This is a genomic window from Sphingomonas lenta, from assembly GCF_002288825.1.
Classification (GTDB): Bacteria; Pseudomonadota; Alphaproteobacteria; order Sphingomonadales; family Sphingomonadaceae; genus Sphingomonas; species Sphingomonas lenta.
Genome location: NZ_NSLI01000002.1, coordinates 501,194 through 555,359 on the forward strand (window position 1 = coordinate 501,194; position 54,166 = coordinate 555,359).

Consider the following 54,166-nt stretch of genomic DNA (forward strand, 5'->3'; position numbering starts at 1 on the left):
CTCCGCCAACTCGCTCCCCATCGCGCGGGACCAGGATGAGAGGTGAGGCGGAAGGGCGCGCGAGACCATCGACAGCGCCCGTGACGCGAGGCGGCGGATGATCCCGTTCACGACGCCGTTCCGCCGGCGAGCCTTCCGGCCGCAGAGGCAGGCCGATCGGATGCGATTGCCTCACGGTGCGCGAGCTGACGGCCCGAGGCGGTCAGGCGGTAGGCATGGCGTGGCGGTCTTCCGCTCGCGACCGGCTGTTGCCACTCCGCTTCCAGATAGCCTTGCGCTTCGAGGCGGATGAGGAGCGGATAAAGCGTGCCGGACTTGATGCCGGTCAACGTTGCGAGCTCGTACCCGTAGCTCCACCGTACGCCGGCATCGAGCAGGGCGGCCAGCAGGGCGCGGGCGTGTTTGGACAGAGCGCGTTTCCGAGTCACGCCACCATAGACCTACCTAGGTAGACTTATGGTCAAGCGAATTGATGAGCACACTCATCGCTGCCCGGGCGTTTGGGGTGTCAAAACCGGTCGACGCTGTTGAAAAGCTCGCGCTTGCGGCGAGTTGGACCCACAATCGGCCATTCAACCGTGCTCGGCCGCCACCATAAGCAGAAGTCCACTCCTGCCGGGCCAGCGTGACAGGATAGAGTTGGTTGCAGCGCGAAGCCGAGACTGCCAGCAGCGTCACTGATCGATAGAGACCGCAACCGTCACCGAGAGCCGTCGCAACTCGCGCGTTCCTCGATCCTGCACCTCGCACCGCAGGCTCCGGCACCCAGGAGTCATCTCTTGGTCCGACACGATCGCCAGGGCTGCCCGCACGGTGGACGCGACCGCTCGTTCCATGTCCGGGAACTCCACACCGGGACTTGACGCGATCAACTCTCCATCGTCGATGAGTACCGCATATTTCCGCATACCGGCCGAATACACCCACGTGCTCCTCCAACAATCACCTGGGTCACTATTTGGAGCCACTCACATCCTCCCTGTGGGTCGCGCAGTGACCTGGGAGGAGAGCTCGCCAGACACGAGCACGCTTCTTTTGTGCAGCGCAGCAACGATCGGCTGCGCGCAACGTTCTGTCCCTATCCGGCCCCGTCCCTGGCAGCCGTAGGGAGTGTGGGCAGGATGAGATCACTATCGCAGAACATATCCCGGCTCGCCGCGGCGCGAGCCGGAAATCCGGGCTCACCCGGCTTCATTGATCGACTGGCGGACCTGCCCTCCTTCGGTTCCAACCCGGGCGCACTCCGCGCTCGCGTTCACGTTCCGGCCGACCTTCCGCCGGGCGCGCCGCTGGTCGTCGTCCTCCACGGCTGTACCCAGACCGCCGCCGGTTACGACCACGGCTCCGGCTGGTCCACGCTCGCCGACCGGCACGGCTGCGCGCTGCTCTTCCCGGAGCAGGTCAGGGCCAACAACCCGAACCTCTGCTTCAACTGGTTCGTGCCCGGTGACATCGGTCGTAAGGGCGGCGAGGCGGAGTCGATCGCGAGCATGGTCAAGGCCATGCTGGACGAACATGATCTGGACCGCGGCCGCGTGTTCATCACCGGCCTGTCCGCCGGCGGGGCAATGACAGCCGTCATGCTGGCCATCTACCCTGAGCTGTTCGCGGGCGGAGCCATCATCGGCGGTCTCCCGTATGGCTGCGCGTCCGACATACCCGAAGCGCTTCGGCAGATGCGCGAGCGGAGGAGTGCTGATGGCCCTTCGTTGGCGGCCGCCGTCAGACGTGCGGCGAGTGGACACGAGGGCCCTTGGCCCACCCTGTCGCTGTGGCACGGCACCGCTGATACCACAGTTGATGTGTCCAATATGGATCGCCTCGGCCGGCAGTGGCGGCACTTGCATGGGATCGAGGACGCGGCTCCCGTGGTGACGCGGGGGCCGGGCTCGGAGCACCGTACTTGGCGCGCGCCGGACGGAGGTCATCTGGTCGAGGAATGGCGGATCATCGGCATGGGGCATGGCGTGCCGCTCGACCCGACTGGTTCCGACCGCCTGGGCGTGGCCGGTCCATATATGCTCGATGTCGGCATCTCGAGCACCGCTCACATCGCGCGATCATGGGGGTTGGTGACGCAGGACGTGGCGGCAGCCGATCTCCCGGTTCGAAGGAACCTGCCCCGCCTAGCGCATTCGCCTCCTCCGGAGTTCGTTGGGCATCACCTGGAGGACGACCGGGTTGCTCCGCCCGCCACAGCTCCCGGCACCATCCAGCAGACGATCGAGCGGGCGCTGCGCTCGGCCGGGCTCATGCGCTAGCAAGGCCCCGAAGCGAGCGCATTCGGAGCTGCGCGCCAGGTACATCGTGCTCCTGTTCCTGACGCTGATCGTCGCAACGCTGTCGCTCGGCACCGGCCGCACCACGATCCTGCAGGGCGCGGTCCACCTCATGATCCTGGCCGTCTACCTGTTCACGACGGTCGTGCCCTGATCCGGGCGAGTTCGTTAGGTGCGGCCCTTCAACCATGCTATGCTCGCCCATCATCTGGTCCCGCCCGCAAGCGCCACGTGACAGGGAGACGCCCTCGTGCTCCCGCTTGCATCGGACAAGGTGAGCACCATGACCTCCTCGACTCCGGCCGAGCCGTCCCACGTCGCGCACGACGACATGGAAGCGGCTCTGAAGCAGCACGGCATCGTGCGCGTCCCCGCCGACACCTTCCACTATGGCGGCTACCGCTACACCAACATCAAGGACGCGATCGCCGAAGCCAAGCGCCACCCGGGGCGAGCGGCATGATCCCGCCGGTCCAGTCGACGGCGGCTCGTGTGGCCGCGGAAGTCGAAGCCGCGGCTCTGACCGAGCTTCACGGCGAGCGCTACGCGGCCGGCTACTACTCGAGCCGGCGAGGTTTGTACGAGCATCACCTGCGCGTACTTCGGCAGCGCCGGGCCGATCTGTTGGGAGAGCCGGACGCGTGAAGAGCACAGGCACCATGCTGCCCAGGCGTAGCTCGACCGTGGAGCGCGCCTTCGCGCTTGCGCGGGATGGGGCGACGAGCATCGGCCAGATCAGGATGGGCTTGCGCCTGGAGAGGTGCGACAATGTCGACGCGCACCTTGCGGGTTCGTCGATCAGGAAGGATCTGCAACGGGCAATGGCCACCGCCGCAGCGGCCCGGGGAACCTGACGACCCCGTCGCTACGCGGTACAAGAAGAGGCAAGCCGGAGCGCTCAGCTCCCAGGAAACATCGAACTAGATGGGGCGACCTTACTGCCGGATCGGTGTGCTGCTGCTCGCTGCCACGGGCTGCGTTCCCCGTCCGACCGGGAGTCCGTCCCCGATCAGCTATACATGCGCGGACGGTATCGAGTTCTCGGCCTCATTCCGCTCAGGCGCGGTTACCCTTCGCACCGGAACCCGCACGTACCATCTTAAGCGCCGGGGCGGTTCGCTTGACCGCTACGGGTCTGAAAGCGTGGCGTTCGTTCGAGACGGGAGCACAGCGGTGCTGATCGGCGCCGAAGGCGGTCCGTTCGAGCAGTGCGCCATGACCAATAGGTAGACCTAGCCAAGCTTGGACGAACGGCCGCTCTTGCCGGTCTGCCGCTCCAAATCAGACGGGCAGTAAAACCACCACTCACGCCCTTGCGAGCGCACGGCACCCTTGGGGCTCAGCAGAGAAGCTCTTTCAAAGCGTTTGCTAAACCCGATCGGCGCATGACGGCCAAAGTCGCGTTACACGCGCGAGCCGATCAACGCTGACGGAAGTGGGCGTCTCGCTCCGGTGCCATTCACCCTCCACTTGCCGCAGGAAAGCAGTTTGTGGATACTAAGTTGGGATGTAATAACAAGTTAGGGGGCGAGGCGCTCGCAGACGGGCGTTTCTGAAAGGACCCTCCTCACCCCCATGTAGGCCGACCTCTGCCTCATCGGCTACACCCACGTGCACGAGGACGACTTCCGATGATGGATGAGCATGGTCAGGCGGGCGGCCGAGACTCAGACGGCACCGACGAGGGCCGCCGCGAGGACGGCGGCTCGGACGGCCGGGTCACGGGCGTGCCCGCCGGCGACACGCTCGCCGACGGCTCGTTCATGCCCGCCGGTCGGCACCAGTCCCGCCACTGGCGCGAGAGCACGATCACCGACGACGACCTGACCGACCGTGGAGGCGTGTTCTTCGCAGCCGTCGAGATGACGCGCATGCCGATGATCCTCACCGACCCCCGGCAGCCCGACAACCCGATCGTGTTCGCGAACAAGGCATTCCTCGACCTGACCGGTTACGAAGAGCGCGAGATCCTGGGGAGGAACTGCCGGTTCCTGCAAGGGCCGCATACCGACCGCGAGCATGTGGCCCAACTGCGCGACGCTGTCGCCGCGCACCAGCCGATCAGCCTCGAGATCCTCAACTACAAGCGCGACGGCACGCCGTTCTGGAACGCGGTGTTCATCGGCCCGGTCAGCAACACCGACGGCGAGCTCCTCTACTTCTTCGCCAGCCAGCTCGACGTCACCAAGAGGCGTGAGGCGCAGGAGGGGCACCGGCAAGCGCAGAAGATGGAGGCGGTGGGCCAGCTCACCGCCGGTCTCGCCCACGACTTCAACAACCTCCTCCAGGTGGTCGCGGGCAACCAGGAGCTGCTGCTGCGCGAGATCGAGGCGCCCAAGAGCCGCCGCCGTTTGGAGAACGCGCAAGCTGCGACCGAGAAGGCGAGCCGGCTGACGCGTCAGCTTCTGGCGTTCGCGCGCAAGACGCGGCTCGACCCCAAGCCGGTCGACCTCAGCCAGGCGGTGATGAGCTTTTCCGACCTCCTCCACGCGAGCGCGGGCGCGAGTAACGACATCCAGATGAACCTCAGGAGCCGGCTGCCCGCGTGCCTCGTCGACGTCGCCCACCTGGAGACGGCGCTCCTCAACATCGTCGTGAACGCGCGCGACGCCATGCCGCGCGGCGGCACGATCACGCTCTCCACCGCCAAGCTCCACCTGAACGGCGACGCGGCCGCGCGCGAGCTTACGCCGGGCGACTACGTCACCTTGTCGGTGACCGATGAGGGCGACGGCATGAGCCCCGACCTGATCGCGCGCGCGATCGAGCCGTTCTTCACGACGAAGGGAGTGGGACGCGGCACGGGCCTGGGGCTTCCTCAGGTCCATGGCTTCCTCCAGCAGTCGCGCGGGCGGCTCGAGATCGAGAGCGAGGTCGGGCACGGCACCACTGTGCGAATGATCCTGCCCGTTCACGAAGGCGAGGCGCTACCCGAGCCTCAGTCGCTTGAGCCTTCAACCGTGGCCGGCAAGGCCGATCGCGCCGAGCAGGCGCAGGGCTCGGGCGAGGTGATTTTAGTCGTGGAGGACTCGGACGACGTCCGTGCGCTCGCGCGTGAGCACCTCATCGACCTCGGCTACAAGGTGGTGACCGCCGTCGACGGCGACGACGCGCTCGCAGTCCTCGAGCGGATCGAGCACAAGATCGACCTCTTGTTCACCGACCTCATCATGCCAGGCTCGGTGAACGGGCTGGCGCTCGCGGACGAGGTGCGCCGGCGCGCGCCGCATGTGCCCGTGCTGCTCACCACGGGCTACAACGAGGAGCTCGCCCGCAAGGGTGGTCCGGCCGCCTCGGGTGCGGACGTGCTCGGCAAACCCTATCGCCGCGCCGAACTCGCCGACCGGATCAGCTCGGCGCTACGCTCGGCCGGCAACGACAACCCGCGCCGCAGGCAGTCGGACTTCGGGGCCGCGCAGGCTTGATTGATCGGACCCGGCTCGCGCTTAGAACGATCACCGTGAAATCGTGTCCGTACAATGCACCGATGCCATGACGCCTGGACCGGTCAATACGGTGTGGCGGCAGACCTAGGCTCCGAGCCATTCGGAAAAGCTCCGTGCTGGTCTCAGGAACAAGTCATAGAGTCGAGCAGGTCGCGGGTCGAACCCTGGACAGAGGATGCGATCGGCGGGCTGGCGGAACGCGAGCGCTACATCAACGCGAACCGTCAGGCCGGCGCCACGAGCGCTGACAATTCTTGATCACGTCGTATAGCTGCTGGCTATCGCCCACGCCTCTTCAAATCAGTTGGCCATGATCGTGCCCGAACGGTAGTCGTTACTCACGGACCGGGCCCCTCTGGCGTGCATACTCAAGCTCGCGATGTCGGACCGTGATCGAGGCGACCTCGATCCTCGCCGGGTCCGGATTTGCTTCCCATACGCCGGTGATGGCCCGAGCGCCTCGATCCTTCGATGGAGAGAGGCGATGTTTCGTTACCTGGTGCGGTTCGCCGGCATTCTATTCTCCGCCTGGCGTGAGGCGCGTCGGCGCAAGCGCTTCGGCGGTCGGCCGATCCGCTGGCGCGGGCGGTCCGGTATCGTGGCCGGCCGTCATGCTCTGGCGCTCAGGCTCGTGCTCGGTGCGTGGCGCATGGTGCGGGGTCGCTGATGCCGGAGTTCCTGCTTGCCGAGTTCCTCGGCACGCCCGGCTGGATGTGGCTCGGCTTCATGACCATCGTCGCAGGGCTGCTCGTGCTCGACCTCGGCGTGCTCCACCGAACGCAGCGCGAGATCGGCGTCAAGGAGAGCCTCGCGCTCTCGGCCGGCTATGTGACGCTGGGGCTCGCCTTCGGCGGCTGGGTCTGGTGGTACATGGGGGCCAACTCCGGCCTGGACTACGTCACCGGCTTCGTGGTCGAGAAAAGCCTCGCCATGGACAACGTGTTCGTGATCGCCATGATCTTCGCCTATTTCGGCGTGCCGCGCGCATACCAGCACCGCGTGCTGTTCTGGGGCGTGCTTGGCGTGATCGTGCTGCGCGCCGTCATGATCGGGCTTGGCGCTGCGCTGATCGAGCGGTTCGAATGGGTGCTCTACCTGTTCGCCGGCTTTTTGATCGCCACGGGCGCCAAAATGTGGGTCACCGCTGATAAGGCGTACGACGTGGGCTCGTCGCCCGTACTGCGCTGGATGAAGCGGCGCTTCGCGGTAACGGACGAGCTGCACGGCGAGCGCTTCTGGGTGCGCCGCACGGACCCGAAGACCGGCAGGCCGACCTGGGCGATGACGCCCTTGTTCTTGGCGTTGGTGATGATCGAGGTGGCCGACGTGGTGTTCGCGGTCGACTCGGTGCCGGCGATCTTCGCCATCACCACCGATCCATTCATCGTCTACACGTCCAATATCTTCGCGATCCTCGGGCTGCGCGCCCTTTACTTCGCGCTCGCCGCCATGGTGGACCGGTTCCATCACCTGAAGTACGCGCTCGCCGCGCTGCTCGTGTTCATCGGGTCCAAGATCTTCGTGGCCGACCTCATCGGCATCGACAAAGTCCCGGCCACGGTGTCGCTGAGCGTCACGTTCGCCATCCTTGCCGCGGGGGTCGCCTATTCGCTGTGGACGACCAAGACGGGTGTCCGATCTTCAGCCCCTCAGTGACTGACTGATGCGACATCTGCTATCGCCGCGATGTTCATCGACCTTTGCCCAACACCGCGGCGGCTGCGCTGACCTCGGCTCCGCTGCCGAGACACTTAAATTGACGTCAGACCTCCGGATGCCAGTCGATCATCTCCGCAATCAGTAGGTCGAAGCGTTGTGCGCCGGCGGCTCAGAACCTGAACGCCAAGCCGGCGCTAAGCACCCACGGATCGAGATCGTGATCCGTCCGAAGGGCCGTCCCCTGCCCTCGTCGGAAGGTGGCGGTGGTGCCCACGAAGTAGCGCTTGGCGTCGAGCGAGAGGCCGAGCCCGCGGTCGTTGAGCTTCACGTCCACGCCCGCCTGCAGAGCGAACCCCAGTTCGTCGGACAGGTCGACCCGACTCACGCCCAATCCGGCGGCGTCGGGACCGACATCCTCGCCGAAGATGAAGAAGTAGGAGGGGCCGGCGCCGACATAGGGCTTGATCCGCTCGCCCAGCTGAAAGTGGAACTTGGCGGTGACCGTCGCCGGAAGGATGACCGCGTCGTCGATCAGCCGCGCTCCCGCCAGCGCGCCTGTCCCACGCACATCGTGCCGCGTAACGCAGCAGATGGTCTCGATCGAGAAGTTGGGGGTCAGGAAGTACTCGGCCGCGATAGTGGGCACGAGAGCGTCTGTCGCCCGCACCTCCGCGCCGACGGGCAGGCCGATCGCATCCGTCTTCACCTTGTCGATCCCGCCGTCGGGGAGCACGCCGGTGGCGAACGCCTTCACCTGGATGCGGCCGTCCTGCCTCTGGGCTGCGGCGGGAGTGGCGACGGTGACTACGGCGATCACAGCGATCGTCAGACCTCCCCAGGCGCCGAGGCTTGTGGGGCGCGTCTTCGGCTGGACCTCCGCAGCGGCGTGCGGCTGAGCGCGATGGAGAGATGCGATGCTCGTGAGCGACATGGTTGGCGATTCCTTTTCTGTCCTGCCCGGACCTGTGATCCACATGGCGTTCGTCCGACGGCACGAATCGAAGCCGGTCGTCCTTTCATTGACGCGGATGCAGGGCGGGTAATCAGCCGAACGGCAGGACGCTCGGCCTATGCCGGGCGGCGGATAGGCCGCACGTCGTCGCGATCGGCGCATCTCCGGCCGATCGTCCTGCTTCGCGCTTGATACGCAGGCGGCGTTCCGAAGCGCTGCATGCGGAGGGGAGCGGGAGGCCGTCCCGCGGCGAGTTCAGGGTAGCAAGGGCGATGAACGACGTTCAGATAGTGAAATGCGCGTGCGCCGACTGCGTGTTTGTGGTGAGCACAGCCGACGCGGTGGAGGCGGACGGCCGCAAGTTCTGCGGCGACGCGTGCGCCGACCACCACCAGTCGGGCGCGGGCTGCGACCACGCCGGCTGTACCTGTAACGGCTGATCGGATCGGGGCAACCGGCGAAACAGCTCGCCGCCCCGTTCAGAAGCGGTAGAACAGCGTCAGGCTCGCCACGTGGTTGACCCGGTCCTCGCCGCGGCGGAACACCGTCTGGTTGAGGTAGCCGGGCTCGGCGGTCAGGCCTTCGGTGATCGGCACGCCGAGGCCGATGAACGTGCGCACTTGATCGAAGCCCTGCCGCTGGCCCCAGTCGGTCGAATCGAGATTGTAGAAGGGCTCGGTCCAGGCGATCGCCTGGAGCTTGCCGCCGCGGACGTCCTTGACCGGAGCCTGGGCGCGGATCACCTGACGAAAGCGCCAACCCGTCTCTTCCGCGCCCACCACCGTGCGCTGCTCCAGCCGCGTGCGCCCGGTAATCGTGAGCCCGCCGCCCCCCCTGTACAGGGTCGAGTTGAGCTGCTGGAAGAAGCGGTGCTCGTCTGTCGCACGGCCGCCGAGCGGGTCCGTACGGACGTAAGCGTACCCGACGAGCGCCGTGAAGTCGTCGTTGATCCGGTAGCCGATCGCGGGGCGGATCAGGAGCTGGCCGAGGCGGCTCACTTCGTCGGTGAAGCGCGGCTGCACCTCCGCGTAGACCACGACCCTATCGGCCACCTCGCCCTGCGCGGCCAGCAGCGTCCACTGCTGCAGGTCCTGCTCCTGCCCGTGCGCGGCGGCGGGCAGCCCAGAAGAGGCCAAAAGGGCGATCGCGACGCGCCTCATCACGCGGCCTGCGGGCGGTCGAAGAAGTCGACGCGACCGGTGCCGAGCTCGTAGTACGCGCCGACCACCTTCAGCCGGCCCTGGCGTTGCGGCTCGAGCAGCAAGGGGTCGCTCTCGTTGCGGAGCGTCCGCACCGTTCGCGAGACGTTGGCCTTGCACGCGGCCTCCAGCGGATCGCCCGCGCGGCCGCGTGCCTCGAGCACCGCGGGAATGATGGGCTCGACCATGTTGCCGATGCGGCCGGGGAAGCGCGCGTTCTTCGCCACTACATCCATCGCCGCCTTAACCGCGCCGCAGCTCTCATGGCCCATCACCACCACCAGTGGCACGCCGAGTACCGCGACCGCGAATTCAAGCGAGCCCTGCGCCACCGTGTCTATGGTGTTGCCCGCGTTTCGGATGATGAACAGCTCGCCCAACCCGCGGCCGAAGAGAAGCTCGGGCGGCACACGGCTGTCGGAGCAGGTCACATAGGCGACGAACGGCGCCTGGCCGCGGGCAAGCTCCAGTCGGCGACGTGGGCTAAGATCGACGGTCGGCATCTCGTTTTTGAGGAATGCCTGGTTCCCTTCCATCAGGAGCGCCAACGCCTGGTCGGGACTGAGCGCCGATTTGCCGTCCTTGGTGGGCGCAGGCCGCACCGCCTGGACAGGCCGGGCACCCGCGTTGGCCAGCGCGGGCGAGCCCATGCCCAGCGCGGGCGAGCCCATGCCCAGCGCGGCCGCGCCGAGCAACCCGCTACGAACGAGCGCACGCCGGCTCAGCGCAGCGTCGCCTGCCGGTACGTCCGAATGCGCCTTCGCGTTGGAACAATGGTCCTGACACATGACTGCCTCCTTCGTGCTGGCAGTCATCTGCCCGGCTCGGGACGTACCCGCATCCGCTGATCAGCTTGCCAAGTGGCGTATGCCGTGCGGCATACTACAAGAGCAGAGAATCGCGATAGATGGGCGTGATGCTGACGGATCAGGTTTCACCGCCGGACACGGCGCTCGATCTCAGACGGCTCTACCGTGACGCGGAGGCGAGAGCCGCGCGGCTAAGGGTCCTTGTGGACGCTGGCCGGGCGCTCGCCAGCGCGCGGGGCGCCGAACTGGACGCCGCTGGTACACAGGCGGCGCAGCAAGCGGCCCTGCTTCTCGGCTACGCCAACGGCCATGTCGCAGAACCGTCGCGCACCCTTAAGGATGAGCAGGGCGGAACGCTTGTGCTACCCTTGATTCCGTCCGGCGGTGGGCGGCCCGTCGCCGAGCTAGTCCTTGTCGGCCGGGCCTCCGCAACTCAACCCGATCCGGCCGATGAGGAGGCAGTCGCCGTCTTGCGGCAACTGCTCGCCGGCGCCCTCGCCGCCCGAGCGCGCGAGGCACATCTGCAGACGCTCCTCTCCCAACTGCTCGTTGCGCAGGAACGCGAACGCGCCCACGTCGCGCGCGAGCTCCACGACGGCGTCGCCCAGGTCGCCGCCGCGGCGCTGCGCCGTATCGAGCTCGCGTCCACAAGTGGAGATCCCGAGGACGCGGCGCGTGCCGTCGAGCTTCAGCGCATGGCCGTATCCGAGCTCCGCCAGGTCATCGCAGGCATGCGCCCGACGATCCTCGACGACCTCGGCCTGGAACCGGCGCTGCAGCAGCTGGCGTCGGCCCTCGCCGACGACGGTTTCGAGGTGCGGGTCTCGGTCGACCTGCCGACGCGGCTGCCACCGCACCTGGAGGCGGGCCTGTTCCGGCTCGCTCAGGAATCGCTCAACAACGCCCGCGCTCACGCCGGCGACGGATCCCGTATCGAAGTCGAACTCCGCCTTTCGGCCGACAAAGGAGAGCTTGATCTGCGGATCAGCGACGACGGACGCGGCTTCGACCCCGACCCCAACCTCGTCCTCGACCGCGACGCCCCGCCCGACGGACGCGAGCATCTCGGCCTGGCCTTCATGGCGGAGCGTGTGGCGACGCTTGGCGGTACGTTCCGGCTGGAGAGCGCTCCCGGGCGGGGAACCACCGTCTCCGCTACGGTGCCCTACCCGTGAGCGCCGCGCGCGTCGTCATCGCCGACGACCATCTCCTCGCCCGCGAGGGCCTCCGCGCGCTCCTTCAGCGCGAGCCGGAGCTGGACGTCGTTGGCGAAGCGTCATCGGGCGAGGACGCAGTGCTGCTCTGCCGCGAACTCCAGCCTGACCTCGCGCTGCTCGACCTTCGCTTCGGCTCCGGCATCGATGGCCTGGAGGCCACGAGGCACATCACCGCCGAACGCGGCGACGCCCGCGTCATCATCCTGACACTGCACGACACCGCGGAGTACGCGCGCGCAGCGCTGGAGGCAGGCGCGATGGGCTTCGTCACCAAGGACGCGAGCAGGGAGGCGCTGCTGGGCGCGGTGGGTCAGGTGCTGGCGGGCGGCTTCGCGATACCGCCCGAGCTGATGCGCCGCGCCGTCGCCCGCGACGCCCGCGCGCTGACTTTGGCCGCGCTGGATCGCCTGACGCCGCGCGAGCGCGAGGTGCTGGATCGGCTAGCCGGAGGCGGAACCAACAAGGAGATCGCGCGCGAGCTCGGCATCAGCGCGGGCACGGTGAAGGTCCATCTTGAGCGCCTCATGTCTAAGCTGGGCGTGCGCGATCGCACCCAGGCCGCCGTGCTCGCGTCCGAGGCGGCGAGGCTGAGCCGATCGTGAGCGCCTTCCCGAGCCGCGTCGCGCGCTGGTGGGCCGATCGCCCGCTGGCCACCAAGGGCCTCGTGGTCGTCGCGGTGCCGCTCCTGGCGCTGATTGCCGCCATCGTCGCGCTGACGTTGGTCGGCCGCGCGGAGGCGCGCGCCGAGCAGGACGTGCGGCTCACCATCGCCATCCAGACCGACGTGCACGAGGTCCACGCGCTCCTCGCCGAAGCGGCCAGCGGCGTGCGGGGCTACCTGCTCACGGGCGAGCCCCGCTTCCTGTCGCCCTATGTCCGCGCGGAGGCGGCGCTGCCGGCGGTGTTGGATCGCCTGCGCGGGCGCATCCGCGACCGTCAGGCGGCCGAGCGGCTCCGTCGTATCGAGCGGCTGACGGCGCGGAAGCGCGCAGGGTTGGCGGCGCTTCGCGAGGCGCGCGGTGCGGGCGGCCCCGCCATCCTGGGGCGCGCCGACATCCTCCAGGCGCTCACCGCCAACAAGGCGGTGCTGGACGCGCTGCGGCTCGAGATCGCGCTGATGCAGGATCGCGAACGCGAGCTCCTGGCCGAGCGCCGCGCGCAGGCCGACGCAGTGCACCGCCGCGGGCTCCTCGTGACGGGGCTGACCGGGCTCGTCGGGCTGGCGGGCAGCCTGTTCGCCGTGTTCCTCTTCTCCTCCGGCATCGTACGCCGCGTGCAAAGGCTGGAGCGCGACGCTGTGCTCCTGGCGCGAGGTGAAGCGGTCGATCCCGCGCCGCCCGCGCGCGACGAGGTGGGCCAACTCGCGGCCCGGCTCGCTGAGGCCAGCGCGCTGCTCCGCGCGCGGGAGCAGGCGTTGCGCGACAGCGAGGAGCGCTTCCGCCTCGTGGTGGAGGGCGTGCGCGACTACGGCATCTTCGCGCTCGACCCGGACGGGATCGTCACCAGCTGGAACGCGGGAGCCGAGAGGATCAAGGGCTGGACCGCCGACGAGATACTCGGCCGGCACTTCTCGGTGTTCTACCCCGAGGATCAGCGGGCGGAACGGCCCGCGCGGAACCTCGCCGAGGCCGCCGCGAACGGGCGCGCGGAGGACGAGGGCTGGCGCGTGCGCAAGGACGGCAGCCGGTTCTGGGCCAATGTCGTCATCACCGCACTGCGCGATGAGGCGGGCACTTTGCGCGGCTTTTCCAAGATCACCCGCGACATCACCGAGCGACGCCGCGCCGAGGAGGCGCTGGACGCCGCCAGGTTGGAGGCGGAGGAGGCGAGCGCCGCCAAGAGCGCCTTTCTGTCGCGCATGAGCCACGAGCTGCGCACCCCCCTGAACGCGATTCTCGGCTTCGCGCAACTGCTCGAGCTGGAGGGCGACGCGCTGCCGCCCGGTCAGCGCGCCGCCGCCGACCAGATCCTACGCGCCGGCCGCCACCTGCTAACCCTTATCGACGAGGTGCTCGACATCGCGCGGATTGAGGCGGGCAAGCTCCCGCTCGATCTAGAACCCGTGCCGCTGGACGTGGTGATCGCGGAGGCGGTGTCGCTGTCCGGTCCTCAGGCGCGCGGGCGCGCCGTTTCGATCGAGGTCGCGGACGCGACCGGTGCTACCGTGCTCGCGGATCGGCGGCGGCTGCTCCAGGTGCTGCTCAACCTCCTGTCCAACGCGGTCAAGTACAACCGCGACGGCGGGCGAGTCGCCGTTGCGGTCGAGCGACGCGACGGCGAAGCGCAAGTCGCGGTGACCGACACCGGGCTGGGCGTCGAGCCGGCGGTAGCGGGCCGCCTGTTCCGCCCCTTCGAGCGGCTAGGCGAGGCGGCACGGACTGCTGAGGGCACCGGGCTCGGCCTCGCCCTGTCGCGCAGCCTCGTGGAGGCGATGGGCGGCGCGATCGGTTGGAAACCGCGCCCGGACGGCGCGCCCGGCGCATGCTTCTGGTTCCGGCTGCCGCTCGCCGCGGACGTCGTCGCGCCCGCGCGGTCGCCCGAGCCCGCCACCCCGGCTGGCTTCGACGGCCGGGGCCGCACGATCCTGCTTATCGAGGACAATCTCGCCAACGCCGAGCTGATCGAGGCGCTGGCTGCGCGGTGCTGGCCCGACGTCAGGCTGCTCGCCGCCATGCAGGCGCGGATCGGGCTCGCCATGGCGCGCGAGCATCGGCCCGACCTCGTACTGCTCGACCTGCACCTGCCCGACGAGTCCGGCGCGTGGGTGCTCGACCGGCTCCGGGCCGAGATGCCGACCGTGCCCGTCCTGCTGCTCACCGCCGACGCGCCCGCGGCGCGGGCCGACTGGCGCGCCCGCGGCGCGCGCGCGGTGCTCACCAAACCCGTCGACCTCGGCGCGCTCATCCGCGCCGCCGAGGAGCTGCTCGCGGAGGAGCCGGCATGATCCCGTCCGAGCACTTGCGCGCCGCGCGCATCCTGATCGTCGACGACGAGCCGGCCAATGTGGCGCTGCTCGAAGCGGTGCTCCGCCGCGAGGGTTACGAGGCGATCGAGGGCGTCACCGACCCGCATCTGGCGGTCGAGCGCCGGTTGGCGTTCGAACCCGACCTCGTCATCCTCGACCTGATGATGCCGGGCATCGACGGCTACGCGCTCCTCGACGCGCTCCGCCGCGTGCAGCCGCCCGACGACTTTCTCCCCGTGCTGGTGCTCACCGCCGACACCACAGTCGAGGCGAAGCGCCGCGCGCTGGCGCTGGGCGCGCGGGACATCGTCACCAAGCCGTTCGACGTGTTCGAGCTGGGTCTCAGGATAGCAAATCTTCTAGAGTTGCGTTTCCTATATCGCACGTGCCGCGCCTGAGCTTGGACTGGATGCGTACTAACACAAGCGTCCTAGGAGCTCGGGCTTTTGTCGAGGCACGCAGGGCATCGGAGTGCGGATCCCATAAGGTGGGCCGCAGACCTACTTCGAAGCCGGCAAAACGTGAAAGGACCCTGAGCGAAGCGCAGTGCCTGTCCGATAGCGACCATAGAGGGGTCGAACACCGACCCGCGAGATTAGCAGGTAGTGCCCGGGGCGATAGATCAAACGGAGAAGAGATCGCGGCTTGGCGTACGTTCTCGAGCCTCTTCATTGGACCCTAGCTTGTTTGCGAGGCTTTGACGACCGAAATACGAGTTGCTTGACGCGCGGCCCAGCTATCCCTTGCAATGGCCAAGCCTCAGCGCCTCCTGCTCAGCATTACCGAGTGTCGTGCGGCTATGGCTCAGGATGTTCGTTTCGGGCCGCCTCCGCTGTCCGCACCCGACAGAGAGTATCGCCCGCCTATGGGCACTAGCGCCCCCGAAAACAGCAAGAGAGCGGTACGCGCGACCCATGTTTCATCGCGATCCGGGTTGGCGACGAGAGGATCTTCGATAAGTCTCACCTTCAACGCCAGCAGCCAGACCGCAATCGTCACGCCTGCCACCATGAAGCTGAGCTGGTCGTCGCTGACGGAGAACGTCAATCCGACCGCGGCGGTCCCCCCGAGCGCGACAACCCCCGCGCGCAGAAATCCGGTCGGACGAAGATCGCCCTTCAGCCACGGTAGGAGGCCGAGTTCGAGCCCAGCGAACGTGACGGCCAGCATCAGGAAGACCGGGGCCGAGTGGTAGCCGAAGCTCGCGAAGAGCAGTCCCGCCGCGGTTCCGACGAGAGCCGCCAGGCCGAAGAACATGGCTTGCGCCGCGGGCTTGCCGACATGACGCGCGATGCGGGCGGCGACGATCGCCAGCAGGAACGAGGGCGGCAACAGCAGCCAATCGACAGCGTCCCCGAGCCATGACCTGAGCGTTGTGTAGGCTATCGTCGCTTCGAAAGCCGTGAGAGCGGTCATGCCGAAGCCCAGCGCCAAGTAGCCGGGCACGCCCGGGCCCTGCGTCCGCCGCGCGCGCGAACGCGCCCCGCCGGTGGCGGGGCGCGGAGTGGTTGCCGAGTCTAGGAGGCCGGTCATGACCTTACCCCCACGCCGACTGGCCTGCTGAGGCGCTTCAGGGCGGCGCGACCGGCGCAGCGCATCTCGCTGACATCCGGGAAGATGAGCGACAACCGATCCTTGATCGCGAGCCTGCGCTTCTTCAGGCGCGCGAGCTCGAGCGAGTCGGCGCCCGGACGGGCACGCTCCTGCCGGATCGCGCGCGACAACGTACGGTGGGCCTGAACGAGACGGTCGACGTAGGCGGACATGAAGAACTCCCTGTAGTTGGACCTTGAGCGAGAACCGGTTCCGGTCTGGCTCGCTCGGCAGAAGCTAGGTCGTCGCCGCCACCCCGACTAATTCCAACTCGCCTCGCCACGCTATAGCATCCAGCTATCGCGGCGTCCGGCCAAGTCAGCGAGCGCAGACCAGCCATATCGGGCCTGTCGCACTCGCGGCGGCCTGCGCGGCCATAGGCGGCTACTATGCATGCGAACCAAGCGTTGCGATTGGCCCCGCCGCCGCAACAGACTTAATCAGGGGTTCGGCGGGACCGGCGTGCGTCTCCGGAGCAAAGCCTCAAAGCGCCGACCTGCCGGAGCGAAAGCCCGGCTCCGATGCAAGAACAGGAGGATCTCGTGCGGAGACTGGCCAGCTCGTCGGCCGTCGTGACCGGACCAGGCGCTCGCGCGCGAGCCGTCGTTCGGCATCCGCACGAGTTGGTTCGGGACGGTATGGTTGAGCATGGCCCCGAGCCCGCCAGCCTGATCCAGGACCGGAGGTGAGCGATCTCGGCAGCACGGCGGACGTCGACCGGGTCGCCGTTGCGCTTGGCCTGGTCGGTGGCCTGGCCTTGTTCCTGTTCGCGTTGGACGAGCTCGCGCGCACGCTGAAGGAGGCGGCGGGCGACCGGATGCGGAACTGGCTCGCCCGCGCTGCGGGGACACCGTTGCGAGGATTGGCGGCCGGAACCGGGGCGACCGTCGCATTGGACTCTTCGACCGCCACGATCGTCATGCTCATCGCGTTCGTGGATGCGGGGCTGCTCACCGCCGCACAGGCGCTGCCGGTCGTGCTCGGCGCCAATGTCGGGACCACCGTCTCCACCCAAATCCTCGCGGCAGGGTTGGACGATTTGGCACCCCTGCTGTTCGCGCTGGCGCTCGCCGCGCAGGTCGCACTCAGGTCGCCGGCCGCGAAGCGCTACGCCCGTATCGCCGCAATGCTTTCGCTGCTGCTGTTCGCGCTCAATCTGATGGGACGAGCCATGGAACCTCTCGCCGGCAATCTCGCGGTCGCGGACTGGCTCGGCGGACTGGACAACCCTGCGGTGGCGCTCGCGGTCGGGGCCGGCGTGACGGTGGCGCTCCAGTCTTCGTCGGCTACGATGGGCCTCGTCATCGCGCTCGCCTCTACCGGCGCGCTGCCACTTACCGGCGCGCTTGGCGTCATGCTCGGGGCCGAGATCGGCACCTGCGCGGACACGCTGATCGCGGCTCTGGGCCGCTCGGCGGCCGCGGTGCGGGTCGGCCTCTTTCACCTGGTGTTCAACGTCGCAAGCGCGGGGCTCGCGCTCCTGTTCCTCGACCACCTCGCCTTCTTCGCGCGCTGGTCGGCTCCGGACGTGGCGGGGCAAGTCGCGAACGCGCAGGTCGCGTTCAACCTGGTCGGCGTCGCCGCCGCCATGCTGCTCCTCGCCGCGGTTCGCACACGGCCCACGACGGGAGGGGCGTTGGCTGCCGTTCAGCCGGCTGACGCACGAGCAATCACCAGCGATCGTCGAGCCGACGCCGCCGCCGTTGCGGGCGGCCTCGTTGAACCATTACCTCGGGAGCTGACCCATGGTGAGTAGCCGGATCCTTGTCGCCACGGATCTTAGCCCTCGATGCGATCGCGCGGTCGATCGCGCTTTCTCCCTTGCGGAGCAGCTTTCGGCCGAGCTGACGGTGCTCCACGTCGCAAGCGGCGATCGGGCCGATAACGGTCGCGACGCCCGCCTGCGAGATGAGCTCGGTCGCCAGTGCCTCGGTCGCGCGAGCCTGGATCAGTTGCTGATCGAGCGCGGCCCAGTGCCGGCCACCATCGTCCGCGTCGCGCGCGAGCGCCGAAGCGACCTGATCCTGACCGGGGTGGCGCGGTTCAACGACGTGCGCGATCATGTTGTCGGCACGGCCGTCGAGCACCTGATCCGCTGCACGAACATACCGATCCTCATCGTCAAGCAGCGCGCGACAGGTCCCTATAGCAGGTTACTTGCTCCGGTCGACTTCGGGCCTGCGTCAAGGGCCGCGCTCGCCTACGCTTTCGCGCTGTTCCCTGCCGCCGGCTTCCACGCCGTGCACGTCGTCCCGCCCTCCTTTCCGGCAAGGCTGGACCAGACCGAGCTGTTCCGCCTTGGTCGCGCGGAAGCCGAGCGGAAGATCGAACCCTTTCTCGACAAGCTGCCCTTCGACCTCCGAAGCGGCCTGCAACTCTCGATCCTGTCGGGCGAGATCAACCGCGAGATCCATCGATCCGCGCGCGAATGGGCCGCCGACATGCTGGTGTTGGGGGCCGAGGACCATAGCGACTTGGCCCTCGCGACGATCGGAAGCCGCACTGTCGATCTATTGCGGTGCGAACCCGCGGACACGCTCGTCGTCCGCGCGGTGCAGCCGAACCGGCGGGCGGCATAGGGTCTTCGAGCGCCCGGGGGTCGCCCATGTCGGCCGGCTAGGTGCGCTCCGCGAGCAGGAAGCTCAGGTACGCCAGATAGGCCAGGACGAAGCCGACCCCCTCGGCGCGGCTGACGATGCGCCCGGTAAGGAAGACGGGCACGCAAGCCAGCGCCACCGCCACCATTACGGGCACATCCACCCAGATCAGCGCCTCCGCCACGCCGATCCCGCCCGCCGGCACGAGCGACGTGACGCCAAGAATGATCAGGATGTTGTAGGCGCTGCTGCCGATCAGGTTCCCGATCGCGATGTCGCGCTGGTCGCGCATCGTGGAGACGACGGTGGTGACGAGCTCGGGCGCGCTCGTTCCGATCGCGACGATCGTAAGGCCTATGAAGGCGTCAGACACGCCCCACAGTCGAGCCAGGTCGACCGCTCCGTCGACGAGCCAGTCCGCGCCGAGTACCACCACCGCGATCCCGCCGACGAGCTGGGTCACCTCGCGGAGCATGCCATGCCGATCTTTGGACCGGCCCCCGTATTCGGCGGCGAACTCCTTGCGAACGGTGAAGCTCTCGTCCCGCGAGGCCCTGACGATCCCGATCGTGAACAGAAGCCCGAGTGAGACCAGCACGGCACCGTCGAGGCGCGAGAGCACGCCGTCGGCGACCATGACCGCTTTCAGGACGGAGGCGCCGACGATGACCGGGAGCTCGAGCCGGAGCGTCTGCAGCCGGAGCGGCAGCGGCCGCATCGCGGCGCTCAGCCCCAGGATCAGCAGGATGTTGACGCAGTTCGTGCCCGCGATGTTGCCGACCGCGAGCGATCCGTTGCCCTGGACGGCGGCCTCCACCCCGATCGCGAGCTCCGGCGCGCTCGTACCGACGGCGACGATGGTGAGCCCCACGACCAAAGGGGAAATGCGGAGCCGTGCCGCGAGCGCGCTGCCGCCGCGCACCAGCGTCTCCGCCCCGATGATCAGGAGCCCGAGCCCGCCCGCGGACCAGATCAGCGCCTGCAGCACGGCGGGCCGGTCACGGTGCCGGCATGGGTGGATCCGAGCCGCACGACGGGTCCGCCGGCATCCCGGCCGCTTCGGTCCTGAAACGCTCGGTCAGCTCGCGATGAACACGCGTGCGCCCCGTGCCACGTCGCGAGACCAGAGCGATCTCGCGCCCGTGCTTCGGGTCGGGAAGCGGTCGTACGACGAGGCCTGCGCAGCCGCGCATGGCGCGGCGGACGAACAGCTCGGGCAAGAGCGCCAGGCCCATGCCCGCCGCCGCCATCTGCCCGACCGCGTGCAGGCTGGCGCCCTCGCCCTCCCACGACACCGCCATACCCTCGTCCTCGGCGAACGCCGCCGCGCACGCCTCCATGCCGTGACCGGGAGTAAACGCCAGCAGCGGCCGGCCGGAGAGGCGGGTGGCCTCGGCAGGCTCCGTGTTCGCCAACGGGTCGTCAGCCGCTACGGCCAGGAACAACCTCTCGCGCAGGATGACCTCGACCTCGAATCGACTCTCGTGCATCGACACGGGCGCGAGCAGCAGGTCGTGGTCACCCGCCGCCAAGCCGCGTGCGAGCGCGGCCGGCATGTCCTCGCGGACATGGACGCGCAACGCCGGATGATCCCGGTGAAGCGCCGCGATCGCGGTCGGCAACAGATAGGGACCTATCGTCGGGCAAGCGCCGAGCCGCACGGTTCCCGACAGAGCGTCCGTATCGCGGATCGCGTCGATCTCCCGCAACGTCAGGAGCACGTCGCGCGACTTCTCGAGCACGGCGCGCCCGGCAGGGGTCAGGATCACGTCGGGTCCGCGCTCCACGAGCTTCTCGCCGGTAGCCCGCTCGAGCGCGTTGATCTGTCCCGAGAGCGTCGGTTGCGATACGCCCAGCCGCTTGGCCGCTCGCGTGAACCCGCGTTCCTGGGCCAGCGCCACGAAGCATTGAAGCTGCCGCGCCGTCGCGTGCGGACGCTTGATCGGCGCACCCGAGTGTCGTGCGGCATGGATGTTTCGAGCCGACCTTGTCATCGGGTCAGCAAGCTCCAGCCGCCATAGCGCTGACGGATCGGCCCGCGCCGACGGGCGAGCACAACGAGAGCCAGGCCGCACACGACGCTGTTCACGGTCGCGGCCGCGCTCGCTTCGTACAGGAACGGCGTCGCGAGCAGTGCGAGACCCAGCGGCATGACCAGGAAGCGGACCGCGCGCGTCGGCTCCGCGGCCGCGATCGACAGCACGGTGAGCACCAGGAGGCCGATCACATGGTCGGCGTTCGCCATATCGCCGGTCGTGCCGAAGGCCAGGCGCGTGAACACAAGCCAGATCGCGATCAGGCCGCACAGGGCCATGTTCCAGGGGAGGCCGACGCCACCCCCGACCACGTCCTTGAACACCGCGCCGGGCGGCCGGTCGAACTCGTCCGTCGGGGCGGCCCGTTGCGGTCGCGAGGGCTCGACCTCGTCCGTGTCGCCGAGGAAGAAGACGCGGACCCAACTCCTGCCAGCACGCGCACGCCTGCGCACGAACTGGAGCGAGGCGAGGAGCTCGTCGACGGCGAACGGGATCTGGAGGAGCATGGCGGCGGCGCCGACGAGCGCCAGCGTGCTCCAGGTGCCGATCACCACCGGCTGGATGATGACGAAGGTGATGGAGGTGACGCTCAACGGCACGATCAGGAGGCCGAACAGGACGACGAGCCAGGGCATGGTGCGCCACCGCGCTTTGAGCCCGATGATCCCCGTCACGATCTCCAGGATGTAGGTGACCCCGCCCAGGCCGCCGTCCGAAATGGGCCAGGCCTCGGCCACTGCGGAGGTGATGATCTCCTCCGTCCCGTTCTGCGGGTCGGCGGCGCTGCCCGCGAAGAACGGTTCCCACACATGTGGAAGCTGCTCGAGCTGGTAGCCGGCGAGGTAGCGCGACACATAGAGCCCGACGAGCGCGAGCGCGATGATGGGGAGCCGCTGCGTCCAGGCGGACGGATTGTATGTCCAGCCGGGCGGCACGTCGGGTCCGGCGGTCGCCGCCAGCGGCGACACGCCGGGCTCGGGCGGAAGCGCCAGCGCGAAGCTCATCACCAGCGCGCCGACCAGCGTGTCGTTGAGATACGCCGCCGCGTTCGTGGTCCAGAAGATCAGCGGCGCGAAGAGAAGATAGAACCCGACCAGCCCAGCTCCCCAGCGCGCCCAGGTCGCACGCCACGAGAGCGCCGCGAAGGCCAGGAAGATGAGGATGCCGCCTGCAAGCAGGTCGCTCCAGATCATCTCGGGCTCGGTCAGCCCAAGCAGCGGCGGCGAGGTCACGAGCCAGGTGCCGAGCGCCATGTTGGCGAAGTGCGCCCAACGGTAGCGGCCGTGCTCAGCGCGTCGCGTCGCCTCGTGCGTTGCGCGCAACTCCTCCGCGTTGAGGCCGGCTTCGCCCGCCGAAACCATCCAATCCGGGGGCGCGATCCCGTGGCGGCGGTACCAGGCGACCGGATCGCGCTTCAGGCTGGCTACGATGGCCGGCAGTTCGCGCTTCAGCGCGTGCTTCGGCTCCCAGCCGATCAGCGACCGGGCGCGGCCGATGTCGAGCGCGTAGTGGTGGTCGCCCATCAAGGCCATGTACGGCCGGACGAACGGCTCCTCGCCCCCGTCGATCGCGTCGGGGATGAGCGGTTCGAGCTTGGCCAGCCCCCATGCTCCGACCGCGGCCACCCGCTTGGGCACGCGCATCGTCGGCCAGTCCTCGGCACCGTGGAGAAGGTAGCCGATCTCGTCTTGGAGCGCGTCGTAGCTGACGGGGTCCGGCTCGCCGATCAACATCGTCGCGCGCTTGGGCAGCAGGCTCCGGCGCTCGATCGTGCGCCTGACGGCGTCGACCATGTCGCCCATGTGGAGCAGCGACTGGCCGGTCAGCGGCGACCCCGCGTAGACATGGCCCTGTAGATCGCGCGCGTGGATGCGCGCGATCTGGTGCGCGAGCGTCGGGATCAGCCGCTCCTCGTCGTACACACCGGCAAGGCGGAGGATCGCGAACGGGATCCGGCCCGCCTCCTCCTCGACGACCCGCTCGGCGAGCACCTTGGAAGCCGGGTAGGCGTAGGCCGGATCGAACCGCTGGTTCTCATCGATGCGCTCGCCGGGCCGGCACGGCGCATGAACGAGCATCGTGCTCGCGTAGACGAACTGCTCGACGTCGAACGCCTGGAGCGCGCGCAGGAGACGGCGCGTGCCCTCCACGTTCACCGCACCATATAGCGGGTGCTCTTCGCCCGTTTGGTCGAAATAGGCGGCGAGGTGGACCACGCTCGCGATCCGCGGCCCGAAGCGCTCGCGGACGCGCAGGAGCGCCAGCTCGACCGCCGCGTCGTTGGTGAGGTCCGCCTGGAAAACGGGGAAGCCTCCATCCGAACTCGCAAGGTCCAGCCCTGCCACCCGGTAGTCGGCCGAGAGCGCCCCCGCCAGCAATCGGCCGAGATTGCCGGCGGCCCCCGTGATCAGCACGACCGGCTTAGACTCCGGCCTGACCTCCCAAGCGCCCGCCTGGGTCGTCGCCAGCATCCGCTCCTCCGCTGGGTTCACCGCCGAGCGCCTATCGGGCCATGAAGAGAGGCAGGGCGGCGTTATCCAATACGTGGTGCGTGACCCCGCCGAACAGCGTCTGGCGGAGCCGGCTGTGCGTGTAGCCGCCCATGACGAGCAGGTCGGCCGAGAGCTCCGACGCCTGTTCCAGCAGCTCCTCGCCCACGGAGCCTTCCGGCTCGCGCACGTGCTTTTCCGCCGCGATTCCGTGACGCGAAAGGTAGCTCACGAGCTGGTCGGCTTTCGACCCTTCCGTTCGCGACGTCGCGAAGGTGAGCACATGGACGCGCTCGGCGCGGGTGAGGAAGGGGAGCGCCGTCGTCACCGCCCGCGCGGCCTCCACGCTGCCGTTCCAGGCGATCGCCACCGTCTTGGGAAAGTCGAGCCCGAGCTCGTCGGTGACCACCAGCAGCGGCCGGCCGGCGGACTCGAGCGTGCATTTCAGCAGCGAGGAGGTGGGCAGCGGCTTCGCCCCGTTGGCCGAGCGGCGCGGAAACAGGATCAGGTCATGGGTGAGCGCGCAGTCGGCCACGACCTCGTCGTCGTTCCCGAAGGCGACCCGGAGCGACAGCGGCGACTTCGCATCCGGCGAAGGCTCCGCAGACTTCAACGGCAGGACGCCGAGTTCGTCGAGAAGCCGCCGCACCTCGATCTCGCGGCGCTCGGCATGCTGGTGAGTCCGCTCCACGAGTTCACCCCAGCCCGCGGTCATGGGATAGTGACCGTAGACGTGGAGCGACGAGAAGTCGGTCAGTGCGAGGAGCGCCGTGACGTGGGCGTCGACCTTGCCGGCGAGCGTGAGGGCGAGCTCGACCGAGTGCCGGTCGAGCTCGGGTTCGACCAGCGGCAAAAGAATGGCGCGCATGGTGTTCTCCTTTCGAACGGGAGCGCCGGCCGCCGCCGGCCGGACTGCCTCAGGCGGTTTGCGGGGTCGGCTCGGTCGAGCCTACCTGCCGCAACGCGGCCTGGAGCCGCGCCTCTTGGTCGGGCGAGAGGGAGGAGCGCATCACCCGGCCGCCAAAGCCCTTCAGCTCCGCCAGCACCTTCTCGGGCTGTGCCTTGCGGACGAGGAGGAAGAGGGCCGACGTGCCAGGCTGGAGCGTCTGCCCCATCTCGCGGATCAGGTCGTCGTCGATCCCGAAGTCGACGAGGCTGCCCGACAGCGCTCCGGTTCCCGCGCCGACCAAGCTGCCGACCGCGAAGCCGGCGATCGGGTTCATGAACAGGAGCCCGACGAGCGTGCCCCAGAGGGCACCCGACAAGGCGCCGTAGCTGGCGCCGTGTCCGACCATGCTGACCGACTGCTTGATATGTACCTTGCCCTGCGGCTCGCGGATCGCGACTACGGCGTCGCTAAGATCGATGAGATATTCGCGGCGTAGCTTGTTCAGCTCGTTGAGCACGCGGTCCGCGTCGTTTTCCGTGTCGAACGCGACGACTACCAGTTCAGCCATGGGTCGGCTCCGATATCAGCCAATCGCGGCGGCGGGCGCACGGGCGGAGTACGTGCCCGGAACGGGGTGCGTGCGAACCGCGATGCGGTTGTCGATATGCGTCCGGGACCGGGGGCGGGGTCCCGGACGCCGCGAGAGCGTCCGGTTAGGGGTGGCGAGCACCGGCCGCTACGCAGGAGATAGCAGCGCCTCCCGCATTGGAGGAAATAGATTGACGCCCGTTCGGGCGTTAGGCCGCGACTATGGGATCGAGGATCAGCCGCGCGGCCGCCTGCACCTGTTCGGCGATAATCCGGAACGCGGGCGCCATGCTCGACGACTGCCGCCAGGCGAGCGCGACCGAGCGATGCGCCTTCCAGCCTGCGACCTTTAGGACGGCGAGTCCCGTGGAGCCGCCCACATCCGATGCTAGATAGAGCGCGGGCAGGACGGTGAGCCCGAGGCCGCTCGCCGCCATCTGGTGAAGGCTGTCCAGGCTCGTGCCCTCGTAATCGGGCGAGAGCCGCATCCCGTACGACTTCGCGATCTCGGCGGTCTGCCGATGGAAGTGATGCCGGGCGTCGAGCGAGATCACGGGCTGCCCCGCGAGATCAGCGGGCTCGAGTACGCGCCCGGTCGCCAGCTCGCAGTCGACCGCGCACACCAGCAGGAGCGGTTCGCGGAACAGCGGCTCCACCGCCAGATCGTCGCCGACGATCGGTAACGGTCCGAGGTGCACGTCCAGCTCGCCGCGTGAGAGCTCCAGCGCCTGCTGGTCGGGTATGCCCTCGCGAATATAGAGCCGCAGCTCGGGCGCGATGCGGTGCAGCTCGGCGATCATGGGAGACAGGAGGTAGGGGCCCAGCGTCGGCGTGGTGCCGAGCCGCAGCGTCCCGCTGAGCTGGTCGGACGCGCTGGCGGCGAGCGCCTCGATGTCGCGCACTTCGCTTAGGACGCCGCGGGCTTTGGCTACGATGCTGCGGCCGATAGGGGTAAGGATCGCGCCGGACGTGCCGCGGTCGACGAGCTTGACGCGCAACCTGTCTTCCAACGCCTTGATCTGCTGGCTCAGCGTCGGTTGCGACACGTTGGCCAGCCGCGATGCATGCACGAAGCTCCCGCAGTCGGCGAGCGTAACCAGATAGCTGAGCTGCCGGAGGGTGGGCACGGCCCAGTATAGTCACAGACTATCGCATTTTGGCAAGCCTATCGATTTGGTCGGACACGTTCGAACGTAGTAGCGTCCGTTCGGCAAAAGAGTTCAGGCCGCTTAGGCGGTTGATGGTCCAAGACCTTTCGCCGGGTAAATCCGTGTCTCCAACAATAACTTAGGACGGGAGGGCCGCTCCTGCGGTGTCGTAGTGGCACACGATGTGCGCAAACCGTCCCGAACAAATTTCAGCCTTTTGACGGGCTGACGACCAGGCCTTCGGGAGATGAGCAATGCGCTTCGCAATCCTATCATTGTTTCTGCTCGGCGCCTGCGGGCGCGAAGACGCGCCCGAACGCACCGTAGTCGAGGCGGCTGCGCCGGCGCAGATGACTTCGGTCCAGCGCCGGATCGTGGACCTGCCGGCTGGTCAGCGCGATGCGGTGCTGCTGCGTGCCATTCTCGACGGCGGCGCGCCCTGCCAGGGCGTGGGCGAGGTCGAGCGGCGTCCGGACGCGAACGGCGCTCCCAACTTCCTGGCCCGGTGCGTCGACGGGCCGATCTACATGATCGCCGTCTCTCCGACGGGCGTGGCCCAGGTCGCGAAGATCGGGCCGCGATGAAGGGCGGCGACCCGGAGACCTACAGCGGCGGACCACCACCTCGCCTCAGCGGCGCGGTCAATCCGGACATGGCGGACCGCAACAACGACGTTTTCTTCGCGGCGGTTTCGACGACGCGCATGCCGATGATCGTCACCGACCCGAACAAGCCCGACAACCCGATCGTCTTCGCCAACCCGGCGTTCATGAACATGACCGGCTATAGGCGGGACGAGCTGATCGGGCGCAACTGCCGCCTGCTGCAGGGTCCCGATACGGACCTTGAGACCATCGCCGAGCTGCGCGACGCCATCCGCGAGCGGCGCGAGACCGCCGTCGAGATCCTCAATTACAAGAAGGACGGGGCGACGTTCTGGAACGGCCTGTTTATGTCACCCGTGTTCGACGCGGACGGCAACCTCGTCTACTATTTCGGCTCGCAGCTCGACGTGAGCCGCAGGCGCGACGCCGAGGAGGGGCTGCGTCAGGCGCAGAAGATGGAGGCGGTCGGCCAGCTCACCGGCGGCGTCGCGCACGACTTCAACAACCTCCTGACCGTGATCCAGGGGTTCACCGACCTGGTCCTGACCCAGCTTCGCATCGATCCCGCCGCTTTCGACGCAGGCAGGGCGATCCGGTCGCTGGAGGCCGTCATGCAGGCGGCGCGCAGGGGCGCCACGCTCACCCAGCAGCTTCTCGCCTTCGCGCGCAAGCAGACGCTGCGGGACCGCGTAGTCGATCTGGTCACCCTTATTCGAGAGCTCTACCCGATCATCGAGCGCACGGCGGGCGGTGCGGTGCGGGTCGACATCCGCGCCGAGCACGGCGCGTGCAACGCCCGCATCGACGCGAACCAGGCCGAGCTCGCGATCCTGAACATACTCATCAACGCCCGCGACGCCATGCCGCACGGCGGCGGGATCACCATCGACTGCGCGCACCGAACGATCGACGCCGGAGATCAAGGGTTCGGCGAACTCGAGCCGGGCGACTATGTGATGCTGTCGATCACCGATACGGGAACCGGCATGTCGCCCGAGATACTCCGGCGCGTGACCGAGCCGTTCTTCACGACCAAGGAACCCGGCAAGGGCACCGGGCTCGGCTTGTCGATGGTCTACGGCTTCATGAAGCAGTCGGGCGGCGCGCTGCGCCTCTACTCGGAGGAAGGGCTCGGCACGACGGTGCGCATGATCTTTCCGCGGGCGAGCGGCGCGGCCGAGCCGCCCGCGCTGCCGCAACAGCGGGACATGCTCGACAAGCGCGGCCATGAGACCGTGCTCGTCGTCGAGGATCAGGCGGACGTCGGCGACTATGCGGAGGCGGTCCTGCGCGAGCTCGGCTACGCCGTGCTGAGAGCCGGCGATGCGGACGAGGCGCTCCGCATCCTCGACCGATCGACCCACATCGACCTGCTGTTCAGCGATCTTATAATGCCGGGCGGCATGAACGGCGTCATGCTCGCCCGCGAGGTCAGGCGGCGGCGTCCGGGAGTGAAGGTGCTGCTGACGACCGGATACGCCGGAAGCTCGATCGAGCGCGTGGATGCCGAAGGTGCGGAGTTCGACGTGATCGGAAAGCCCTACCGGCGAGCCGAGCTCGCGAGTGGGGTGCGGCGAGCGCTCGACGGCCCAAGCGGCACGGTCTAGCCTATCCTCCTCGCGGCCGACCCCGAGTACCGGTATCAGGCCGGCGGTCTTCGCTTCAGGCTATAGCGGCGGTGCGGCAGCTTCGGTTGGATCGCCCACCTACTCGCCGGTAGGACATGACGCGTGGGCCGGGCCCCTCTGGCGAGATCGCATCGCGGTCTTGCGATGTCGGACCGCAGCGGGTCGCGACATCCCGTCTACCGACGAGCTTCGCGAGCGCTTAATGCCGCGACGGAGCAGGTCGGATGCACACCTTGGTCGAGAGGCTGCTCGCCGCATACCTCATGCTCTCGCGCGAGATCCGACGCGCCCGCCGTCGCACGCATCCTAACGCCGAGCGCATCGCGAGGCTCCGGGCGGAGCGACAGGCGGTGAAGAGCAAGCTCGCCCGGCACTGGCCGACGCCGAACAGCGCGCTCGCATTCGTGCGGCAATCGCTGCGGCGCATTCTTCAGCGGGGCCGTTGATCGGTCGAGCGGGTCTGGTCGCGACCGCGCACGGGTGGGCCATAGACGACTTCTATACTCCCGGTGCTCGCCTTTCGATTGGTAACGCCACCCTGCCTGTCGCTAGATCGGAGGCGCCGGAACGGTCGAGGTCCATGCGAGCCCTGAGCCGATCCCTTTCGGGCCCATTAGGCGCGACCGTTCCGGAATCGCTCGCCGCCATCCGCGGCGGCTCAATCCGGAGGTGCGACGAGCTTCCATGTTCCCCCATCTGCCAGGTGCTACGCGATCCCTGCGGCTCGGCATGCTGGCCAGGGAACCAGCCCTGCACACCGCCCGGTCGAAAGGAGAGGAACATGCGCAAGCCGCTGATCGCCTTGGCCCTGATCTCCACCTTGGCACCGTCCACCGCCGCTCTGGCGACGACGGTGACGGTGCACAACCGCTCGCAGCAGCCCATGCGGTTGGCGGTGGACAAGCCGTTATCGGGCTATGAGGAACCGCTCAGCGCGTCCGTCGAGCCCGGCTTCGTCGCCCTGACATACAAGCCGGGCGGCAAGGTGCTGATGCCGCACGCCGAGGCCGAAGGCGCCGCCTTCTCGGTCCGCTACGTCGACGAGCGCGGCACGGGTTGCCGCTTCTCGGTCACGCCCGTTCGCCACAGTAGCGCTTACGCGCGCGCCGTGCCGGTCGCCGAGCCGATCGGAGGCGCGCGCTGCGAGGCCGCGACCGGCTCGACCATCGGCGACTTCGTGTTCACGGTGCGCTGATGCCGCCCGAAGCAGCCCCCTTCCTCCTCGACAGCGGAGCCGGCCCTGCGCCGCGCCCTGCCCGGGCGCATGGTCCCGACCTTCTCTCCAAGCCCCGCCTCGTCACCCACATGCTCGACCTGACGGTCACCCGACACGGTGCGCTGCCGGCGATCGACTTCATGGGCCGGATCACGACCTGGCGCGAGCTGAGCGAGCTGGCGGACAGTGCGGCCGCTAGCCTCCAGCTTCTCGGCGTGACGCCAGGCACGCGCGTCGCGCTCTGCCTGCCCAACACGCCCCATTACCCCGTCCTGTACCTCGCGACGCTGCGCGTCGGTGGCGTCGTGGTCAACGCGAACCCGCTCTATTCCGAGCGCGAGCTGGAGCACCTCATCGCCGACTCGGGCGCGGAGGTGGTCGCGACCTGCGACATCCCAGACGTGCACGCGCGCGTGACGGCCGTGGCCGCGCGGCTGAGCCTGCGCCACGTGATCACCTGTCCGGTCGCGGACGCGCTGCCCTGGCCGAAGCGCTTCGCCTACAAGCTGCTGAAGCGCGGCGATATAGCGCCGCTGGACGAGGACGCGTTCACCTTCGACCGCCTCGTTTCCGGCCCAAGACGTCCCAAGCCGGTCTCCGTCCGCTCCGACGCGCTCGCCGTGCTGCAGTACACGGGCGGCACCACGGGCACGCCCAAGGCGGCGATGTTGAGCCACGCCAACCTTGTCGCGAACGCAGACGCCATGGTCGCGCATATGGGGGAGGCGCGTGGCGCACCCTGCGTCGTCATGGGCGTGCTGCCGCTGTTCCACGTCTTCGCATTGACCACGGTGCTCAACTTCGCGCTGCGCACGGGCGCCAAGATGGTGCTGCTGCCCCGCTTCGAGCTCGGCCAGCTCATAGCGACGCTCGACCGGACACGGCCCGATTACTTGCCCGTCGTGCCGACGATCCTGCACGCGGTCGCCCGCGCCGCGGAGAAGCGCCCGATCGACCTGTCCTACGTTGGCGCCTGCATCTCCGGCGGCGCTCCGCTCGCGCCCGAGACACGCCGCGCGTTCCAAAATGCGACGGGCGCCAGGGTAGTCGAGGGCTACGGTTTGTCGGAAGCCTCGCCCATTGTCGCCTGCCAGCCGCTCGGCGGCGACGCGCCGGACGGGTCGGTAGGCCGGCCCTTTCCGGGCACCGACGTCGAGATCCGCGACCCGGACGCGCCGGACCGGCTGCTCATGGTCGGCGAGGTTGGCGAGATCTGCGTACGCGGGCCGCAGGTGATTTGCGGCTACTGGAACCGCCCGGACGAGACAGATGCAATCTTCGTCGACGGTGCGCTGCGCACCGGCGATCTCGGCCGCATCGACGAGCGGGGCAACCTGTTCATCGTCGATCGACTCAAGAACATGATCCTGTGCGGCGGCTACAACGTCTACCCGCGCGTGATCGAGGAGGCGCTCACTGAGCATCCGGCCGTCGCCGAGGTGGTCGTGATCGGCGTGCCGGACGAGTATCGCGGCGAAGCGCCCAAGGCGTTCGTCGTGCTCAAGGAGGCGACCGCCGCCACCCCCGCCGAGCTCCGCGCGTTCCTCGCCGATCGGTTAAGCCGCATCGAGCTGCCGCGCGAGATCGAGTTGCGGGAGAGCCTGCCCAAGACGCTGATCGGGAAGCCGTCAAGGAAAGAGCTGGTCGAGGAGGAACGCGCCAAACGCCTCCGGCCGGTCGCGGGGGAGAGCCGTTGATGCCGCGCGCCGTACCCGTCACCTGCCCGGTGTGCGGCGGCGCCGGCGACATCGTCAGCTCGGGGGCGATCGAGTACGACCGGTGCGGGTCCTGCGGCGGCGTCTGGCTCGACTGCGGCGAGCTGGAGGTGCTGCTCGCGCTTGCGCACCGCTCCGGCAAGGAGAAGGCTTTGCGGAGTCATAGCGCCAACGGACCGGCGCTCGTGCCCGCCTGAAAGCGGCCGCTCTTGCGGCCAGCCCTCAAGGCGGCTTCTATCGATCTCAGGCCGCTTCGTTGAGGCGCTTCTCCGGCTCGTCCTCGACCTTGCGCAGCCGGCTCAGCGGTACCAGCGCCTCGCCCCTAAAGGTACCAGGTTCGCGTATCCAGGCGGTCTCGCCGCGGACGGCGGCGATCTCGTAGGTGGGACCGGTGTTCAGGCCCAATTGCACGAGATCGCCCTCCCGCTTGGGACGGCTGCAGCCGGTGTGGGTCGAGTGATCTAAGCGGAACGCGTCGGCGAAGCTCATGCCCTTCTCCCTGATCGGTCCGGCCATCCCGCTCCGGGTCCACCCCGCTGCGGATCGCCTTTGCTCAGGTCGGGAGATGAGGTGGAGGTGGAGCATCCGCAAATTCGAAGCTTCCTGGCCCGAGCATAGCGTCGGCCTATGACAACCCCGCCTATGAAATGTGATCAAGACAAGCCTTCTGACCGACCGAGAGCGGGTGTGTCTGGCAAGTCCGATCTAAGGGCGGCAAGTTCTCGATAGAGCGTCGATCGGCCGAGCCCAAGCTGCCGCGCTGCCTGAGTAGGGGTAAGTCCTGCCTCCACCAGCTTGAGCGCGGACGCGAGCTTCTCCTCGTCAAGCGGCGGCCGACCGGGCACTTTGCCGCGGGCGCGAGCTGCCGCGATGCCATCACGCGTGCGTTCCACGATGAGCCGCCGCTCGAAGTGCGCGATCGCGCCGAAGACGTGGAACACGAGTTCGCCCGCGGCCGACGACGTGTCCAGCCGCTCCTCGAGCGAGCGGAAGGCGAGCCCCCTGCCCTTGAAGCCGTCCACCGTCTCGAGCAGCTCCTTCAACGACCGCCCGAGCCGATCGAGGCGCACCACGCACACGATGTCGCCCGGGCGCGCGAAGTCCAGCAGCGCCGTAAGCCCGGGCCGCTCGAACTGCTTGCCCGACACCACGTCATCGAACACGCGGATCGCGCCCGCCTCGTCGCGAAGCCGGCGGCGCTGCACCTCGAGATCCTGGTCGCTGGTCGATACGCGCGCGTAACCGAGTACGTCGGGCACCCTCGTTTCCTTGTCTCTCAACCGCTCGGTTGCTGGACCCGGGCGCAGCGACTCCCATTTCCGGTCGCAAGTCCTCCCTAAATACCGTCCCTGTACAGCACCCGTTGAGGAACTCGCTGCATCCTATGTAGGATAGTCCGATACGCATGGCCCCCTTCATGGCCTCTCAGTTCTCATCGCGCAGCGCCTAGCAATCGGTAGAGCCACCTACACTCGCGTTACACTTATTGCGTTTATTGGTCGTCCGGCTTACTTTCGGGCCGACGGAGACGAATCATGGCCGCCCTGGCATTCAATTTTGAAGAGCTACACGAGCCTACGCCGCAGGAGATCGCCGCAGCGAGCGACGCCGCGCGCGCGCTTGCTCGGGTCGACGGCACGCGTCCGGTGCGCCTTCAGGTCGAGGATGACGAGGCCGCGAGCTTTACGCTGCCGACTGGTGTATTCGGCACGCTGGTCAAGATGCTGGCCGAGATTGGCAACGGCAACGCGGTCACGGTGGTGCCGGTGCTTGCCGAGCTGACCACGACGCAGGCGGCCGACCTGCTCAACGTCTCGCGCCCGCACCTCATCAAGCTGATCGAGCGGGGCGAGCTGAAGCACAAGATGGTGGGCACGCACCGGAAGCTGCTCGCGCGCGACGTGCTGGCCTATCAGGCCAAGGTCCACGCCGCGCAGGGCGAAGCGCTCGACGCCATGGCCGCGCTCGACCAGGAGATGGGGTTGTACGACGAGGCCGGCTCGGCCGACGATCGGGCGCGCAAAGCCGCCTGATGCTCGTCGGCCGGTACGGCGTCGTGCTCGACGCCAATGTATTGTACCCCGCAACCCTGCGCGGCGCGCTGCTGCGCATGGCTCAGGAACGGCTGTTTCGGCCCATGTGGAGCGATCGCATTCTCGACGAGTGGGAACGCAACGTCCGAGCCAATAACCAGCACCTGGTCGATGACCAGTTCGCGCGCATGCATGCGATATTCAGGCTTTTTCCTGACGCCTATGTCAGTGGCCAGCAGCATCTGCGGCTGGCCGAGCCTCTTCCCGACCCCGACGATGAGCATGTGTTCGCGACGGCGGTCGCGGGGGCGGCCGACGCGATCGTCACCTTCAACATCAAGGATTTCCCAGCCGAGGTGGCTGATGATCTTGGCGTGGAGATCCGCCATCCCGACCAGTTCCTGGTCAACGTGATCGACCTCGATCCGGCTCGCGCGCTCAAGGCGCTCAGGCTACAGCGGGAAGCGCTCAAGAACCCGCCTATGGTCGTGGGAATCTACCTCGAAAAGCTGCGTGCAGCCGGGCTCGTCCAGACGCATCTGCGGCTCGCCGGTCTCGCTGGCCTGCTGTGACCGGCCCCGATGACCTTGAACTGGGCCGCGGAGGAACAAAGCTATGGGGCGAGCTTTTCGGCGGCCTGGCGATGACCGAAGTAGTCGAGGTCTTTCGATGTATAAGAGCCGTAAGCCGCGAGCTCACCCACGTGGCAGTAGCGCTCGGCCCACGGGTTCAGGGCTCCGCCTCCAACAATGAAGGCCCGGTCACTCAGCTTTAATGTGCTCGCCAGATCATAGGCGATTTCGGGAGCCAGACCTACGTCGCTCAGTCGAATCTCTCTTGGCAGATCACCGAGGAGCTGAGAACCTCTAGCGAGGAGAAGAACCCGTTGCGCGCGCGCAACTCGCCTTGCGACACGTAGCCATGATCCAGCTGAAACGCGTCGAACGCACGACTGCGCTCCTTCTCGCGCTGCCGCTCGGCAGGATGATAGTGGCAGACCTGTCGCATTGGCTGTCTCCAGAGTCAGGATATCTGCCTCATCCGGTTACCGGTCAATGATCCGCTCCGGGACGGCCTCAGTTCCTTCAACTTGACCGCCCGGCAACCGGAGCGCCTCCTCTGCGGCGAGTGCTTCAGCCCGCACCGCCGATCGGCACCCCGGATACCGGTACCGCATCCGTCTCACGAACAGGTACATGCGCGAAGGACTCAGAGTCGCAGCCGTGGAACTTTGCCGGGCTCCGATGAAGTGCCACGGGCGGCATAAGTGGAGGGCGGCGGCCCCAAGGGGGATTCACAAGAGTCGGCGTTTGTGGTCTGTCCCTGCTATGTTCCAGACCGACATGTTCTCGATGCTGGCGGACGCGGCTCCCCTCCCCCGACCGGAACAGGTGAAATGTCACGAGCGACACGAGCGGCTGGACGCGCCGGCGGTGATCGCGCGCATCGCCCGGGTCTCGAAGCGGCCCCGCTACACGCTCCTCCTTCTCAACCTGATCGCGCGCGTGGCCGACGCCAAGGGCAGCGCGGGTCCATATGTCTGGGAGGACGGCCGGCGCATCGGTATACGCGACTGGCTGGCGGACGCGATGCTGCCCCTGGCGCAACGCGACCATCGCCGCCTCGCTGTCGTGGAGAAGGTCCGGGCGGATCTCGCCCGGTGCGGCGCCCTGCCCGCCGACCCGGTCCGAGCCGAGCGGGTGATCGAGGAGGAGGTGCGCTCGCGCGTGCTGCAGTCAGGCCGGTGCAGCGTGTCGCGCAGCGTGTCGGACCTGGTGCGCGCCGGCCTGGTCCGGCGCTGGTACCAGGGCTACCGGGTCGACCACCACAACCGCGGCGCGCAGCGCGAGGCGGTTTACACGATCCCGGTCGAGGTCAGGCGCGCGCTGGGGCAAGCGGGCTAGTCGATCGCAGCCGCAACATATAGCCTCGCGTGTGGTATTCGGCAGCCGAGAGGCAGTGACGCGCCTGAACCCTTAAAACCTATGGAACTCGTCCAAGCGTCCGCGCACCGTATCCTCCACGCGCTCAAGTACGTCGGCGTGCTCACGGCTTATAATGACGCTGCAGGCTGCCATGGCATACTCCAGCGCCACCGCGAAGCGGGCGATGTTAAGGGACGTGCCCAGTCGAGCCATAGGCAGTCCGTAGTGAATGACGAGGCGCAGCGCCTCGCTTCTCGAGCAGCCATGGTCTTTGGCAAGCTCGTCTACTTGAGCGAGCTGCGCTCGGGGCAGGCGTACGCCGACATGGGGATCACGTTCAGTGGTCATAAAACCAACTCCTAAAAGTGGAGCTGGTGGGGACTGCGCAACCCACATACTTGAACCCGAAACCTAGATATTTGCAAGGGTGTTCCAGACAGGGGGCGGTTCACCCGGGTGAACCGAGATTAGCGGGCGCGAATAAGGGCTTGCTTCGCTTGACCTCCGCGGGTTCACCCGGGTGAACCGGAGAGGTCGCCTGTAAGTCACTCTTACGTCAAGGAAAGCACACGCGGTCGCCGCATAGGGTGTGCTTGTCAATCAGGGACTTTGGCATCGTTCTGTGGTCGTGAAAGGCATCCACTTCATCGGCAATAAAACCGCTTTCCGGCAGGCACTTGGGCGCGCGGGACAGCGCGCCATTGACCGATCGACCCGTATCGCAAGCGCGGTAATGTTCCAGCTTTGATCCGGATTTGGGACCAAATAGCCATCACCTGCATACGCGCTGGATCGCGCCACGGTCGGTCGCTCGTTCGGTGATTCGGGGGCAGCACAAACGACCCGCTGGTGTATTGGTCGGGCGATGGAGACACCCCCGACCCGGCTCCCGTGGCCTCCCGATTTCCCGGACGTAGTGGTCCACACGACGGTCGCGCAGCGCGATGGTCATCCGGGCTACGCCCGCGCCAAGGCGGGCGATCCTGACGCCGCTTTGACGCTTGCGATCGACCTTCTTGACGGCGCTGCGATCGAGACCTTGCAGAGTGCCATTGCGGGCCGTCCAGCGCTCCTGCTGCCGGTCATCGCTGACGAAACAACGGGCTTCAACGCGATCCCGGATGCGATGGCGCAGGTGCTCGGCCGCGCCCTCGACCTACCCGTAATCGCGGGCGAGATCGTCCAGACCAACAAGGTCGGACACACTCGCGCTCCGGCGTTCCAACGGCTGGTCACACCAGCCATGTTCGACGGCCAAGTGCAGCAGGGTGCGGCCTACGTCCTGGTCGACGATCATGTAGGATTGGGCGGCACTTTGGCGAACCTGCGCGGCTATGTTGAGGCGCGGGGCGGATCGGTCATCGCGATCACGACGTTGACGGAGAGCCGCGACGCAAAGCGCATTTTGCTGAGACCTGAAACGCGCGATGTGCTATGGCAGCGGCATGGCGAAGAACTCGACCAGCTCTGGCGAGCCCAATTCGGGCATGGGATCGACTGCCTCACCGAGGTCGAAGCCCTCCAGCTATGTCGTCAGCAATCCGTTGCCGGCATCGAGGGTTTCCTGGCTAAGGCAGCAATCGAAGCACGTGGCCGCGGTCTCGCACCTGCGGTTTAGCCAGTACGACTGACGCTGCTTCCTCGGTCGACGAGCGCCGCGTGTTACATTGGAGCGTCATATTTCACTTAGGTGGGGCGCTTGTCTGATACGCGCGCCCGTCCGCTTTCGCTCATGCCCGCCCGTGACGTTTAGGAGTTGCCGCGAAGACGGGTTGTGTCATTTACCCATCAAGTGACACTGGTTTTTTTGAACGCTGAAGGGGGCCGCGGATGCGGAGGATTGTTCTGTTTGGTTTGATCGGTATCGCCATAGCTGTTGCGGGACTAGTTTTTGCGAACAGGCGGGTCATTTGGCCTATCGAGAAGCAGGTAGCGATCGCAGTTCAGCTCGATGCCGAGAGATGTACAGGACCCAGGCGCGATGTTCTTATCGCCTTTGAGAATGGATCGGGTCGGACAATCCAGAGTGTCAACGCAGAGATCGAGGTGCGGCGACAAGGCTACTCTAGCGTTATTGCGACCGACCGCTTCTACAGCGATAAGATTATGCCCCCGGGATCGAAGGAGGAATACTGCGTTATCAGACCGGGCTCTCAGATTGGTGGGGTAGCAGTAGCAACCGCGGCACCGTTTGCCGATCCCTATCGCGAAACGAAGGACAGCGACTTGGTGCTGTCAGGAAGCGTAACGATGGTAAGTACCGAATAATTCCTTTGCTACCTATCAACAAAAGCGAAATTTGATCGATGGACCTGTATCAATAGTTTCTGCCTAGGATGCAGCGTGAGGCCATAATGGCACGGAAAAAGGACTATTGGCAGGTTATCGCGGCTCACGTTGCAGCGGTTGTCAAAGATCGCGAGATTGAGCACGTGCTGCATTTTACCCGCCTTGAGAACCTTCCCGGTATTCTCGAGCACGGACTGCAACCCCGCTCGAACCTGACGCTCGCCAATCTCGATTTTCGCCCAAGCGATACCAGTCGCTTAGATGAGAAGAGCGATGCGGTTTCAGTATCAATCTCCTGCTATTACCCTGCTATGTTTGCAGCCAAACGGTTCCGCGCGGGAAGTAAGCCTTGGGTTATTCTTTTTCTAAATCCAAGTCTGCTTTCGAACTGCCACTGTCTCTTTCTTCAGCGAGGTGCCGCGACGACCGCAACAATACAGGACCGCAGCAAGAGATTCGGCGGATACGCATTGTGTAATCTTTTCGACGATCTCCCGGTCGGAATTGACACGAAAGATAAGAGTTTCCGCGAATACTGCCACCTCCCACGGAGTTGGCCAACATACCCTGACTCGGAGGTTCAGGTAGTGGGTTCGATCCACTCGAGCTACCTCACGGGCGCTTGGGTCGAGACGATCGAACATGAAGAGTACGTTCGTGCGGCATTCAACGCCGCGGGCCGAAGAGACTGCGACGTGGGCATTCATCCGTTTGAGCCGAGAATTTGCTGCAAGCCGTATAGCTGGGGCTAAATCGTTCCTGCGCCGCTGTATCTTAGAACGTGCCGCCTTGCCTCGCCGATTGCTGCTACGTCATCATCCGCTCAATAGCCGCTCCAATTTGCTCGGCCGCATCCAGGACGTGCTCGTCGTCAAGGTGCGCATAGCGAGCCGTAGATTGGTGGTTTCTGTGCCCTAGCAGCCTCCCGATCATCGGCAGGGTTTCCTTGTTCATGGCCGCGTGACTGGCGAAGGTATGCCGAAGGTCGTGCAGGCGCACCTTGGGCAGGCCCGCCCGGTCGCGAAAGTCGTGCCAGTAGTGGGTGACGGCTCGGATGGGCTTGCGGAAGCGCGCGTTCCAGAACAGCCAAGGCACATTCTTGAGCCGTGGCAGCGTGCCGATCAGCGCCCGCGCCTCGTCACCCAGCCATACGGTTCGCGGGCCGGTTTTGCTGTCGCGCAGGTTCAAGCGGTTGCCGCGCACGTCCTGCCATTGCAGGCCCAAAATCTCGCTCACGCGGCAGCCGGTGAGCAGCAGCAGCGTGATCGCGGTCGCCATGATCGGCCTGACCCTGTCTTCTCCCGCGCGCTCCTCCGCCAGCAACCGCCCAAGCTGTCGCATCTCCGCGGTGCTCAGGAAGCGCTCGCATTGCCGCCTGCGATTGAGCCGCACAGCGCGGCAGGGGTTGGTGTTCTCCAGCCGGTAGCCCCACGCCTCCGCCTTGTTCAGCATGTTGTTGAGGATGCTCATGACGCGGTTCGCCGCGCCCGGCCCCGTCCGGTTGTTCAGGTCGGCGAACCACTTGGTCACGTCCGCCTCGTTCAGCGCGTCGATGAACACGCCGGGGAACGCGCCGTCGAGGTAGAGCGCGCGATAGCCGCACTGGGTGTCATACGTCGACGCCTTCCAGTGCGGCGACCATCGCGCCCAATACTCGTTCAGGAAGTCGTCGAACCGCGGCGCTGAGCGGATGCGCTTGCGGTCGGTAGCGGGATCAAGGCCAACCTGCGCATGTGCGATTACCCTCCGCGCGACCATCGTCGCCTGATGGCGCGTGATGACCGACGCCGGGCCGATGGTCACCGTCCGCAGCCGTCCGGCCATGCGGGTCTGGACGATGTAGACGTTCCGCCCCGTCGCATAATGGCGGATGCCAAATCCGTGCTCGACGCCGATCCATGTCGTTGTGCGCGGCTTGCCCTTGGGGAGCCGCAGATAGACGACGTTAGCGCCAACTTCGGCCAGGGCGTCCGCGACAACCTGGCGGAGCGCAAGGGCGGTCATGCCCGCAGTCCGATCGCCTGGGCGAGCGAGCCGGAAATACGCTGTGCCGCATCCGCGATCACATCATCCGAAAGGTGCGCGTATTTGGCTGTAGTCTCGGGCAGCAGATGCCCGAGCAGCTTCCCGATTGTGGCGAGCGGCACGTTGTCCATGATCGCCGTCGAGGCGAAGCTGTGACGCAGATCGTGGATGCGCACGTCCGGCATAGAGCAAGTGCGCCGAAAGGCGTTCCACCAGTTGTCCAGCTTGACCGGTGCGGCTCCCGAGCGGTTCGGGAAGACGAAGGGGCAACCATCCCGTCGCGGAACGGCATCAAGGATCGCCAGCGCCTGGCTGTTCAGCCAGATCGTTTTCGCGCCGGTCTTGCTGTCGGGTAGCGCCAGATGCGGCGGGCGCACCCATTCCCATCGGAGGTCGCGTATCTCGCTGACCCGCGCGCCGGTGTAGAGCAGCAGGCGGATGATCGTGACCTCGGCGGGGCTGGCGGCCTCGGCGGCGCGCAAGGCCGCTCCGAGGCGGCGATACTCCAGCGGCGACAGGTAGCGCTCGCACGGTTGCCGCTTGTAGCGGGGCGTGCCGCGGCATGGGTTCGATCCCTTGCGCCTCAGATGCAGCTGCTCGGCATATTTCAGCAGGGACGCGAGCACCGGCAGGGCACGGTTGAACCTTGCTTCGTCCGCGCCTGCACAGCCGTCACGCCAGCGGATGATGTCGGCGGGCACGATGTCCGCGACGCGGATTGAGCCGAACACGGGCGCGAGGTCGAGCCGCCACGCATTGCGGTTGCGCGCGGCGGTCGATGGCTTCCAATAGCGGGCTATATCGGTCCAGTAGGTTTCAACGTAGTCGGTTAGCTCAGGCGTCGACTTCGCAACGGTGCGCTTCGGCAAGCCGTCCAGCGCCACTTCTGCGAGAAGCCGCCGTGCCTGGGTCCGGGCAAGCACCGCGTCCAGCTCGTCGCTCCGACCCAGCGTAATCCGCCGATGCTTACCGCGATGCCGGAGCCTGACGAACCAATGGTAGCGGCCGGTTGGGTGAATCCGCAGCCCGAAGCCGGGCAGCTCGGTGTCCCAGATGCAGTATTCCGACGCCTGAACGGGATGCTTCCGCCGGGCAAAGTTACCATCAAGCAATGCCCGGCGACCGGGCTTTCGCCGGTTTGGGACCATAAGGCCATCAGACATACCCGAACCGGAGCCGAAAGTCGCGGAAATGTGCGGATTTGCTGGGACCAGATAGCCATCCGGAGCATCGGTGCCGCGAAGTGTCGCAAGCATTTCCTGCACTGATTTTACTGCACTTTTTCCCATTCTTCTGCGGCTAGCCGCGTAGGGTGTGCTAATAGAAGGGACTGATTTTTTGCCTCAGTCGGTCAGCCAAGGTCAGCGGTTCGGATCTGATCCGGGCCACCTCCGGTAGGGGGTTGGAAGGCCCGTAGGCGCCTGAACCTGCGTCACGCCCCGTTTAGAAATCCATCGCGATCTGGCCCAACTGGATGGGCGTCTTCGCCCTCTGACGCGGAGATTTGACGGATCTCCCGCCCCGATTCTCGGACGTGAATGTCGCATGCGCATCCAGTGCCAGCCCACGGATCGCGATCTCGGCGACGGCCGTCAGCGCCTCTCGACCTGCGCCGCCCGACGCCTGTACGGCGATGCCGTGGAGCATGGCCATCACGTACTCGGTCACGAGGACGACATCCGTACCAGCAGGCAGATCGCCCTCCCCTGCCCCACGCTCCAGACGTGCGCGGACTGCGGCCTGCCGGCTCAGCCGCTCCGTCGTCAGCAGGTTTCGCGCGACGGCGCCCTCCTCGCCTGAGGCGAGTGCGCCATGGACGACGAGGCAGCCCGGCGGGCAATCAGGCGCGGTGACGGCGATCGCCGCTTCCAGCAGCAAGGCACGGATCGCTTCGACCGTCCGCGGCCGCTCCAGGGCTTGGCGGAAGTACGAGCCTGGTCCGGCGACATAGTGGCTCAGCACCGCCCGGAACAACTGCTCCTTGTCGCCGAACGCCGCGTAGAGGCTGGCGCGCGAGACGCCCATCACTTCGGTCACGTCGGCGATCGAGGTGCCCTCGTACCCATCGCGCCAGAACAGCTCCAGCGCGCGATCAAGCGCCTCCCCTTTGTCGAACCCGCATGGCCGTCCACCCGGCATATGCGCTCCCGTCCAGGTTCTGGTACGGCCGTTCTACAACTGCTGGCGATGCTGCGCTATCTCGTTCTGGACCGCCGAGTCCAGAATTGGGTGCGATTTGCATGCGGCACACGGTCCCGTCCGTCGCGGCGGTATGAAGCGCATCAAAGCTGCTGCTCCTTGGGACTCCGGCCGCCTACCCTGTCCGGCACCTCCCCGACTGGGTGGCCGTAGCCGCCCCTGTCGCCGATCGCCAGGACAGCCGGCGCGCGCCTGCTCACGATGCGGTGCTCGTTCGGCGCAAGCTCACGCCGCGGGCGCGTGCCGCCGCATCGCGCGCCCGCTGACGCTGGATCGCGACCGCCTCGACCACCTCGCGACGAGTAAGGACGTGGTCGGGATCGCGTGCGTGTTGCCCGTCGAGGTCGACCAGCAGCTCGGTCATGGCCTCGTCACCCACCACGCCGCGCACTGCATGGAGCCAGCGAGCGGACGCGTATGGGTGCGACCAGCCGTACATCGTGCGCGCGCACCACAGGGCAAGCCAGATGACCGGCACGAGCGAGAGGGCGAGGGCAACGCCCGCGAACCACTTCTCGCCCACAATCAGGACGAGCGGCGGCAAGAAAAAGGCGACAGGTATGGCCAGCGTGGTCGGCCACACGGGCAAGCCGCCGTTCGCGAGGTCGGCCCGGGCGACCAGCCGGTCGAGATAGGATGCGCGGCCGCCCTCCCCTGTCCCGTCCACGATCACCAACCCCGCGACGGATCGTAGCCGCCGCTGAAGGATGCGGACGAGCTCGACGAGTGATCGGGCCCGGAGCTGGACACACCCGACCAGGATGAGCTGCTCCAGTCGTTGCTCGTCAGCCTCCCGGCGTGGTTATGATAATCAGATCCAGCTGGGTCGGCGCCCTTGCCGGATGTCTCGTCGCAAGGGTGCCGGTCGGTTCCGTACCGGTTGCCGGTTACGTCGACAGCACGGTCCATCATGGAAAGCCCGGTCGACGGGTTGACGCCGGGGTTGGAGCCCAGGTCGGGCGTGCCGCGCGTTCCCCATTGATCGAACAGGTTGGTAAAGAAGCTGCGCATGCTCACAGGGCTCCCCTGGTCAGGACACGCCAACTATATCGGTCGTATAACGCACAATGAGTACTACTGCGGGGGATAAGGTTGGTTCCCCTGCCCCTGCTTCGCGATGCGCTCTGCGGCTCGAGAGCCGAAGCTTTGGTCGTCCCCAGACTGAAGGTCCTGCCCTCGATGACAAGTATGAGGTAGTCACGCGAATGACGATGATGTCCGATGCTAGTCGGGCCACCGCTCGCCTTCCGGTATGTCGACCTCGAACAAGGCGGCCAGAAGTGCTTGGCGTTCATCGTACGGCATCGAGTTCAGCGCGATCACCTTTCGGTCGCGCAAGCAGGCGCGCGCCGCCCTGGCGACCCGCTCCAGCGCCGGCGCGGCGTTCGGCTCGCCGATCGAGCGACCATCCCACGCGATGCGGACCCGGAACGCGACCGTGCTTGAGTGCACGTCGATCACCGGCTCGGGCCTGGTGAAGAACTCGGCGGCGACCACCGCATCCAGAAGTTCGGCGACGTGCTGCTGGTCTAGCTCATTAAAGTCGCGGGTCGTCGCGACGTTCCAAGACACGGGCGTCCCATCCGTATTCAGCATCTCGAGCGTCAGCTGTCCGTCCAACGTCCGTCCTCCTGAAGCACCATCCGATCGTTAAACCGCGGCCGCTCCGCTGCCCGAGGGAACCGTTCCAAGCCGCGCGCAGTCACCCGCCGATCTCGTCCCTCTCGTGCGCCGCGGCCCAGACGATCGCGTCCGGATCGTCATCCAGCAGCGAGGTAGGTGCGGGACCACCCAGCCACGAGTTGCTCGATACGAACCAGAAGGCGGTTTGCCAGGGCGACCTCTCGGCCGGCAGCTCGGCGAGCGCTCGGGCGATCACGGGCCTGGGCGCCCCGTCCTTAAACTGGAACGTCGGGAACAGCCAGGCAGCGCCGACTGGAACACCTATGACTTGGCCCTCTGCCCACCACCTGTCGAGCGTGGCCGCGTCCTCGCCCACGAGCCAGGCCGCGTCGGGGGTAGGCAGCACCTCCACCTCATCCAGGAAGCGGGCACGCAGGCGCACATTGTCGTGCGCGATCGCAAGGTGGATCTCCGCCATCTCCTGAGCGCGACGGACGTCCCCTACCCCGCCCTGGAGCTCGGCGAATATAGTGTCCGCCTCGCCCGCCAGCACCTCCTCGGTGGGCCGCGGATCGAACTCGGTTAAATAACCTGTGGCATGATCCGCAGTACGGCGGGCGGCAAGCCTTGCCGACCAGTAAGCCTCGTCCGAACGGCGACTGATCGCGTCCATGCCGTCCCCACCCTCCTCGATCATGTGCTCGGTTATGTCGCTGGGCAGGAAGCGCGACCGGGTCACAGCTCGATAGACCTCACGTTCGTGCTCATTCGGACAGTCAGCGTTCCGATCACCTGCGTCCCTCCCCTACCATGTTGGACGGGGTCGGCACATGTTCAGGATCTTCCAAAGCTTATGGAACCGGTCTGGACTCAGCCGGAGCGGACTCGTCCAGCTTAGGTATTTCTTGGTCCTTCATCGCCGCGCGGCGCTCACTGAACGCGCGGTCGATCCTGTCGCCCTGCTCCTCAAATGATCGGTCGAATGCGTTCTGGCGCGCCTCGAATTTACGATCGAACTCATCGCGCTTAGCCTGGAACTCCGCCCGACGAACGTCCGCCTTGGCCTCGGCGCGCTCGAATAGGTCAGTGCCCTCGTCCATGATCCGCGTCACCATGCGCTGCTGCTGCACCTCGACGTATATGCCGAGCGCCAAGAGCACGGCCGCGGTAGCGCCTGCGCCCCAAAGGAGCGGTTGTCCTTTCTGGCGCTCGACCGCGCCCGAGCGCATGCCCATCGCGGCCCAGGTCGCGATCCCGGCCGCGGCTGCGAACAGGATCCAGATCACCGCTCGTCTCCCTGATTGAGGACCAGCCTCGAGAGCTGGTCGGCGATCCCGCCGAGCTCCGCCTCGGTTTCAGAATGCTCCCCGTCATCAGCGTAGGTGCCGTCGCAGATGCCGAGGACGTGCGCGCCGCCGCCGATGCCATCACGAACGAGTGCGGACCGAATCACCTGCCCGAGCGAGGTGCCCTCCCCTGCCCTCTCCTTCAACGCGTCCAGCATGGCCTCGGGCAGGTCGAGGGCGATGCGATGCATCCACTCGCCTGACGGCAACCGGGTAGGTGGACCGCCATCCACCCGCCGCATCAGCCTCGTGCCGGCCAGGTTACGCTCTAACGCCTGCCGGTCGATCCTATGCGAGATCGGGGCGCGCGGGTTCGGCAGGTCATCAACTAGTTCGCCGACGCTGCTCTTCTGCGTCATCATCGCCTCCCTTCAGAATGGAGGCGATCCGGCCGGGAGCCGGGTGTTCGTAACCCTGCATTGCACAAGGCGCCGCCACCTTTAGGCGGACCCTGGACATGCGTGACGGCCACCCGGCCGACATGAATGTCGACCGGCTGCAATGACCTGAGGTTACGACGCCTCACCGCCGGGACTGACCGAGCGGCGTGCGCAGACTATCACGCTATACGACGGTCGCAACAGCTGGCTTGACCTTGCGAGGACGGTGCGCGCAGCCCGCAATCAGATCTCGGCTGTCCCAAGCCGCTCCGACCGGCTCTCGATCGCCGCCTGAACGCTCGCGTGGAGAGCCCCGCGGAAGTCGCGGGGCGACGCCGCCTCCACTCGGTCCCTCACCTCCTCGGTCGATGCGCGGATCTCGGCCAGCGCTTGCCGGATCACGGCCAGGCCTAAGCCCGCCTCGCGTCCAATCTCGACGAAGTGGCGGCCGTGGACGCCGGTAATGCGCAATCTGCGGTTCCCGCCCATCGACATGGCTAGCCGGAAAGCCCCGGTGCGGACCGTGGCCTTAATCGACGCTCTGCTGCACCGTCAGGACGCGTTAAGGGGCGTAGGGCGGAACCGACTGCCCGGGCGGCTGCTCGGCGTGTGGTCCGCGCGCACGGGACAACGGCACAGAGCGATGGGGCCGAGCAACACGCCACGTGGTGCGCCGACGAGGCCGACGAATTTCTTGCTCAAACGATCTGCGGTCAGCAGCATCGCCTTTTTCCTCGCTCGCGATCATTCTCCTTCCCCCTCCTGGTGTTCTCCGACATCCTTAAGTCAGATTTTCAAACCACCGCTGCCTCGCAGCGGAAGCAATTCTCGATTCCCGGATTCTGATTCACGACAGCGTTCGTGGCTGTTTTCCGTGAGTCGTTAGCTCTAGACCTGACTTCCTGGGGGAGTTTGCCTGACCGGGCGGGGGCTCCAGCCTGTCGAATCGGGGGAGATGGCCTGACCTGACGGGGTTATCCTGACCGGTTGGGGGCATCCTGACCTCTTGGGGGTCTTCGATAGCGGCAGAATCCTGACCTGACTTGACCGTCCAAGTCAGGTCAGGCAGCTTTGCCATGAAAGGGCCGGTATGAATGGCGTCGATCCAGTTGATGAGGAAGACGGGGAGGAGTCCGCGGTCGTGGGACGCGCGATGCGTGTCGCCTCGGCCTTGTCGGCCAAGCGTACCGACGAGTTTGCGAAGCCGGGTCGGCTCGTCGAGGTCCGTTTCGTCAAAGGGCAGTCGCTCAGCCTGACCGCCTCGCGGCTTTTAGCACTCATGATCCTGGCCGCAGGCGGCGACGCATGGCGCGACACGCCCCACCGCATGCGGAAGGCCGACATTAGACGCGGACACAAGAGCAATGAGCGGATCTCCGACATGCTCGAGGAGCTGCACCGGACGTTATTCGCGGAGGATGACCGCAGCTGGCGCGGGAAGAAGGCGACGCGGCGCTTCTCGCTTATTCAGATGTCGAAGGAAGAGGCAGAGGACGAGGACGGCGTCGAGGCAGGCTGGATCGAATGGCAATTCACGCCCGACGCGCGCAAGCTCATCCAGGAGTCGGAGACCTATGCGGTCCTCAACCGGCAGGCAGTGCTGGGCTTTCGGTCTGCCTATGCGCTTAAGCTTTACGAGCTGGGTGCGCTGCGCATCCATCGGCGGCAGCCGGTCTGGCGCTGCGACATGCCGGCGCTGCGCGCGGCACTGGGCATCGCGCCCGACATTTATAAGGATTTCGCGCAGCTCCGGCGCAAGGTGCTGGAAACGGCCAAGGCCGAGATCGACCAGCTCGCGCACTTCCAGGTGCATTGGAAAGAGGTTCGTCAGGGTAGGACCGTCGTCGAACTTGAATTCCGGTTCGAGGCCAAGGACGCGCCCGCTCAGATCGGCACAGTCGATGAGCTGGCGCGGCACTCGGCAGGGCGGCGGCCGCGACGCGACGGTGCCGTTGAGCAGCTTGTTGTAGCGGAGGAGCCGAGCGGCCCCGCGGATCGCGTGGCGCCGACGACAATCGACGCGGTGGTGGCGAAGGTCGCGGGAGCGCTGAGCGCGAAAATTATCGGGCCCTCCCCTGCCCCAGCAGCCGGTTTCCCCACTGGCTCGCTTCGTTGGGCCGGCGGCGAGGAGTTCCTAGCGATTGGCCGCACGCACGGCGGAGGCTGGGACATTGACCTGATCGCCGATGCTTACCGCACGCATATGGGCGAGCGGCTGGAGCGATTGAGCGGAACGAAGCTCACGCGCAGCTGGCAGGGGTTCTGCGAAAGCTATGTGGCGCGCAAGGGTCGCCCGGGTTGATTTTGCACCGGTGCAAAACGCGTCCGATAAGCCCGGACCGCCCCCATCAGGTCAGCCGCTCGATATTCTGGGCCATGGTTTCTGCTGGTTTGCACAAATACGCTATGCGTTGACGTAGAAGCGCAAATCACACATTCTCGGCTGCGTTTGTGAAAGGGGATATGTGGCGACAGCGCTTAGGCTGGCGGGGCAGGCCGACCAGGACCGCGTAGCGGCGCTTGCCGAGCGGTCTTCCGTGATTTTGGAAAAGCTTCGCAACGGCGCGCAAAGCCGGCGCGCTGATGAGCGGCGGGAGCCGTTGTTCACGATCGGCAAGGCGGCCGACTTGGTGGGGCGCACCCCCGCCGCGATCCGCGAGGCCGAGAAGGACGGGCGGTTACCCGCGGTGGACCGGACGGAAAGCAACCGGCGCGTGGGCTACACGCTGGCGCAGCTCAACGATATGCGCGGCGTCTTCCAGACGCGGCCCTGGCGACAGCCAGACGATCCATGCGCGGTCGTAGCGGTGCAGAATTTTAAGGGCGGCGTAGGTAAGTCGACACTGTCGGTGCACTTGGCGCAGTACCTCGCGATGCGCGGCTACCGTGTGCTGCTCGTGGACTGCGACAGCCAGGCCTCGGCGACGACGCTGTTCGGTTATGTGCCAGATCTTGATCTCGACGAGTCGGAGACGCTGTATCCGTTCCTGCGTGAGGACGAACGGGTGTCGCTCGACTACGCGATCAGGCGCACGCATTTCGACGGTCTCGATCTCATACCCGCCAACCTGCGGCTCTTCCAGTCCGAGTACGAACTCGCGGCGCGCATGGCGCGGGGGCAGGGGGCACTCCTTGACCGGCTGCAGCAGGGCATCGCATCCGTTGCCGACCGCTACGACATCGTCGTGATCGATCCACCCCCGGCCTTGGGCGCTATCTCGCTGTCGGTGCTCCGCGCCGCCAACGCGCTGGTCGTGCCTGTGCCGCCCACCATCATGGATTTCGCGTCTACCGCAGCGTTTCTGGCCATGCTGGACGAAACGATGCAGGTGCTCGCGCAGCACGGCATGGACACTCACCTGGCCTTCTTGCGCTTCGTGGCGTCTAAGGTCGACGAGAATAAATCCATGCAAAAAGAGCTGATGCGTCTCATGAGCCAGCTCTACGGCCACTCGCTCGTGCGTACGCCGCTCAAGGACTCGGCCGAGATCGACAATGCGAGCGCCCGGTTGATGACCGTCTACGAGCTTGAAGGTCCGACGACGAGCCGATCGGTGCGCGACCGCTGCCTAGCGTATCTCGACGGCGTCAATGGCGAGATTGAGATCGACATTAGGTCCATGTGGCCGAGCCATGACGCGCGCCTGCGGCGCGAGGGACTGGCGTGAAAACCGGATTTTGCACCGGTGCAAAATCGAGTTCGGAGGCGAACCAGTGAGCGGAAAGAACAGTAGTTTCGCGGCCGATCTGGCGGGCGCGATCGACAGCTCGACGGCCCAGCCGCCACGAGCCGCGCGGCTCGCGACCGGCGTGCTCGCCGGCCGCAGCAACCGCCTGGCTGACTTGGCCTCAGGCTCGCTCGTCAACCGGGCGGTGGAGCTAGTCGATCCCGCTCGCTGCCGGATGTGGCCCGGGCATAACCGCGATTATGCGGCCTTGTCTGAGGAGCGCTGCCACGATCTGATCGAGAGCCTGAAGGCACAAGGCAAGCAGGAGATGCCGGCCTTAGTCCGCAGGCTCCAGAATGACCCGACATACGACTACGAGGTGATCTCGGGCGCGCGCCGGCACTGGTCGGTGAGCTGGCTGCGCAGCCATAACTACGCTGAATTCCGCTTCCTCATCGAGATAAGAGACCTCACTGATGAAGAGGCGTTTCGCCTCTCGGACCTCGAGAACCGCGCCCGCGAGGACATTTCGGACTATGAGCGCGCGCGCGATTATCTCCGGGCGCTCAACTTGTACTACGGCGGCAAGCAAGGCGCGATGGCGGAGCGACTCAAGGTGAGCGGCAGCTGGATGAGCCGCTACCTTGATTTGGCGCGACTGCCGGACGCGCTTTTGTCGGCGTTCGCATCGCCGCACGACCTCGGGATCAAACACGTCACTATGCTGAAGCCGCTGCTGAAGCCCGAAGACCGCCGCGCGCGTGTCGAGCAGGCCGCGCGCGAGCTGGCCGCCAAACGCGGGCGAGGGGAGGGCGGTCCCGCCTCGCCTCCGGACGTGATCCGTTACCTGACCGTCGCGGCCAACGCCCCCAAGAAGTCAGGATCCCCCAAGAAGTCAGGATCGGCAGATATACTCGCCAACGCCGACGGAGTGCCGTTGCTCCGCGTCGACCGCCGGACGCGCAAGGCCGTGACACTCACGTTGTTGCCGCGCGACGGCGGATCGCGCGCCGACGCGGAAGCCGCGTTCCGATCGGTGCTGGAGCGGCACTGGCCGGACTAAGACGACCCTGACGTTATCGGCCTCGGGCGGTGGAACACCGGCCTGACATCATCGGATTATGGCGGCTCCTATAATGGTTGGGGATCGTATTATTTTGACGGAGGCGGACGGCTTTGCGGTTCATAATTCGGTGAGCGGCTCGCTCCCGTGATCGGTGTCGAAGGCGAGCAGCGCGACGAACTGATCCAGCCGCGTGCGAAAGAGAGGGGGCTTCTCGCGGTGCGCTGGCGCGGGAAGCCGGCGCCAGCCCGAGGGCTAGTCACCAGCCTTGTGTGACGCGGGCGGCAAAGTCGCGAGTGCCAGCGATGGTGGGCACGGCCATGGCACCGCGGACGCGGTCGGGTCCGACATGTAGGCGGCGAGCGCCAGGTCAACACGGCCGAAGGCGGTCAGCTGTTGCTGGAGATACCGCGCGCCGCCTCGCAGGTTGCGCAGGGCATCGAGCGGGTCGGCGATGGCGAGGTCGCGCTGTGCCGGGCAGATGAACCTGCATGGCGCCGCGCCCCTCTTAGTTGGAAGGGTGGGTGCGACGTCACATCTTGAGCGACAATGGATCAGCGGTCCCTATGATCTCCTCGGGTTTTGCTTCCTCCCACGCATTCGTGGTCGCCTCCATAGTCCAGCCCTTAATGACGGCTGGCCTTGTCGGGAAACGCAAATCAGGGCTGTCCTACAAGAACATAATGTGAACAGTGAGGCATGGTCTCAAGATTCGGAGTCGACCATGACCATGCCAGACGGAGCGACCCTGACCGGTGTCGCCGCGATCATCACCAGCATCACGGGCCTGATTGCCACGTTGCGCGCGAGCAGGAGCCAGGCGGCAGGCGTAAAGCCGGCCACCCCTGTTCGCCCGCCTCGACGGCGTACCCGCCGTGTCGGAAGAGCGACACACACCGACCGACGGGAGAGCTGACAATCCTCAGGCTTTTCACTCCCCACGCACGCGACGCTCTCCCGGTCACGCCGCTTCCCGAAGGTCGTTCAGCTTCTGGAACTCGGCCAATATGTCGGCGTGGTGCTGGGCGAGGTGGCGCACCACGCGCGCGTTGGCGAGAAGGCGATTCACGTATCCAGTGGCCAGCATGAGATCGAGGTGGTCGGAGCTGTAGCTCTGCTCCACCAGCCTGAACTGCCGGTCCACGTTCTCGCTCTCGCGCTGCATGGTGGCGATCTGGTCGTCGGTGAGCCCCGGCACCTTCCGGGGCTTGCCGGCGACGAGCTGGTCGGCGGGCGTGGAGGCGACGAGCGACCGCGCGTAGCTGACCGAGAACCGGTTCATGGTGATCATGTTCATGGCCACCTCGACCTGGCGCACGGGCTTGAGGAAGCGCAGCTCGACAAAGACGTTGAGCGGCACGTGCCGGTCTTTGAGCAGGTCGGCCGCTTCCGGGCAGATGCCCACCAGCAGGTTGCGCTTCATGCGTATGTTGGCGATGTCGACGTTGAGCGCGCGGGCGAGCCGCTCCTCCGATACGCCCTTCTTGATCGCGTTCAGGATCATCCTGTGCTCCTGGATGGTGGCGATCCGGCTCACCCGCTTGTTGTAGGTGAACGCCTCGTCGTCGGTCGCCACCAGGCACACGACCTCGCTCTCGCCCCGCTCGCGCATGATCTCGACGCGCAGGTGGCCGTCGAGCAGGTGAAAGCGGCTGGCGTCGGCCGCGTCTCTCGCGACCACCGGCGGCTCGATGATGCCGACCTCGGCGATCGAGGCGGCGATCTGGCCGTATTTGACCGACTTCTTCACGGCCGCGGACACGAACCGGAGCGGCATGATGGCGCCGATGGAGATGCGAAGGCTCGCCTCCTCGAACGCGAGCCGGACGGGCATTGGTCGGTTGGCGCTCATGGTCTTGCTCCCGCCTGGGTAAGCCTGGCTGCGATGTTCTCGGGCATGGTGGCGAGGTCCTCGTCCTCGAGCAGCGCCATGAACTGCTCGGATCGCCTAAGCCGGCGCAGCGCCTCGGTGACGAGCAGAAGCCGGTCGCGGGCGGCGTCGGCGCGCCGGATCATGGAGCGCTTGCGGTCGACCTCCTCCTGGTAGGCTCGGATCAACGACGCGGGCGAGAGCTTCTGACCGCCAGGCGTCCTGCCGCTGTGCTGCTTCAGGTGCTTGCCGCGCCGGCGCCGGTCCTCGACGATGCGCTTAGCTGTAGCGGCCTGCAATGATGGTCGGCCCGGCGCGAGATTATAGGTCTATTCTGGCGCACGCTCCGTGAGACCGAAGCCGTGCTCTAGCGCACTATAGTTGAGAACGGGCGCACCTCGGGTGAAACGGACGCGAGACGCAGGCCACGCGACGCACGCTACGTGAGACGTTCATATTGGCAGTCCCGCGATGCGCATCTCGTCCGTTAGTTCGGTCGCCCGTGTACCCTCCAGCTCGCCGCGCATGAGCTTCCTGATCTCGGCGGGCTTGGCGTCGAACTGGTCGCACAGCGCCTTCACGTCGTAGTCGTGCCGGTTCAGCTCTGGCTCTATGTCGTCGAGGCGGCGCGACAGCACGCCGTCAACGATGGTGCCGTCGATCGGCTTGGCGCCGATCCCGAACCCCGCCTCGAACGCGCGGACGAGGTAGCGGCTGAGCTGGAGCGGCGTCTTCAGCCGCGCGGCGAGCAGCGTCGCCGCGTCGTCGGTGATGACCTCCTCGGGCTCGACGCCCTCTTCCAGCGAAGCCCGGAGCACCCAGTCGATGAAGTCGCGCTGCCGGTCGCGCAGCCCTCCGAACTCGAACAGCGTCGTGCGGTCACCCACCTCCTCCATGGTGGGGCGACGCAGGTCGTTCTTCAGACGCGGGTAGCCCAGCATGACGACCGAGAGTTGCCCGCCACCCTCCTGAACCAGCTCGACCAGACGCTTGAGCGCCTTCAGTGTGTTGGCGTGGAGGTCGTGCGCGTCGTCGACGAAGAGCGCGACCGGCTTCTTAGCCTTGCGGAACAGCTCCTGGAGGTCGCGCTCGCGGCGCTCGGCTTGGCGCGAGATGGTGGGTAGCTTGTCCGGGCTGAGGTCGTAGAACAGCGCCGACACGAGCAGCGGCACCGTGATCTTGGCCTTCTCCAGGCTGAGCGCGCGCGACACGATAACGCGGTTCTCGCGCTCCAGCGCCTCGCGCAACCTGCGCACCAGCAGCGACTTGCCCGACCCGATCACGGCCGTGAGCGCGATCAGCCGGCCCGCCATGATCGTCGTACGCAGGTCGTGAACGATTTGCTTGTGGTGCTCAGTCTCGTAGAACCCAACATCGACTGGCGGTCGGGCAAGCCGGTAGTGGTGCATGACTTCGGTCAGCATGGGGCAGGCTCCTCATCCCGCATGGGCGCGGCCGGGCGGGAACCGTTCGCGGATGGCGACCATCACCTCCGCGCGGACCAGCGTGCGGGCGAGCAGGTCGGCGATGAATTGGAGGTCGTCCGCGCTGAGCTTGCCGAGCGGCACGCGCAGCTCTTCCGCGATCGCCGCGCGCGCCTTCAGCGGCGTGGCGAACGCCAACTCCTCGAACCGGTCGGGACCGTCGAATGGGCGGGTGGCGAGCATGGCGCGGTGCGGCTCGCGCGCGATCAGGTCGGGCTCACCCGACAGCGCGGAGCGCGGGATGGAAATGCGGGTCGCGAGTTCGGCGACGCGGTCCTGGCGGACATCGCGCCTGCTCTTGCGGTGCTTGCGGTAGCGATGGAGCGGTACGGGGCCGCCCACGGGATCGAACGGACCGTAGCGCTCGTCGCCATGCTCGGCGAACAGCTCGGCGTCGAACAACCCCCACCACAGCACGACCGCCTCGCCGGCAAGCTCGGGGTCGAGCTCGTAGGTGACCCCCGCGACCGACACCCGCGCGTCCAGCCCGACCATGCGCCGCTCGGGCTCGCGCGCGAACGAGCAGAACCGCTCCCACGCGCACATCGCGCGGACCCCGCCCTCGGGCTGGCGCTCAAGCCAGTCATCGACGCGCGAGTGAGCCTCGTGCCGGTGATCGCGCGCATTTTCGCGATCGACGAACCGGGTCAGCCAAGCGTTCGCCTCGGCTTCGGTGTCGGGCTGGTGATGATGGTAGAGTGTCTCGTGCGCCTCCTTCACCGTCCGGAACGGCCGCTCGACCTTGCCCTTGGCGCGTGCGGTCGTGCGCGCACCGTCCGATCCGGCCGGCATGTGCGGAGTGACGATCACGTCCAGGCTCTCCATTACCCGCTTGAACACGGCTGACTTCGCGACGGGGCCGTTGTCGAGGTGGAGTTGCTTGGGGATACCCTGGAGCGGGTTGGTCGTGCCGTCCGGCTTGGCCGACATGGCGCGGAACAGGAAACCGAGCGCCGCCTCGACATCCTCACCATATACGCAGTGGTATTCGAGGTAGGCGAGCCCCGACCGGTCATCGACGACCGAGAACAGCATCAGCGTGGGCGCGCCGCCCCGTTCCAGGTCGACCCAGGGCGGGGGAACCGCGAGTTGCTTCAGGTCGGACGGGCTCAGGTCGAAGTGCCACAGGTCGTTGGCGTGCTCCGCCTGGAAACGGACGGCCGCGGGCTCTCGTGTCAGGCGCGCGTGGTCATACCCGAGCCGGCGCATATGTCGGTTGAGGGTCGAGATG

60 protein-coding genes (2 of these 60 cut by a window edge) are annotated in these 54,166 nt (G+C 66.9%); 28 read left to right on the forward strand and 32 right to left on the reverse strand.

Annotation, left to right across the window (positions count from 1 at the left end; genetic code table 11):
- From CKY28_RS05615 to CKY28_RS19325, 3 genes are all read right to left on the reverse strand, one after another.
- On the reverse strand, positions 1-111 hold the beginning of the coding sequence (locus CKY28_RS05615) for a hypothetical protein (protein WP_095997345.1). 1,065 nt of this gene lie to the left of the window's left edge; the window shows 111 of its 1,176 coding nt (coding positions 1-111); the start codon lies at positions 109-111; its stop codon lies off the left edge, out of view.
- The gene (locus CKY28_RS05620) at positions 108-329 is read right to left on the reverse strand and encodes a PadR family transcriptional regulator (RefSeq protein WP_245841616.1); all 222 of its coding nucleotides are present in this window, start codon (positions 327-329) and stop codon (positions 108-110) included. Before CKY28_RS05620 ends, CKY28_RS05615 begins: the two co-directional genes overlap by 4 nt.
- 345 nt (positions 330-674) lie before the next feature.
- Positions 675-908 (reverse strand): DUF6894 family protein, encoded by a 234-nt coding sequence (locus CKY28_RS19325; RefSeq protein ID WP_095997347.1) that lies wholly within the window; start codon positions 906-908, stop codon positions 675-677.
- 129 nt (positions 909-1,037) lie between these two features.
- Between CKY28_RS19325 and CKY28_RS05630 the strand changes: the two genes are divergently transcribed.
- From CKY28_RS05630 to CKY28_RS05665, 7 genes are all read left to right on the forward strand, one after another.
- Positions 1,038-2,261, forward strand: coding sequence for an extracellular catalytic domain type 1 short-chain-length polyhydroxyalkanoate depolymerase (locus CKY28_RS05630; RefSeq protein WP_342747141.1), 1,224 nt, complete (start codon positions 1,038-1,040; stop codon positions 2,259-2,261).
- A 46-nt stretch (positions 2,262-2,307) separates the two neighbouring features.
- Entirely contained in the window at positions 2,308-2,433 is a 126-nt protein-coding gene (locus tag CKY28_RS19255) for a hypothetical protein (protein ID WP_281253215.1), read from the forward strand.
- Between the two features lie 129 nt (positions 2,434-2,562).
- Entirely contained in the window at positions 2,563-2,742 is a 180-nt protein-coding gene (locus CKY28_RS05640; RefSeq protein WP_095997348.1) for a hypothetical protein, read from the forward strand.
- Positions 2,739-2,924: a hypothetical protein gene (locus CKY28_RS05645; RefSeq protein WP_095997349.1), complete on the forward strand. Its 186-nt coding sequence runs from the start codon at positions 2,739-2,741 to the stop codon at positions 2,922-2,924. Before CKY28_RS05640 ends, CKY28_RS05645 begins: the two co-directional genes overlap by 4 nt.
- A 986-nt stretch (positions 2,925-3,910) precedes the next feature.
- Positions 3,911-5,704, forward strand: a complete 1,794-nt coding sequence (locus CKY28_RS05655; RefSeq protein ID WP_245841618.1) for a histidine kinase famiy protein — start codon at positions 3,911-3,913, stop codon at positions 5,702-5,704.
- Between the two features lie 505 nt (positions 5,705-6,209).
- On the forward strand, positions 6,210-6,392 hold the full coding sequence (locus tag CKY28_RS05660) for a hypothetical protein (protein WP_095997351.1): 183 nt from the start codon (positions 6,210-6,212) through the stop codon (positions 6,390-6,392).
- Positions 6,392-7,381, forward strand: a complete 990-nt coding sequence (locus tag CKY28_RS05665) for a TerC family protein (RefSeq protein WP_095997352.1) — start codon at positions 6,392-6,394, stop codon at positions 7,379-7,381. The genes CKY28_RS05660 and CKY28_RS05665 overlap by 1 nt, the downstream gene beginning before the upstream one ends.
- A 172-nt stretch (positions 7,382-7,553) precedes the next feature.
- Here CKY28_RS05665 and CKY28_RS05670 read toward each other — a convergent pair whose 3' ends face one another.
- A complete protein-coding gene (locus CKY28_RS05670) occupies positions 7,554-8,201 on the reverse strand; it encodes an OmpW/AlkL family protein (RefSeq protein WP_245841620.1) in 648 nt (215 codons plus the stop codon).
- A gap of 407 nt (positions 8,202-8,608) precedes the next feature.
- Here CKY28_RS05670 and CKY28_RS05675 point away from each other — a divergent pair, with 407 nt between their 5' ends.
- Positions 8,609-8,776 carry a metallothionein gene (locus tag CKY28_RS05675; RefSeq protein WP_095997354.1) on the forward strand — a complete coding sequence of 56 codons (168 nt, stop codon included), beginning with the start codon at positions 8,609-8,611 and terminating at the stop codon, positions 8,774-8,776.
- Between the two features lie 39 nt (positions 8,777-8,815).
- Here CKY28_RS05675 and CKY28_RS05680 read toward each other — a convergent pair whose 3' ends face one another.
- Complete coding sequence (locus tag CKY28_RS05680; protein ID WP_095997355.1) at positions 8,816-9,496, reverse strand: DUF2490 domain-containing protein; 681 nt, start codon at positions 9,494-9,496, stop codon at positions 8,816-8,818.
- Positions 9,496-10,323, reverse strand: coding sequence for a carbonic anhydrase (locus CKY28_RS05685; protein ID WP_245841623.1), 828 nt, complete (start codon positions 10,321-10,323; stop codon positions 9,496-9,498). The genes CKY28_RS05680 and CKY28_RS05685 overlap by 1 nt, the downstream gene beginning before the upstream one ends.
- A 119-nt stretch (positions 10,324-10,442) precedes the next feature.
- On the opposite strand from CKY28_RS05685, the gene CKY28_RS05690 reads away from it, so the two are divergent.
- From CKY28_RS05690 to CKY28_RS05705, 4 genes are read left to right on the forward strand one after another with little or no spacing between them, the layout of a single operon-like run.
- A complete protein-coding gene (locus CKY28_RS05690; protein WP_095997356.1) occupies positions 10,443-11,519 on the forward strand; it encodes a sensor histidine kinase in 1,077 nt (358 codons plus the stop codon).
- The gene (locus CKY28_RS05695; protein WP_095997357.1) at positions 11,516-12,163 is read left to right on the forward strand and encodes a response regulator; all 648 of its coding nucleotides are present in this window, start codon (positions 11,516-11,518) and stop codon (positions 12,161-12,163) included. Before CKY28_RS05690 ends, CKY28_RS05695 begins: the two co-directional genes overlap by 4 nt.
- Positions 12,160-14,505: a PAS domain S-box protein gene (locus tag CKY28_RS05700; protein WP_095997358.1), complete on the forward strand. Its 2,346-nt coding sequence runs from the start codon at positions 12,160-12,162 to the stop codon at positions 14,503-14,505. Before CKY28_RS05695 ends, CKY28_RS05700 begins: the two co-directional genes overlap by 4 nt.
- Positions 14,502-14,924: a response regulator gene (locus CKY28_RS05705; protein WP_095997359.1), complete on the forward strand. Its 423-nt coding sequence runs from the start codon at positions 14,502-14,504 to the stop codon at positions 14,922-14,924. Before CKY28_RS05700 ends, CKY28_RS05705 begins: the two co-directional genes overlap by 4 nt.
- A gap of 406 nt (positions 14,925-15,330) precedes the next feature.
- Here CKY28_RS05705 and CKY28_RS05710 read toward each other — a convergent pair whose 3' ends face one another.
- Together CKY28_RS05710 and CKY28_RS05715 are read right to left on the reverse strand one after the other, a co-directional pair.
- Entirely contained in the window at positions 15,331-16,059 is a 729-nt protein-coding gene (locus CKY28_RS05710; protein ID WP_141243856.1) for a Bax inhibitor 1 family protein, read from the reverse strand.
- Complete coding sequence (locus tag CKY28_RS05715; RefSeq protein ID WP_095997361.1) at positions 16,056-16,292, reverse strand: YdcH family protein; 237 nt, start codon at positions 16,290-16,292, stop codon at positions 16,056-16,058. The genes CKY28_RS05710 and CKY28_RS05715 overlap by 4 nt, the downstream gene beginning before the upstream one ends.
- Positions 16,293-16,804: 512 nt before the next feature.
- On the opposite strand from CKY28_RS05715, the gene CKY28_RS05720 reads away from it, so the two are divergent.
- Both CKY28_RS05720 and CKY28_RS05725 read left to right on the forward strand, forming a co-directional pair.
- On the forward strand, positions 16,805-17,875 hold the full coding sequence (locus CKY28_RS05720; RefSeq protein ID WP_095997362.1) for a Na/Pi cotransporter family protein: 1,071 nt from the start codon (positions 16,805-16,807) through the stop codon (positions 17,873-17,875).
- Positions 17,865-18,698, forward strand: a complete 834-nt coding sequence (locus CKY28_RS05725) for a universal stress protein (RefSeq protein ID WP_095997363.1) — start codon at positions 17,865-17,867, stop codon at positions 18,696-18,698. The genes CKY28_RS05720 and CKY28_RS05725 overlap by 11 nt, the downstream gene beginning before the upstream one ends.
- A gap of 37 nt (positions 18,699-18,735) precedes the next feature.
- On the opposite strand, the gene CKY28_RS05730 is transcribed toward CKY28_RS05725, so the two are convergent.
- From CKY28_RS05730 to CKY28_RS05755, 6 genes are all read right to left on the reverse strand, one after another.
- Complete coding sequence (locus CKY28_RS05730; RefSeq protein ID WP_095997364.1) at positions 18,736-19,704, reverse strand: calcium/sodium antiporter; 969 nt, start codon at positions 19,702-19,704, stop codon at positions 18,736-18,738.
- Positions 19,705-19,714: 10 nt separating this feature from the next.
- Positions 19,715-20,710: a LysR family transcriptional regulator gene (locus tag CKY28_RS05735; protein ID WP_095997365.1), complete on the reverse strand. Its 996-nt coding sequence runs from the start codon at positions 20,708-20,710 to the stop codon at positions 19,715-19,717.
- The gene (locus CKY28_RS05740; protein WP_095997366.1) at positions 20,707-23,223 is read right to left on the reverse strand and encodes an NAD-dependent epimerase/dehydratase family protein; all 2,517 of its coding nucleotides are present in this window, start codon (positions 23,221-23,223) and stop codon (positions 20,707-20,709) included. The genes CKY28_RS05735 and CKY28_RS05740 overlap by 4 nt, the downstream gene beginning before the upstream one ends.
- A 31-nt stretch (positions 23,224-23,254) precedes the next feature.
- Positions 23,255-24,109, reverse strand: a complete 855-nt coding sequence (locus CKY28_RS05745) for a universal stress protein (protein ID WP_095997367.1) — start codon at positions 24,107-24,109, stop codon at positions 23,255-23,257.
- 49 nt (positions 24,110-24,158) lie between these two features.
- The gene (locus CKY28_RS05750) at positions 24,159-24,698 is read right to left on the reverse strand and encodes a DUF1269 domain-containing protein (RefSeq protein ID WP_095997368.1); all 540 of its coding nucleotides are present in this window, start codon (positions 24,696-24,698) and stop codon (positions 24,159-24,161) included.
- 229 nt (positions 24,699-24,927) lie between these two features.
- Positions 24,928-25,845, reverse strand: coding sequence for a hydrogen peroxide-inducible genes activator (locus CKY28_RS05755; RefSeq protein ID WP_095997369.1), 918 nt, complete (start codon positions 25,843-25,845; stop codon positions 24,928-24,930).
- 275 nt (positions 25,846-26,120) lie between these two features.
- Between CKY28_RS05755 and CKY28_RS05760 the strand changes: the two genes are divergently transcribed.
- The 6 genes from CKY28_RS05760 (at position 26,121) to CKY28_RS05785 (ending at position 31,227) form a co-directional block, all read left to right on the forward strand.
- Positions 26,121-26,450 (forward strand): hypothetical protein, encoded by a 330-nt coding sequence (locus CKY28_RS05760; protein ID WP_095997370.1) that lies wholly within the window; start codon positions 26,121-26,123, stop codon positions 26,448-26,450.
- Positions 26,447-28,078, forward strand: coding sequence for a histidine kinase famiy protein (locus CKY28_RS05765; RefSeq protein WP_095997371.1), 1,632 nt, complete (start codon positions 26,447-26,449; stop codon positions 28,076-28,078). Before CKY28_RS05760 ends, CKY28_RS05765 begins: the two co-directional genes overlap by 4 nt.
- Positions 28,079-28,323: 245 nt before the next feature.
- Entirely contained in the window at positions 28,324-28,545 is a 222-nt protein-coding gene (locus CKY28_RS05770) for a hypothetical protein (protein ID WP_095997372.1), read from the forward strand.
- Positions 28,546-28,880: 335 nt separating this feature from the next.
- On the forward strand, positions 28,881-29,294 hold the full coding sequence (locus CKY28_RS05775) for a hypothetical protein (RefSeq protein WP_095997373.1): 414 nt from the start codon (positions 28,881-28,883) through the stop codon (positions 29,292-29,294).
- Positions 29,294-31,012 (forward strand): long-chain-fatty-acid--CoA ligase, encoded by a 1,719-nt coding sequence (locus CKY28_RS05780; RefSeq protein WP_342747142.1) that lies wholly within the window; start codon positions 29,294-29,296, stop codon positions 31,010-31,012. Before CKY28_RS05775 ends, CKY28_RS05780 begins: the two co-directional genes overlap by 1 nt.
- On the forward strand, positions 31,012-31,227 hold the full coding sequence (locus tag CKY28_RS05785) for a TFIIB-type zinc ribbon-containing protein (RefSeq protein WP_095997375.1): 216 nt from the start codon (positions 31,012-31,014) through the stop codon (positions 31,225-31,227). The genes CKY28_RS05780 and CKY28_RS05785 overlap by 1 nt, the downstream gene beginning before the upstream one ends.
- A gap of 46 nt (positions 31,228-31,273) precedes the next feature.
- Here CKY28_RS05785 and CKY28_RS05790 read toward each other — a convergent pair whose 3' ends face one another.
- Together CKY28_RS05790 and CKY28_RS05795 are read right to left on the reverse strand one after the other, a co-directional pair.
- Positions 31,274-31,519: a hypothetical protein gene (locus CKY28_RS05790; protein ID WP_141243857.1), complete on the reverse strand. Its 246-nt coding sequence runs from the start codon at positions 31,517-31,519 to the stop codon at positions 31,274-31,276.
- A gap of 164 nt (positions 31,520-31,683) precedes the next feature.
- The gene (locus CKY28_RS05795) at positions 31,684-32,289 is read right to left on the reverse strand and encodes a recombinase family protein (RefSeq protein ID WP_095997377.1); all 606 of its coding nucleotides are present in this window, start codon (positions 32,287-32,289) and stop codon (positions 31,684-31,686) included.
- 276 nt (positions 32,290-32,565) lie between these two features.
- Between CKY28_RS05795 and CKY28_RS19055 the strand changes: the two genes are divergently transcribed.
- Positions 32,566-33,063, forward strand: a complete 498-nt coding sequence (locus tag CKY28_RS19055) for a helix-turn-helix domain-containing protein (RefSeq protein ID WP_095997378.1) — start codon at positions 32,566-32,568, stop codon at positions 33,061-33,063.
- Complete coding sequence (locus CKY28_RS05805; protein ID WP_095997379.1) at positions 33,063-33,635, forward strand: PIN domain-containing protein; 573 nt, start codon at positions 33,063-33,065, stop codon at positions 33,633-33,635. The genes CKY28_RS19055 and CKY28_RS05805 overlap by 1 nt, the downstream gene beginning before the upstream one ends.
- Positions 33,636-33,885: 250 nt before the next feature.
- Here CKY28_RS05805 and CKY28_RS05810 read toward each other — a convergent pair whose 3' ends face one another.
- Positions 33,886-34,071, reverse strand: coding sequence for a hypothetical protein (locus CKY28_RS05810; RefSeq protein WP_095997380.1), 186 nt, complete (start codon positions 34,069-34,071; stop codon positions 33,886-33,888).
- A gap of 320 nt (positions 34,072-34,391) precedes the next feature.
- On the opposite strand from CKY28_RS05810, the gene CKY28_RS05815 reads away from it, so the two are divergent.
- Positions 34,392-34,967, forward strand: coding sequence for a hypothetical protein (locus CKY28_RS05815; protein ID WP_176472969.1), 576 nt, complete (start codon positions 34,392-34,394; stop codon positions 34,965-34,967).
- A gap of 72 nt (positions 34,968-35,039) precedes the next feature.
- Here CKY28_RS05815 and CKY28_RS05820 read toward each other — a convergent pair whose 3' ends face one another.
- Complete coding sequence (locus tag CKY28_RS05820) at positions 35,040-35,336, reverse strand: ribbon-helix-helix protein, CopG family (RefSeq protein ID WP_176472970.1); 297 nt, start codon at positions 35,334-35,336, stop codon at positions 35,040-35,042.
- Positions 35,337-35,904: 568 nt separating this feature from the next.
- On the opposite strand from CKY28_RS05820, the gene CKY28_RS05825 reads away from it, so the two are divergent.
- Positions 35,905-36,606, forward strand: a complete 702-nt coding sequence (locus tag CKY28_RS05825) for a phosphoribosyltransferase (protein ID WP_095997382.1) — start codon at positions 35,905-35,907, stop codon at positions 36,604-36,606.
- 718 nt (positions 36,607-37,324) lie between these two features.
- Positions 37,325-38,029: a DarT ssDNA thymidine ADP-ribosyltransferase family protein gene (locus CKY28_RS05830; RefSeq protein WP_095997383.1), complete on the forward strand. Its 705-nt coding sequence runs from the start codon at positions 37,325-37,327 to the stop codon at positions 38,027-38,029.
- A gap of 55 nt (positions 38,030-38,084) precedes the next feature.
- Here the strand turns inward: CKY28_RS05830 and CKY28_RS05835 are convergent, their stop codons facing one another.
- The 10 genes from CKY28_RS05835 to CKY28_RS05875 all read right to left on the reverse strand — a co-directional run bounded on the left by CKY28_RS05835 (position 38,085) and on the right by CKY28_RS05875 (position 45,339).
- Complete coding sequence (locus CKY28_RS05835) at positions 38,085-39,281, reverse strand: tyrosine-type recombinase/integrase (protein ID WP_095997384.1); 1,197 nt, start codon at positions 39,279-39,281, stop codon at positions 38,085-38,087.
- Positions 39,278-40,558, reverse strand: coding sequence for a site-specific integrase (locus CKY28_RS05840; protein WP_245841692.1), 1,281 nt, complete (start codon positions 40,556-40,558; stop codon positions 39,278-39,280). Before CKY28_RS05840 ends, CKY28_RS05835 begins: the two co-directional genes overlap by 4 nt.
- A 187-nt stretch (positions 40,559-40,745) precedes the next feature.
- On the reverse strand, positions 40,746-41,441 hold the full coding sequence (locus CKY28_RS05845) for a TetR/AcrR family transcriptional regulator (RefSeq protein ID WP_095997386.1): 696 nt from the start codon (positions 41,439-41,441) through the stop codon (positions 40,746-40,748).
- 256 nt (positions 41,442-41,697) lie between these two features.
- A complete protein-coding gene (locus tag CKY28_RS05850; protein WP_095997387.1) occupies positions 41,698-42,177 on the reverse strand; it encodes a hypothetical protein in 480 nt (159 codons plus the stop codon).
- The gene (locus CKY28_RS18160) at positions 42,171-42,512 is read right to left on the reverse strand and encodes a hypothetical protein (protein WP_176472971.1); all 342 of its coding nucleotides are present in this window, start codon (positions 42,510-42,512) and stop codon (positions 42,171-42,173) included. The genes CKY28_RS05850 and CKY28_RS18160 overlap by 7 nt, the downstream gene beginning before the upstream one ends.
- A gap of 213 nt (positions 42,513-42,725) precedes the next feature.
- The gene (locus CKY28_RS05855) at positions 42,726-43,121 is read right to left on the reverse strand and encodes a hypothetical protein (protein WP_095997388.1); all 396 of its coding nucleotides are present in this window, start codon (positions 43,119-43,121) and stop codon (positions 42,726-42,728) included.
- A gap of 82 nt (positions 43,122-43,203) precedes the next feature.
- Entirely contained in the window at positions 43,204-43,863 is a 660-nt protein-coding gene (locus CKY28_RS05860) for a hypothetical protein (RefSeq protein WP_095997389.1), read from the reverse strand.
- Positions 43,864-43,975: 112 nt separating this feature from the next.
- On the reverse strand, positions 43,976-44,410 hold the full coding sequence (locus CKY28_RS05865; protein WP_095997390.1) for a hypothetical protein: 435 nt from the start codon (positions 44,408-44,410) through the stop codon (positions 43,976-43,978).
- On the reverse strand, positions 44,407-44,832 hold the full coding sequence (locus CKY28_RS05870) for a hypothetical protein (protein WP_095997391.1): 426 nt from the start codon (positions 44,830-44,832) through the stop codon (positions 44,407-44,409). The genes CKY28_RS05865 and CKY28_RS05870 overlap by 4 nt, the downstream gene beginning before the upstream one ends.
- Positions 44,833-45,093: 261 nt before the next feature.
- Complete coding sequence (locus tag CKY28_RS05875; RefSeq protein ID WP_176472972.1) at positions 45,094-45,339, reverse strand: hypothetical protein; 246 nt, start codon at positions 45,337-45,339, stop codon at positions 45,094-45,096.
- Positions 45,340-46,003: 664 nt separating this feature from the next.
- Here CKY28_RS05875 and CKY28_RS05880 point away from each other — a divergent pair.
- The 3 genes from CKY28_RS05880 (at position 46,004) to CKY28_RS05890 (ending at position 49,581) form a co-directional block, all read left to right on the forward strand.
- Positions 46,004-47,152: a replication initiation protein gene (locus tag CKY28_RS05880; RefSeq protein WP_095997655.1), complete on the forward strand. Its 1,149-nt coding sequence runs from the start codon at positions 46,004-46,006 to the stop codon at positions 47,150-47,152.
- Between the two features lie 163 nt (positions 47,153-47,315).
- Complete coding sequence (locus tag CKY28_RS05885) at positions 47,316-48,518, forward strand: AAA family ATPase (RefSeq protein WP_095997393.1); 1,203 nt, start codon at positions 47,316-47,318, stop codon at positions 48,516-48,518.
- Positions 48,519-48,564: 46 nt separating this feature from the next.
- Positions 48,565-49,581, forward strand: coding sequence for a ParB/RepB/Spo0J family partition protein (locus CKY28_RS05890; RefSeq protein ID WP_176473002.1), 1,017 nt, complete (start codon positions 48,565-48,567; stop codon positions 49,579-49,581).
- 961 nt (positions 49,582-50,542) lie between these two features.
- Here CKY28_RS05890 and CKY28_RS05895 read toward each other — a convergent pair.
- From CKY28_RS05895 to CKY28_RS05910, 4 genes are all read right to left on the reverse strand, one after another.
- Positions 50,543-51,433 (reverse strand): plasmid partitioning protein RepB C-terminal domain-containing protein, encoded by an 891-nt coding sequence (locus tag CKY28_RS05895; protein WP_095997395.1) that lies wholly within the window; start codon positions 51,431-51,433, stop codon positions 50,543-50,545.
- Positions 51,430-51,750 (reverse strand): hypothetical protein, encoded by a 321-nt coding sequence (locus CKY28_RS05900; protein WP_095997396.1) that lies wholly within the window; start codon positions 51,748-51,750, stop codon positions 51,430-51,432. The genes CKY28_RS05895 and CKY28_RS05900 overlap by 4 nt, the downstream gene beginning before the upstream one ends.
- A gap of 153 nt (positions 51,751-51,903) precedes the next feature.
- Positions 51,904-52,875: an ExeA family protein gene (locus CKY28_RS05905; protein WP_095997397.1), complete on the reverse strand. Its 972-nt coding sequence runs from the start codon at positions 52,873-52,875 to the stop codon at positions 51,904-51,906.
- Between the two features lie 12 nt (positions 52,876-52,887).
- Positions 52,888-54,166 carry the 3' portion of an IS481 family transposase gene (locus CKY28_RS05910; protein ID WP_007406365.1) on the reverse strand. It continues 383 nt past the right edge of the window, so the window shows 1,279 of its 1,662 coding nt (coding positions 384-1,662); its start codon lies beyond the right edge, outside the window; it ends in the stop codon at positions 52,888-52,890.

Excerpts from the sequence above, each read along its gene's own strand:
- CKY28_RS05685 (WP_245841623.1), bottom strand. The coding sequence starts at position 10,323 with ATGTGTCAGGACCATTGTTCCAACGCGAAGGCGCATTCGGACGTACCG.
- CKY28_RS05645 (WP_095997349.1), top strand. The coding sequence starts at position 2,739 with ATGATCCCGCCGGTCCAGTCGACGGCGGCTCGTGTGGCCGCGGAAGTC.
- CKY28_RS19055 (WP_095997378.1), top strand. The coding sequence starts at position 32,566 with ATGGCCGCCCTGGCATTCAATTTTGAAGAGCTACACGAGCCTACGCCG.
- CKY28_RS05780 (WP_342747142.1), top strand. The coding sequence starts at position 29,294 with ATGCCGCCCGAAGCAGCCCCCTTCCTCCTCGACAGCGGAGCCGGCCCT.
- CKY28_RS05895 (WP_095997395.1), bottom strand. The coding sequence starts at position 51,433 with ATGAGCGCCAACCGACCAATGCCCGTCCGGCTCGCGTTCGAGGAGGCG.
- CKY28_RS19325 (WP_095997347.1), bottom strand. The coding sequence starts at position 908 with ATGCGGAAATATGCGGTACTCATCGACGATGGAGAGTTGATCGCGTCA.
- CKY28_RS05870 (WP_095997391.1), bottom strand. The coding sequence starts at position 44,832 with ATGATGACGCAGAAGAGCAGCGTCGGCGAACTAGTTGATGACCTGCCG.
- CKY28_RS05705 (WP_095997359.1), top strand. The coding sequence starts at position 14,502 with ATGATCCCGTCCGAGCACTTGCGCGCCGCGCGCATCCTGATCGTCGAC.
- CKY28_RS05785 (WP_095997375.1), top strand. The coding sequence starts at position 31,012 with ATGCCGCGCGCCGTACCCGTCACCTGCCCGGTGTGCGGCGGCGCCGGC.
- CKY28_RS05740 (WP_095997366.1), bottom strand. The coding sequence starts at position 23,223 with ATGCTGGCGACGACCCAGGCGGGCGCTTGGGAGGTCAGGCCGGAGTCT.
- CKY28_RS05805 (WP_095997379.1), top strand. The coding sequence starts at position 33,063 with ATGCTCGTCGGCCGGTACGGCGTCGTGCTCGACGCCAATGTATTGTAC.
- CKY28_RS05690 (WP_095997356.1), top strand. The coding sequence starts at position 10,443 with ATGGGCGTGATGCTGACGGATCAGGTTTCACCGCCGGACACGGCGCTC.
- CKY28_RS05820 (WP_176472970.1), bottom strand. The coding sequence starts at position 35,336 with ATGACCACTGAACGTGATCCCCATGTCGGCGTACGCCTGCCCCGAGCG.
- CKY28_RS05815 (WP_176472969.1), top strand. The coding sequence starts at position 34,392 with ATGTTCCAGACCGACATGTTCTCGATGCTGGCGGACGCGGCTCCCCTC.
- CKY28_RS05735 (WP_095997365.1), bottom strand. The coding sequence starts at position 20,710 with ATGACAAGGTCGGCTCGAAACATCCATGCCGCACGACACTCGGGTGCG.
- CKY28_RS18160 (WP_176472971.1), bottom strand. The coding sequence starts at position 42,512 with ATGCGCAGCTTCTTTACCAACCTGTTCGATCAATGGGGAACGCGCGGC.
- CKY28_RS05760 (WP_095997370.1), top strand. The coding sequence starts at position 26,121 with ATGCGCTTCGCAATCCTATCATTGTTTCTGCTCGGCGCCTGCGGGCGC.
- CKY28_RS05675 (WP_095997354.1), top strand. The coding sequence starts at position 8,609 with ATGAACGACGTTCAGATAGTGAAATGCGCGTGCGCCGACTGCGTGTTT.
- CKY28_RS05845 (WP_095997386.1), bottom strand. The coding sequence starts at position 41,441 with ATGCCGGGTGGACGGCCATGCGGGTTCGACAAAGGGGAGGCGCTTGAT.
- CKY28_RS05770 (WP_095997372.1), top strand. The coding sequence starts at position 28,324 with ATGCACACCTTGGTCGAGAGGCTGCTCGCCGCATACCTCATGCTCTCG.
- CKY28_RS05835 (WP_095997384.1), bottom strand. The coding sequence starts at position 39,281 with ATGACCGCCCTTGCGCTCCGCCAGGTTGTCGCGGACGCCCTGGCCGAA.
- CKY28_RS05875 (WP_176472972.1), bottom strand. The coding sequence starts at position 45,339 with ATGGGCGGGAACCGCAGATTGCGCATTACCGGCGTCCACGGCCGCCAC.
- CKY28_RS05790 (WP_141243857.1), bottom strand. The coding sequence starts at position 31,519 with ATGAGCTTCGCCGACGCGTTCCGCTTAGATCACTCGACCCACACCGGC.
- CKY28_RS05745 (WP_095997367.1), bottom strand. The coding sequence starts at position 24,109 with ATGCGCGCCATTCTTTTGCCGCTGGTCGAACCCGAGCTCGACCGGCAC.
- CKY28_RS05640 (WP_095997348.1), top strand. The coding sequence starts at position 2,563 with ATGACCTCCTCGACTCCGGCCGAGCCGTCCCACGTCGCGCACGACGAC.
- CKY28_RS05765 (WP_095997371.1), top strand. The coding sequence starts at position 26,447 with ATGAAGGGCGGCGACCCGGAGACCTACAGCGGCGGACCACCACCTCGC.
- CKY28_RS05775 (WP_095997373.1), top strand. The coding sequence starts at position 28,881 with ATGCGCAAGCCGCTGATCGCCTTGGCCCTGATCTCCACCTTGGCACCG.
- CKY28_RS05715 (WP_095997361.1), bottom strand. The coding sequence starts at position 16,292 with ATGTCCGCCTACGTCGACCGTCTCGTTCAGGCCCACCGTACGTTGTCG.
- CKY28_RS05660 (WP_095997351.1), top strand. The coding sequence starts at position 6,210 with ATGTTTCGTTACCTGGTGCGGTTCGCCGGCATTCTATTCTCCGCCTGG.
- CKY28_RS05905 (WP_095997397.1), bottom strand. The coding sequence starts at position 52,875 with ATGCTGACCGAAGTCATGCACCACTACCGGCTTGCCCGACCGCCAGTC.
- CKY28_RS05655 (WP_245841618.1), top strand. The coding sequence starts at position 3,911 with ATGATGGATGAGCATGGTCAGGCGGGCGGCCGAGACTCAGACGGCACC.
- CKY28_RS05710 (WP_141243856.1), bottom strand. The coding sequence starts at position 16,059 with ATGACCGGCCTCCTAGACTCGGCAACCACTCCGCGCCCCGCCACCGGC.
- CKY28_RS05665 (WP_095997352.1), top strand. The coding sequence starts at position 6,392 with ATGCCGGAGTTCCTGCTTGCCGAGTTCCTCGGCACGCCCGGCTGGATG.
- CKY28_RS05750 (WP_095997368.1), bottom strand. The coding sequence starts at position 24,698 with ATGGCTGAACTGGTAGTCGTCGCGTTCGACACGGAAAACGACGCGGAC.
- CKY28_RS05840 (WP_245841692.1), bottom strand. The coding sequence starts at position 40,558 with ATGCTTGCGACACTTCGCGGCACCGATGCTCCGGATGGCTATCTGGTC.
- CKY28_RS05810 (WP_095997380.1), bottom strand. The coding sequence starts at position 34,071 with ATGCGACAGGTCTGCCACTATCATCCTGCCGAGCGGCAGCGCGAGAAG.
- CKY28_RS05725 (WP_095997363.1), top strand. The coding sequence starts at position 17,865 with ATGGTGAGTAGCCGGATCCTTGTCGCCACGGATCTTAGCCCTCGATGC.
- CKY28_RS05830 (WP_095997383.1), top strand. The coding sequence starts at position 37,325 with ATGCAGCGTGAGGCCATAATGGCACGGAAAAAGGACTATTGGCAGGTT.
- CKY28_RS05880 (WP_095997655.1), top strand. The coding sequence starts at position 46,004 with ATGCGTGTCGCCTCGGCCTTGTCGGCCAAGCGTACCGACGAGTTTGCG.
- CKY28_RS05680 (WP_095997355.1), bottom strand. The coding sequence starts at position 9,496 with ATGAGGCGCGTCGCGATCGCCCTTTTGGCCTCTTCTGGGCTGCCCGCC.